The organism is Rhodococcus quanlei, from assembly GCF_055231015.1.
In genome coordinates, this window is record NZ_JBUYWD010000025.1 from 57,672 (window position 1) to 104,511 (window position 46,840).

The window sequence follows — 46,840 nt, forward strand, 5'->3', positions numbered from 1 at the left end:
CTGACCGAGCACGTTGTTGATCTTGTGCGATCCGGTGTGATTGAGATCTTCACGCTTGAGGATGAGCCGCGCACCGCCCGCGAACTCCGACATTCGGGTGGCCTCGAAAATCGGCGACGGCCGTCCGGTGTAATCGCGCTGCAGACGATCGAGTTCGCTGAGGAAGGTCTGATCGGCGCGTGCCTTCTCGTATTCGGCGGTGACCTCCTCGATCACAGCCATGAGAGCCTCGGGCACATGTCGACCACCGTAGACACCGAAGTGTCCGCCGACGTCAGGGTCGTGGGTGGTGCGCTCCACGATCCCTGCACTGGCGGTGGGCAATTCCCCACCCTTGAATGTCGTGCCGGATGTGGGGGCGTCGCTACGTGAAGTCACATGTCCAGTCTGCCCCAACACCGCTCCCCCTCGCCGCCCGGGTCGATCAGGCGATCGCGCGACTACCTCGATGGTTTCGGGCACGATGGGTGCGCGCCCGCGTTGACGAGATCGGCGACCGCCTTGCGCGGGTCACCACTGGTCACCAGCCCTTCACCGACCAGAACTGCGTCGGCACCCGCCCCGGCGTATGCCAGCAAGTCTGCGGTACCGCGAACCCCGGACTCCGCGACCTTGATGACTTCGGTGGGAAGTCCTGGAGCAATCGCACTGAACGTCTCTTTGTCGACCTCGAGGGTCTTCAGGTTTCGGGCGTTGACTCCGATGACCTTGGCTCCGGCCTCGAGCGCACGGTTGGCTTCTTCCTCGGTGTGCACCTCGACCAGAGCCGTCATACCGAGCGATTCGGTGCGGTCTATCAGCGACGCCAGCGCATCCTGTTCGAGCGCTGCGACGATCAACAGAATCACGTCGGCGCCGTGCGCCCGCGCCTCGTGGATCTGGTACGGCCCGACGATGAAGTCCTTGCGCAGAATCGGGATGTTGACGGCCCGCCGCACCGCATCGAGGTCCGCCAGCGACCCGTGGAACCGACGTTCCTCCGTGAGAACACTGATGACCCGTGCGCCACCGGCCTCGTACGCCGCAGCCAGTTCGGCGGGATCACCGATCTCGGCGAGAGGACCCTTCGACGGACTTGCCCGCTTGACCTCGGCGATGACTGCGATCCCTGGTTCGAGGAGCGCCGCCGCAGCGTCGATCGCGGGGGGTGCCGCGGCTGCAGCAGCCTTCACCGCAGCGAAGTCGAAGGCGGCTTCGCGGGCGGCGACATCTGCGCGCACCCCGTCGAGAATCGAGTCGAGAACGGTCATCGTGGCCCGAATCCTTTCTGGGCTGAAACCCGATGTGAGGAACATCATCGAGGACGAATTACAGACTAGAGTGCGACGCGTATCCGATTACGTCCGGGTACCCGGGCCCTCCCCTGTGGGACGGTCGCCCGGGTCGTCGGTCGGATCGTCGCCCGCGTCCAGCGCATCCCACATCAGGCGTTGCGTCGGTGCCCCGTCCTCGGACTCGCCCGATCGTCGAGCCGCCTCGCGCCGGGCGGCAGGAGCGTCGTATTTCGACGACAACCCGGCACTGCGCTTCGGCCTTTGCAGGAGCGCCACCGCAGCGATCAGAGCGAGGACGACACCGGCAGCCGTCAGGACGGCCGGGCCGTACGACACCTCGATATCGCGGACTTCTGCCCGCCCCGGCAGTTCGGCCAACTGGGCCGCCTTCGAGTCCGACACCCCCGACGTCACCAACTGCACCACGGGTACCGCCGCCGCAACCCCCACCAGGGCGACGAGCACGCCGAGACCCCGCACCAGCCATCCCTTCACCGCGAAGGACGCCGCGATGGCGGCGACGAGCACCAGGGCGAGCGGGGTCAGTGCCGCGGCCCACGTCCCGCCGTCGAGTTCCACAGCGCGCTCCTCGCCCAGCCCATCCGCGGATGTGAACGAAACCCACACCATTCGCGACGATGCCCACAGCGCGATCGCGGCGAGTGCGAGGCACCCGACGACCGCTACCGTGTTGCGTCTGGCCGAGTCCGTTGCGGGGCTCATGACGCGTCGCCGTTCCAGGTCCGCACGGTTCCCGCGGCCGCGATCGCCGCCAGAACCGCCATGGCCTTGTTCCGCGCCTCGTCGTCTTCCGCCGCGGGGACGGAGTCCGCGACCACGCCGGCGCCCGCTTGCACGTAACCGACGCCGTCCTTGATGACCGCAGTGCGAATCGCAATCGCCGTATCCGCATCCCCGGCGAAATCGAGATAGCCGACGATGCCGCCGTACACGCCGCGGCGTGTCGGCTCGAGTTCCTCGATCAGTTGCATCGCCCGGACCTTGGGTGCACCCGACAGCGTTCCCGCAGGGAAGCAGGCCGTGACCGCGTCCAGTGCGTGCTTGCCCTCCGCGAGGGTGCCGGTAACCGTGGACACCAGGTGCATGACGTGGCTGTACCGCTCGATGTGACGGTAGTCGTGCACCTTGACAGTGCCCGGTACACACACACGCCCCAGGTCGTTCCGGCCGAGATCCACGAGCATCAGGTGCTCGGCATTCTCCTTCTCGTCCGCGATCAGATTCTTTTCGAGGAGGATGTCTTCCTCCTCGTTCGCACCGCGCCACCGAGTACCTGCGATGGGGTGCGTCGTGGCCTTCCCCTCGTGAACCTTGACCAACGCCTCCGGGCTTGACCCGACGATCGAGAACGCGGTCTCGTCGTTTTCACCCGGAACATGGACGAGATACATGTACGGGCTGGGGTTGGACGCCCGCAGCATCCGATACACGTCCATGGGCTCGGCGTCGCAGTCGACCTCGAATCGCTGCGACAACACGACCTGAAATGCCTCACCTGCTTCGATGTCGCCGACGAGCTTGCGCACATCCGTGCGGTACCCCTCCGAGGTGCGCTGCCGTCTGTAGTCGGGGGTGGGCCTGGAGAACGTCGACACGGTCGAGGGCGCCGGGGCTGCGAGCGCGGCCGTCATCGCATCGAGTCGCGACACGGCGTCGTCGTAGGCCTCGTCGACCCCTTCATTCGAGCCGTCCCAGTTGACGGCGTTCGCAATGAGCGTGATCGCACCCTCGTGGTGGTCGACGGCCGCAAGATCGGTGGCGAGCAGCATGACCATCTCGGGGATCTGCAGATCGTCTTCGGCGTGATCACCTAGTCGTTCGAGACGCCGCACCGCGTCGTAGCCGAGGAACCCGACCATGCCACCGGTCAGCGGTGGCAGATCGGGCAGACGCTCCGACCGCAACAACTCCAAGGTCCGTCCCAACGCGACAACGGGGTCGCCGCCGGAAGGGGCTCCGGACGGCACGTTCCCGTACCACGCGGCCTCACCGTCACGCACGGTCAGTGCTGCAGGGCTGACCACACCGATGAACGACCAGCGCGACCACGATCGGCCGTTCTCCGCCGACTCGAGGAGGAAGGTACCCGGACGGTTCGCCGCCAGCTTGGAATACGCCGACAGCGGTGTTTCCGCGTCCGCCAACACTTTCCGGGTCACGGGAACGACGCGATGTTCGGCTGCGAGAAGACGGAACTGCTCGCGCGACGTCGTCGAATCCGATTCGGCCCCCGAAGCAGCCGTGCTCGAATTCGTTGCGGGAATGGTGGTGGGCTCGCCGTGCATGCACCCATCATCCCAGGCGTACCGACCCACCTGTCGCGCCCGGTACTGTCGGCGGGTATGAAACCAGGTCAGCAGGCGCCCGAATTCACACTCTCCGACCAGAACGACACTGCCCGAACGCTGTCCGAACTCGTCGCGTCGGGACCACTCGTATTGTTTTTCTACCCGGCCGCATCGTCACTGGTGTGCACCGCAGAGGCATGCCATTTCCGCGATCTCGCCGCCGAGTTCGAGGCTGCAGGCGCCGGCCGCGCAGGTATCAGCACCGACCCGGTCGAAGCGCAGGCATCGTTCGCATCCGGCGAGGCTTTCGACTACCCCTTATTGTCGGATCCCGAAGGATCGGTGGCCCGACAGTTCGGCGTGAAGCGTGGGCTTCTCGGGAAGATTGCACCGGTCAAACGAACCACATTCGTCATCGACACGGACCGCACGATCCTCCACGTCGTCTCGTCGGAACTCAACGCCAACGCGCACGCCGACCGGGCACTCGACTTCCTGCACAGCCGTCAGGTGAAGTGAGTCGACAGATGAACACACCGGCATGTCGGTGGCGCGGTAGCCGTGATCCGGTCAACCGTTGCGCTCTAGTGTCGAGCCCGTCCGGGCACCTTCTCGTGCCGCCCACCTTCGAAGGTGACTCGGCCCGCCTTCACGTCGGCTTGCAGCTGTTTCCACAGTCCGACACACATCGCTAGCAGAACCAACACGAACGGTGACGCGACAACAATCGCGCCCCACCGCAACGCGTCGAGCCCCCCGACGACCAGCAGGGTCAACGCCACGGCGCCGACGAGCAGTCCCCAGGCTACGACCAGCCACTTCTTCGGCTCGTCGATACCCTTCGACGAGAAGGTTCCGAGCACGATCGCACCCGCGTCCGCTCCGCTGATGAAGAACACGGCGGCCAGAACAATGACGGCGATACTGGTCACGACGGAAAGTGGGAATGTCGCCAGCACTTCGAAGAACGCCGCCTCGGCACTCTGCGACGCTACGGCCGCGATGTCGCGGGTGCCGTTGATCTGCAGGTCCAGAGCCGTGCCGCCGAGGATGGAGAACCAAACGACCGTGGCGATGCTCGGGGCAATCAGCACGCCCATCACATACTCGCGGATCGTCCGTCCACGCGAAATCTTGGCGAGAAAGCTCCCGACGTAGGGCGCCCAGGAGATTCCCCACGCCCAGAAGAAGATGGTCCAATTCTGCATCCAAACGCCGTCATCGAAGGCGCCGGTCTCGAACGACATCGGCAGGAAGTTGAACAGGTATCCGCCGAGGGCCTGCGACAGCAGTTTGAAGACGAAGGAGAACGGACCGAGCACCAGAATGAAGATCCCTAGTGCTATCGCGAGCATCGTGTTGAAGTCGGCGAGCCGTTTGATCCCCTTGTCCACTCCGGCCACCGCCGAGAAGATGAACGCCACCGTGAGGGACCCGACCACGATAAGCAGCAGCAGATCGGAACTTTCGAGATTCGAGACGAATCCGAGTCCTGCGATGATCTGCAGGGTACCGAGTCCCAACGTCACTGCGTTGCCCACCATCGTGGTCACGATGACCCAGGTGTCGATGCTTCTGCCGGCCAGCTTGTCTGCATGTTTGCCGATCAGCGGTCGCAACGTGGCACTGACCAGCGAGGGCCGCCTTTTGTTGATCGTCGAGTAGGCGAACGCGAGACCTGCGACGCCGAAGAATGCCCACGGATGCAGCGCCCAATGAAAGATCGAGTACTGCATGGCGACTACGGCCGCCTCGTCGGTGCGCGGTTCCGGCCCTCCCGGGGGCGGCTCCGCCCACAACGTCACCGGCTCGTAGGCGCCGTAGAAGATCAGTCCGATACCGACCCCCAGGGCGAACATCATCGCGATCCAGGAGAACGCCGAATAGGCGGGCTTCTCCCCGGGTTCGCCCAGTTTGATCCCGCCGTACCTGCCGAAGGCGAGGTAGAGGATGAAGAACACGAATCCGGCCGTGGACAGCACGAACACCCAGCCGAACTGGTCGGCGATGAACGCGTAGACATGTTCTCCGACGACGCGCAGCGTGTCGGCAAACGCGACACCGACTATCAGGAACAGCACCGTGAGCGCGGCGGCGACAACGGTGACCGGCATATCGATTCCGGCACGCCAACTCACGTCCGGGCGCCTCTTCGAAGCTGTCATAGCTTGTGAGGTTAATGAGGACGTCGAGATTGTGCGGCTGTTCCCGACACATCCAGGGTCGACCACCTCACCGTGGCAACGGCCTGAGCTCTGCGCCACCGCCACTTTCGATGGCGCACAGTTTCTCGGTGGTCATCGAAGGATCCGGCATTTCGGCCTCGGTGAAACCGTAGGGTGCAGTAAGTTCGAGCACCTGCCCGTGCTCCTGCAGCACGGCGAGCTCCCGATTGTAGGCCGCCCGCAGCTCTTGGTCGGTTTTGCGGAATCCTGCTGCGCCGCAACCGAGCCGTGGCCGTCCATCCACGACGGGGGTGAACGGCTCCAGCAGCTCAGTACGTTCCACCCACTCCAGTGGACCACCGTCCGGTCCGGGTGCCCCGGCCTGGCGTGCGCGATCCAATACGGTGCGCAACGAAATACTCGTCAACGCAAAGGCATCGACCCTCCCTCGGGCGACCTGTTCCACACCGTCGAGCTGGCTGCCGACAACGACGAATTGCGCGTCGTTGACTCCCTCGGCCCGTGCATATTGCCCTTCCACTGCACCGCCCAACACGGCGACCGTGGCGCCGGTGCGCGCTATCGATGCGAAGTCGGACAGCCCCTTCGGGTTCTCCTGCTGCACGAGCAGTGCCGATTGCGCGCAGAAGATTGGCTCCGAGAAGGAGATCTGCGCACATCGACCGTTCGTGACAAACATGCCGGCCGAGATGACATCGAACGTGCCCGAATTCACGCCGTCGATCAACGTCCGGAACGGAACCTTGACACCCTTGATCTTGTTCACGCCCAGCCGCTCGAAGATCATCCGGTCAACGGCAGGCATCGCGCCCACGAGACCGTTGTCGTCATACGCATAGGGCCGCTCGCCCGCGTAGCCGACCGTGACGACCCCTTCTTCCTGGATCCGCTCGAGCGTGTTCCCGAGTCCCACTGCGTCGCATCCGGAAACCATCTCGGATGCCACCAATAGCCCGCCCCCCAACGCGCTCACCTTCAAGAAGGTTCGCCTGGACCAGGCTTGCACGATTACCCCTTGTCGTCAGACCTCGACGTTGTCAGACATCGACGGACCAGTGGCCGAGCGGTTCGGTGCGAAGCGCGGCCTTCTCGTCACGTTCGCACCGGTCAGACGAACCACGTTCGTCATCGACACGGATCTTACCGTTCTCCACGTCGTCTCGTCGGAACTCGACGCCAATCCCATCCAGAATCCGTCGCTCACCGGCACATGCGCACTCCCGCCCACACATCGAACTCGGCCGACCATCCGGGTGGTCTGGCCTCGGGCCGCGGATGCGCCGGCAACGGCCGTCCGTGTGTGGCGAAAACCCACGCCTGCAGCTGAGCGACCCATCGTTCGTCATCGACCAGCGGCGGTGCGCCGTGGCTGAGGAAGAGCGTAGGCATCGACGCCATAACAACACTCTTCGTTGAAGATTCAACTTGAGGTATGGTCAACACCAGGAACGATGCAAGTGTTCCCCGCGATGGAAGGGCGACAATGGCGATCGACGAAAGCACAGACCCGAGCACGGAAACACGGTGGCTCGACTCGCGCCAGCAGGATGCCTGGCTGTCGCTCATCGCGCTCGTCACCCGGCTACCAGCCGCTCTCGACACCCAGCTACAACGCGACTCGCGACTCACCCATTTCGAGTACTTCGTCCTCGCTGCCTTGTCCGAGTCACCAGAACGTCGCCTCCAGCTCGCAACACTCGCGCAACGCGCAAATGCCTCACTGTCACGTCTGTCGCACGTCGTCACCAAGATGGAAAGGGCCGGGTGGGTCGAGCGAGAGAAAATAGTCGGATACAGAGGATCTCACGCAGTCCTCACCGACGAGGGCATGGCAACGATAGTCGAGGCAGCGCCTGCACACGTGGAGTCGGTGCGCACCATGATCTTCGACGGGCTCGACGCCGACCAGGTCCATCAACTCTCCGACGTCGCGAGCGCAATGCTCACCCAACTCGACACAGCCATCGCGGGCGGCACCGGCAGAGCCTGAACAACTGCCACACCCGCACATCAACCCAGCGGCGACCCGCACATCAACCCAGCGGCGACCCGCACATCAACCCAGCGGCGACCCGCACATCAACCCAGCGGCGACCCGCCGACACCCCAGTTCTCGCGCGGAACCTCGGTGATCGTGACCCACACCTTGGACGCATCCTTACCGGTGGCCTCCGCGTAGGCGGCCGTGACCGCTTCGATGGTGGCGCGGTTCTGCTCCGCCGAGAGACCTGGCGTCTGACTGATCTGAATCAATGGCATGCGCGATACTCTGCCACCGGTCGGCCAGCCGGTAACGACCGGCCGGGTGGACCTACTCTGCGGCGAGCAGGACGTCCTCGTCGAAGCAGGTGTGAGCGCCCGTGTGACATGCCGCGCCTTCCTGATCGACGACCAGGAGCACCGAATCACCGTCGCAGTCCAAACGGACCTCGTGCACGTATTGGGTATGGCCGGACGTCTCACCTTTCACCCAGTACTGCTGTCGTGACCGCGAATAGTATGTGCCCTTGCGGGTTTCGAGAGTTCGAGCGAGCGCCTCGTCGTCCATCCAGGCGACCATCAGGACCTGGCCCGTCGACCGCTCCTGCGCCACCGCGCTGAAAAGGCCTGCGTCGTTTCGTTTGAGGCGGGATGCGACTGCCGAGTCGAGACTCATCGGACCGTGATCCCTTCTTCGCGCATGGATGCTTTCACCTCGCCGATCGTCATGTCACCGAAGTGAAAAACGCTGGCAGCAAGTACGGCATCGGCGCCGGCTTCGACAGCGGGAGCGAAGTGCTCGACCTGGCCCGCTCCCCCACTGGCAATCACCGGCACCTTTACGGCCGCCCGAACCGCCCTGATCATCGACAGGTCGAAACCGGCTTTGGTGCCGTCGGCGTCCATGGAGTTGAGCAGGATCTCCCCCACGCCGAGTTCGGCGCCGCGGACCGCCCACTCGATGGCGTCGATACCGGTTCCACGCTTGCCGCCGTGGGTCGTCACTTCCCACCCGGACGGTGTGGGGTCGGAGCCTTCCGGCACTGTACGAGCGTCGACCGACAAGACGATGCACTGCGAACCGAAACGCTGGCTCAGTTCGGCCAACAGTTCCGGGCGTGCGATCGCCGCGGTGTTCACGCTCACCTTGTCCGCGCCGGCGCGCAGCAGCCTGTCGACGTCCTCGACCGTTCGCACACCGCCCCCCACAGTCAGCGGGATGAACACCTGTTCCGCGGTCCTGCTGACCACGTCGAGCATGGTGCCGCGGTCCGATGTCGACGCGGTGACGTCGAGGAACGTCAGTTCGTCGGCACCCTGTGCGTCGTAGGTTGCCGCCAATTCGACCGGGTCGCCTGCGTCACGCAGGTTCTCGAAGTTGACGCCCTTGACCACACGGCCTGCATCGACGTCGAGACACGGGATCACCCGAACTGCCAGAGTCATGTTGTACGCCCTCCTGAAGGCCGAGTTCGTGGATCGTCCAGCGATCCGAGAATATCGAGAATCTCGCCGTGTGCCCCCGGCGCCGCCGCCAGCACCGACGGCGATGTGATCGTCCACGGCTGACCGGCCAGATCGGTCACCACACCGCCGGCAGCGCGCACCAACGCGACCCCGGCAGCGTTGTCCCATGCATTGTGGCCGAACACGACCGCGCCACCGAGAATTCCCGCCGCCGTGAAGGCAAGATCCACACCGGTCGATCCGTGCATCCGGATACGCGACGACACCCGGCTGAGCTGTCCCAACATTTCCAGACGGTATGGTCCGGGGATACGTCCGCGGCTGTCGATGTTGAGCGCACCGAAACCCACGATCGACGAAGCCAGGGTGGTGCGTGACAGACGCGGCAGCGGTAGACCGCTTTCGAGCAACGGACCCGACTCGAGTGCTGCGTACCTGCGGCCGACGAGAGGCAGCCAAGTCAAGCCGAGGACGGGCACACCGTCGTCGAGCAGTGCCAGCAAGGTACCGGCGGTCGGTAGCCCTGCCGAATAGTTGAAGGTGCCGTCGATCGGATCGAGCACCCACACCGACCCGTCGGCGAGGTCGGGGCCACCGAACTCTTCGCCGTGGACGGGAATACCCGTACGGTCGAACAGCTCGCCGGCGAGTCGCTTCTCGAGTTCGAGATCTACCGCGGTCGCAAAATCGGCCGGCCCCTTGTGAACGGCACTCGGTGCACCCACCCCTGCCACGAATCGATCGTGGACACCGTCGAGAAGTCGGCTCGCCGTGGCAAGCAGCTCGCGCGGATCACGGGGCAGGCTCACTCGCTCAGCCTCGGCTCGACACCGCTGCGAGAGCGTCGGGCAGGGTGAACTTACCCGCGTACAACGCCTTACCGATGATCGATCCCTCGACACCCCGGTCGACCAGACCGGCGATGGCCGTCAGATCGTCGATGGCCGAAATTCCGCCGGATGCCACCACGGGAGCATCGGTCGCGTCACACATCTGCGCGAGCAGGTCCAGATTCGGTCCGGTCAGGGTGCCGTCCTTGGAGACGTCGGTGACGACGTAACGCGCACACCCGTCGCGATCGAGGCGAGCGACCGTCTCGAACAGGTCACCGCCCTCGGTGACCCAGCCGCGTCCACGCAGCTGGTAACGGCCGTCCACGAGGCGCACGTCCAGTCCGACCGCGATCTTGTCGCCATGCTCGGCGATGGCAGAAGCACACCAGTCAGGGTTCTCGATGGCAGCGGTTCCCAGGTTGACTCGCCGGCATCCGGTAGCCAGTGCGGCATCGAGCGATTCGTCGTCGCGGATTCCGCCGGACAGTTCGACGTTCACATCCAGCTCACCGATCACGTCGGCGAGAAGGTCACGGTTGGAGCCGCGGCCGAACGCGGCATCAAGATCGACTATATGAATCCACTCGGCACCATCGTTCTGCCACGCCAAGGCGGCATCTCGCGGAGAGCCGTAGCCGGTTTCGCTGCCGGCCTCCCCTTGAACGAGGCGAACAGCTTCACCGTTGACAACATCCACAGCAGGCAAAAGGACCAGGCTCACTGCGACAACCCTAGTCGTTCAGGAGCCGGAACCGGGTTTCGGGTCCGGCGCGTTGCCGTAGGCGCGGCGTGTCATTCGCTTGGAGACGACGCCCATTGCGACGACGGCGCCGACGATCCCGGCGACTGCGATGGCGAGAGAAACTCCCGCGCTCGGTTGCAGGACGGCGATGAGGACGACTGCAACTACGAGAACTACCACTGCGGCACCGAGAGCCGTCACGGCCAGCTTGCCGATCGACAGGTCCTTCGGCGACCCCTCCGTCACAAGATCTTCACCCAGTTCTCCAACAACTCGGCCCCGGCGTCTCCCGACTTCTCTGGGTGGAACTGGGTCGCCGACAGTGCGCCGTTCTCGACGGCAGCGAGGAAGGGACCTCCGTGGTCCGCCCACGTCAACGCTGGTGGTGCGATCCGCTCCGGTGTCGGCAGCTCCCACTTCTGCACGGCGTAGGAGTGGACGAAGTAGTAGCGAGTGTCCGCGTCCAGACCGGCGAACAGGGTGCTGTTCTCCGGTGCCTGTACGGTGTTCCAGCCCATGTGCGGCAGGACGTCGGCCTGCAGGTGATCGACGGTTCCGGGCCACTCTCCGCAGCCCTGTGCCTCCACACCGAACTCGACGCCACGCTCGAAGAGAATCTGCATTCCGACGCAGATGCCGAGAACCGGGCGACCACCCGCGAGGCGCCTGCCGATGATGCGCTCACCACGCACCGCTTTCAGCCCCTCCATGCATGCGGAAAAGGCCCCGACGCCGGGAACGACCAGCCCATCGGCATCGAGAGCAGTCTGAATATCGGAAGTCACCTCGACCAGTGCACCGGTGCGGGCCAGTGCACGTGTGGCCGAATGCAGGTTGCCCGACCCGTAGTCGAGCACAGCGATCGTGGAAGCGCTCATGCCATCAACCTTATCGGGCGGTCCGTAGACGCGTTCCGTGGGATTTGCCCGGCCTACTGCCATCGAATCCTCGGCGTCTCGAGCGAAACCGACGATGCCGTCCAGGAAACCCCGATTCGTGCGTGGCGCAACATCGACCGGTTCGAGCCGAACAGGAGCCGACTCTCCACCTGGGTGCGCCGCACCGCCCACAACGTGTGCGTGGATATGTTGCGGGGCGCCCAACGCAGAGCACTCGCCGTGGATACGGGCCCTGCTGCGGCGGTCGACGACCCCTGGGAACGCCCGTTTCCGTCGACCGTTTCGTCGAGCCGACGCCCGATTCCCGCGTCCTGACCGCAACCGATCCGGGTGACATCGTCATCGAACGGCAGACGGTGCGGCCGGCGTTCGTCGCGGCACTGCCGCATCTGACCACGTACCAGCCGGGTTCGCTGTCAGCACCGGAGACCGCAATGCCGAACATGCCGGACTCGGTGAAGTTCCAGGCGAAATGCAGGCCGATCGGCAGCTACAGCGACCGCGTGGCGATGTAGGCGATGGTCAGCCGCGCGCCGCCTTCGACCGCGATGGCCATGGCGCCCCAGAGTGTGGCGTTGCTCTTGACCGCGTGTGTCAAACCGAAGATCAGTGACGAGACCGCGATCGCGACGATCCTGCCGGTCCGCTGCTCCAGGATCCGGTGCACCACGCCACGGAACAGCAGTTCCTCGCCGACCGCCACCGACGCCATCGAGCCTGCCACGCCGAGGCAGGGCATGAACGAGCCACCGGTGATGTCGGCGTCGGTGAACAGGACCGCGAACAGCATCGTCGCGAGGAATGGTGGTCGAGCTGATCACTGCGCAACCGTGGCGGGCGCGGAGCTGGCCACGATCCTCGAGATCGACAACGTCAACAGTTTCCGAGTCCGGCTGTCGCAGTGGTCGCATCAGGGCCAGATCGGAAAGGTCGGGACCGGCTCTCTACGAGCCGGTCCCGACCAACGCTTACCCTTTGTCACCAGGCTCTCAGAGGACGACCACGATCTTTCCGTGGACATGCCGGCCCGCCTGCAGTCGCACGGCTTCCTGAATCCTCTCGATGGGGAAGGTAGCCGCGATCGGCACGGTGATCTGCCCGGCGATGATGGCGTCGCAGATCCTCTCGAGGTCGGCTGGACGCCCGTCGAAGCCTCCGGTGGTGCGCACGCCGTCGAGCGAGGCGGGTCCCGCGGCGATCATGGAGATCCGCTCCGGCGCGGTGCCGAGTGCGAGCGCCGCCTCGGCGGTCTCGGTGCCGTGCAGGTCGGTCGCCGCGCTGATGCCTTCGGGTGCCATCCCACGCACGCGCGCCGCCAGGCCTGCGCCGTAGGTGGTGGGCTCGGCACCGAGGTGCCGCAGGAATTCGAACGTGCCCTCGGACGCGGTTCCGATAACTCTGGCACCACCGAGGGCAGCGAGCTGGACTGCGAAGACGCCGACACCGCCTGCTGCGCCGCCGATCAGAACCGTTTCCCCGACCTGCGGATCTATAGCCGCGAGCGCCGCCGAAGCGGTCAGTCCGGCGACCGCGAGCGTACCGGCGACCTGGTCGCTGATCTGTGCAGGAGTGTGAAGCACAGTCTCGGTTTTGCCGGGGGCGACGATCAGGAAATCGGCGGCCGCCTGACCCGTCGCAGTCCCGTAGACGCGGTCGCCTACGGCGAAGCCGGAGACTTCGTCGCCGACCTCGTCCACTGTGCCCGCGAAGTCGGTCGCGAAGCCGGACGGCAGGGTGATACCGAACTGCTGCGCCATATCCGGCGTCGAGGACAGAATCCAGTCCATGGGGTTGAGACCGACGGCGGCTACCCGAACGCGCACCTCCGCCGCTCCCGCGTGCGGCTCCGAAACGTCGCGCAGCTCCAGTACTTCGGGTCCTCCGAACCTCGTGTAGATGACGGCTCGACTCATGATATGCCTCCGCGGCTTGTTGATGGGACTTGGTCCTATCACCGTACACCGGCCATGAGACCAAGTCCCGTAGACTTGTGCTCATGGCCCGCTGGGAACCCCACACACCGCAACGACTCGCCGACGCGGCCCTCGAACTGTTCGCCGAGCGCGGCTACGACGACACGACCGTGCTCGACATCGCCAAACGTGCCGGTCTCGCAAAGAGCACCTTCTTCCGGCACTTCCAGGACAAGCGCGAGGTCCTTTTCGTCGAGGATGCGCTGACCAGGCCGCTCGTCGCAGCGATCGCGGCAGCACCGGCCGATGCGACCCACTTCGAGACGCTGTCCTACGGCCTGGACGCACTCGGCCGCCAGGTCTTCGTAGCCTCGCGCCGCACATTCGCCGTCCGCAGGCGAGCCGTGATCGATGCCCACCCCGACCTCCAGGAGCGCGAATCCCTCAAGCAGGCGAGCCTCACCGCCTCTCTCGGCCGGGCTATCGCAGCGCGAGGCGCGTCCGACATCGTCGCCCGAGTGACAGCGGAACTGGGCGCATTAGCACTGAAGTCCGCCTACGAACGATGGACCGATCCGTCCGCCATCGACGAATTCGGCACTATCGCGCGCCACACTCTCCACGAAGTACAGTCCGTCGTCTCGACCCTGCACGAAGCCCAACCGTCACGACCTCAGCGTTGTCGGATGTCCAGCCGCTGATCGTCACCCGCAAAGGCAACAACGCACTCTCGGTCGCGATCACCCCGACCATCCGCGCCGTAGCACCGGCATCCAGAAGGAGCCGAATACGTTGCACTGTAGGTCGTCATCGACAAGATGAACGATCTCTTCGAGGCCGAGTCGTTCTCCGCCTGTTGTGACAGGTGACGATGACTCGCAACCCGCTATCCGGCAACAGGCTTTTTCTCGACCTGGAGGACCGTCACTGCTTCCGGTATCTGGCGGAGCGGCAGCATCGAGCGCCCAACGGGCTCTGAGTACGGCCGCCAACCCCGACGTCGACTTTGGGTGTCATGTATCCCTTTTCGAGGACACGTTCTTCTGCGGGCCTCGACGGTGCTGTTGCTGATGAGGGCGGCCAGGGCGATGACGTGTTGCCGGATCTGTGCCTCAGCTGTCGGTTGAGCGCTGTCCATTCGGGGTCTTCGGTCTGGTCGGTGTTGTCGCGGTGGCTGTTCGACCTTGGTCAGGGGGTCCTGCGGTACGTCGTGGACTGGCGTGGGCGAATCCGGGCCGCTGGTAGAGCTGGTTCGCTGCGGTTTTCGTCGGTATTGACATGAGGTCCACCCGTCCGGTGAGCAGCCTCGTCGAGAGCAGACAAAACATTCAGGGTTGGGACAGTTTTCGGGCGGACACGCCCGGCTTGTTCGCACAACTGTCTCTTGATTCGATCAGCGCTCCCGCAGGACGAAATCACAGTGCCAACCTTGGTCGTGACGTGGCCGACCGTCGTCGGCGCTCTATTACGCCACACCTCCTGACGAACACCCACAATCTATGCCGCTGTCCTCACGTCCCGTGTGCACCCACCGCCACGTTGATTGCTGCGACGGCACACACCGCCGTGGCGGCGAGCGCGAACACCCACACGTAACCGGAGACGGCAGCGGTGATCCCCAGCATCAACGCACCGAGTCCAGTGCCTGAATCGAACCCGATGTTCCATCCGGCACTCCCGGCGCCGAACCGTGCGGGTCCGGAGATGGTGAAGACCATGACGAGCGATTCGTTCTGGACCGCGCCGAACCCGAAACCGAAAGCCAGCGCACCCAGAATGAGCACGGGCATCGCCGCGCCGCTCGCGACCGCCACCCCGAACAACGCCAATCCGAGTGCGGCCGACCCCATGGCAGGAACAAGCATTCGACCCGAACCGAGCCGATCCGATGCTGCACCAGCCGTGTATCGACCAACCAGCATCGCAGCGCTCACGATTGCCAGTACCACCCCGGCCGTCGAAGCGGCGTCATCCATTGCGATCGGCAGCAAGCTTGAAACACCCCCGAATGCCGCCGAAACCACCGCGATGGCAGACAACGGCACGAGTAGCCGCGTCATCGCCGGTCGGCCCGACGAACTGTCCGAATGCTTCGGATGGAGTGTGGGGAGCCGGGCGACGGCAGCCACGGCAACGACCGGGATCAGGGCACCGAGGATGAAGACGGGCGCCTCGGACCATCGCTGGTACACGGCGAGGCCGGCAGGCAGTCCCATTACCTGAGCAGCAGAGATGGCGATTCCCTGTGCACCCGTTGCGCGCCCGAGCATGTGCCGCGGCACCAATTCGGCAACAAGAGCGCTTCCGGCGACGGTGAGCATCCCGAAGCCACAGCCGCGCACCGCCGAGACCGAAAGGACGGGAAGCGCCTCCGTGGACATCAGCAACAACAACGATGGTGGACCGAGAAGTAGACATCCCCACGCCAACACCCAACGGTGGCCGCGAGCGCGCAGCATCCACGGCACACACAACTGTGTCCCCACCGTCGCTGCCATGAAGATCCCGGTGACACCGCCGGCCAGTGCGTCGGACCCGCCTGCGTCGGACACCACCAATGGCACCACCGGAAGCAAGACTGCCCAACCACCGAATGCGGCAGCGCCCATCACCATCGCGACGACAAGTCCCGACGTGCGCAGCAGACCAGGCTCGGCCACTTACACCAGCCGGAGAATTCCAGCCACGGCAGCCAACACCGCGATGGCCAACAGAACGCCGGAGAAGAGTTTGTTGATCTTCCACATCGAGTAGCAGCCACCCGCAGCGATACCCGCGACGATGAACAGCGCGTAGATCCATACGACGTCCATCGGGTTACAGACTCCCCTTCGTGGACGGCACACCCTTGACGCGAGGATCCGGTTCGACGGCCTCCCGCAGGGCCCGTGCGACGGCCTTGAACTCGGCCTCGGTGATGTGGTGCTGATCGCGGCCGTACAACACGCGAACGTGCAGGGCGATGCGCGCGTTCAGGGCGATCGACTCGAACACGTGCCGGTTGATGACCGTCGCGTACGGCACACCCGGGTATCCGCCGATCACGGAGTGCACAAGGTAGTCCGGTTCCCCGGTGTGCACGCAGTACGGCCGGCCCGACACGTCGACGGACGCGTGCGCGAGCGTCTCGTCCATCGGAATGAACGCGTCGCCGAAGCGGCGAATGCCCTTCTTGTCCCCCAGCGCCTGACCGAGCGCCTGCCCGAGCACGATCGAGGTGTCCTCCACCGTGTGGTGCGCCTCGATCTCGATGTCGCCCTTCGCCTGCACGGAGAGGTCGAAACTCGCGTGTGAACCGAGTGCGTTCAGCATGTGGTCGAAGAACGGCACACCGGTCGACACATCCACTTGGCCCGTGCCGTCCAGATTCAGTTCGACGACGATGCTGGACTCCTTGGTGGTGCGCTGCACCCGTGCGATCCGGTCGGTCATCCCTGGTCTCCTGCCGTGGTGAGTTCGGTGGTGGCGATCTCGTCGCTCGCCGCGATGAAGGCGTCGTTCTCGGACGGTAGGCCGACCGTGGTGCGAAGGTACCCCGGAATGCCGACGTCGCGAATGAGTACGCCGCGGTGAAGGTAGGCCTGCCACGCGCGTGCACTGTCGGCGAACTCGCCGAACAGAATGAAGTTCGCATCGCTTGGTATCACCCGGAATCCGCTGTCCGCGAGCGCCTTCGAGACCCGCACGCGTTCCGCTGCCAGATCGTGCACACTGCCGAGTGTCTCGTCCGCGTGCCGTAGCGCGGCCCGCGCGGCCGCTTGGGTCACCACCGACAGGTGATACGGCAGGCGCACCAGCAGCAGTGCTTCGATGAACGCCGGTGCCGCCGCCAGGTAACCGAGCCGGCCACCCGCGAAGGCGAACGCCTTGCTCATGGTTCGGGTGACCACCAGCTTGGCCGGGTACTCGTCGATCAGGGTCATTGCGCTCGGGGCATCGGAGAACTCCGCGTACGCCTCGTCGACGATCACGATGCCCGGAGCCGCGTCGAGCACCCGCCGCAGTTCGGCGATGCGAACGCTGTGTCCGGTCGGATTGTTCGGGCTCGTGACGAACACGACGTCGGGACGCTTGTCCGCGATGGCCGCCACCGCGGCGTCGACGTCGAGAGCGAAGTCGGTGCGCCGGAACACCGGAATCCACTCGGTGTCCGTGCCGTCCGAGATGATCGGGTGCATCGAGTACGAGGGCACGAAGCCCATCGCGCTCCGTCCGGGCCCGGCGAACGCCTGCAGCAACTGCTGCAGGATCTCGTTGGAACCGTTTGCCGCCCACACATTGTCGACCGTGACGGCCACCCCGGTCTGGCGAGACAGATAGGCGGCGAGGTCGGTGCGCAGCGCCACGGCATCGCGGTCGGGATAACGGTGCAGTTCGCGTGCCGCCTCCCGCACCGATTCGGCGACGTCGTCGACGAGCGCCTCGGTCGGCGGATGCGGATTCTCGTTGGTGTTCAACTGCACCGGCACCGTCAACTGAGGTGCGCCGTAGGCGGACTTGCCGCGCAGATTGTCTCGGAGGGGCAGCGCCTCCACCTCGATCGACGAACCTGGAATGCTCACTTCTGCTCCCCCGCGCGGAGGGCCTCGAAGCGCAGCCGGACGGCTTCCCCGTGAGCAGGCAGGTCTTCCGCGTTCGCCAGGGCGATGACGTGGCCGGACACTTCCTTCAGCGCCGACTCCGAGTAGTCGACCACGTGGATACCACGCAAGAACGTCTGCACGCTCAGACCCGAGGAGTGACGGGCGCAGCCCGCTGTCGGCAGCACGTGATTGGACCCGGCGCAGTAGTCGCCGAGACTGACCGGCGCCCACGCACCGACGAAGACAGCACCGGCGCTGGTGACCCGTGCCGCCACGTCGGAAGCATTCTCGGTCTGGATCTCGAGGTGCTCCGCCGCGTACGCGTTGACGACGCGGAGTCCGGCTTCGATGCCGGACACCAGCACGATCCCCGACTGTGAACCCGACAGAGCGGTGGTGACTCGCTCGCGGTGACGGGTGGTCTCCAACTGCGCCGCAACCGCCGCATCGACCGCATCGGAGAGTTCTTCACTCGTGGTGACGAGAACACTCGCCGCCATGACGTCGTGCTCGGCCTGACTGATCATGTCGGCGGCCACGTGCACTGGGTCGGCGGTGTGGTCGGCGAGGATCGCGATCTCGGTGGGTCCGGCCTCGGCGTCGATGCCGACGAGTCCCCGGCACAGACGCTTGGCGGCCGTCACGTAGATGTTGCCGGGACCGGTGATGAGATCAACGGGCGCCAGTTCTTCGCCGGTCGTGTCCGTGCCGCCGTATGTCAGGAGCGCCACGCCCTGACCACCTCCGACGGCCCACACCTCGTCGACGCCGAGAAGCGCGGCAGCGGCCAAGATGGTCGGGTGCGGCAAGCCGCCGAACGCGGCCTGTGGGGGTGAGGCGACGACGAGTGAACCCACGCCGGCAGCCTGGGCCGGGACGACGTTCATCACGACGCTCGACGGATACACCGCGTTCCCGCCTGGCACGTACAGTCCGACACGGTCGACCGGTACCCAGCGTTCGGTGACGACCCCACCCGGAACCACCTCGGTGACGGTATCGGTGCGCCGCTGATCGGCATGCACCTTGCGGGTGCGCTCGATGGCGACTTCGAGAGCCGCCCGCACGGCGGGATCGAGTTCGTTCAGGGCACGATCGAGTTCGGCCTGCCGAACACGCACCCGATTCGGGCGCACGCCGTCGAACTTCTCACTGAGCTCGAGCGCGGCGTCGACACCGCGATCACGGATGTCCTCGACCACTGGGCGTACCTGATGCAGCACCGCGTCCACATCCACTCCACCTCGTGGAAGCGCGGCCCGAAGTTCGGCCGTGGATGGGGTTCGACCACGAAGGTCGGTGCGGGCGAGCATGAGGGGTCCTCTCTGGCGAACGGTATGCCTGCCCGGGGTACGTCCCCGGGCAGAGTTCACCCTCGATTATCCGCGATGGATGCAACTGCGTTTCCAGGCAGCCCCCTACCGGCGAAGGAGGGACGTCTCACCGACGGCAGATATCCGCGTCGTTCGACCAGAGAACATGCGCTTACCTGCTCTTTTGCTGACCCTCCGCGTCACGTGACCTTGTGTGTCGACGACAGGAAACGCCGCGCCAGATTCTCGTCGGTTGATTCACCCGGGGTCCACTCGGGAATCCACGGCCCCGTCCCTTCACTCTGATCGAGTACCCCTCGCTCGAGCCAGGTGTACCGACCGTCGAGCACCTCGCCTGCAAGCTTCCGGTCGGCGTCGTCGGTATTACGCCACAGCGCCGCGAACAACCCGTCCACCCGGATGGCGGACTGCTGGCAGAACATGTCGGCGAGCTCGATGGCCGCTGCCCCTTCTGCCTCGTTTTCCCCCCGCTCCATCTCGGCTCGGACGCAGCTCGCCGACATGGCGAACAGTTCGGCACCGATGTCGACGATGCGGCCGAGAAATCCCTGCTGCTTCTCGAGGCCCGCCTGCCACCGGGCCATGCCGTAGAACGTGGACCGGGCAAGTTTGCGCGAACTGCGCTCGACGAACCGCAGATGCTTCGCCAGCACCCCGAACTCCCCGAACGACGTGGGCACCTGACCCTTGCCCGCCACCAGCTGCGGCAACCACTTCGCGTAGAAGCCACTCGCCTTGGCTGCGGCCCGGGCCTTGGTGGATGTATCGGCGTTGGGGTCGACCAGGTCACCGGCAGCGGTCAGATGCGCATCCACAGCCTCACGAGCGACGAGCAACCTCATGATCTCGCTGGAGCCCTCGAAGATCCGGTTGATCCGCAGGTCACGGAGTAGCTGCTCCGTGGGAACCGCACGCTCACCACGGGCCGCCAGCGAAGCGGCGGTCTCGTAGCCGCGTCCGCCGCGCACCTGAAGCAACTCGTCCGCGATCTGGCACGACATCTCGCTCGACCACAGCTTCGCGAGCGCCGCTTCGATCCGAATGTCGTTGCGGCCTTCGTCGTTCATCTGGGCCGACAGATCGACGACGGCTTCGAGCGCGAACGTGGTGGCTGCCATGAAGGAAATCTTGCTGGCAACAGCTCCGTGCCGGCCGACAGGCTTGCCCCACTGCACCCGGGCAGCGGACCACTCCCGCGCGATCTTCAGCGACCATTTTCCGGCACCAGCACACATTGCCGGTATCGCCAGACGTCCGGCATTGAGTGTGGTGAGGGCGATCTTGAGACCGTCTCCCTCCCGTCCGATCAGGTTCTCTTTCGGAACACGAACCTGATGCAGTCGGGTCAGCCCGTTCTCGATCCCGCGCAGCCCCATGAACGAGTTGCGCCGCTCGACGGTGATTCCCGGCGTGTCCGCCTCGACGACGAACGCCGAAATACCGCCGCGGTGACCGTCACTACGGGGAACCCGAGCCATGACGACCAGGAGCTCAGCAACGACCCCGTTCGTGGTCCACAGTTTCAGGCCGTCGAGCAGGTATGCCTCGCCGTCCTCGGTGGGTGTTGCGCTGGACGCCAACCGGGCGGGGTCCGAACCCACGTCCGGTTCGGTGAGCAGGAACGCGGAGATCGCCCCTTTCGCGCACCGCGGGAGGAATTGCTTCTTCTGCTCGGGTGTACCGGCCAGTTTCAGTGGCTCGGGAACCCCGATCGACTGATGCGCGGAGAGCAATGCTCCGAGACTCGGGTGAACCGAGGCGACCAGCATCAGTGCTCGGTTGTAGGCGACCTGGGACATGCCCAGCCCGCCGTACTCCACCGGAATCTTGAGACCGAAGCATCCGAGATCGGCGAAACCTCGGACGTAGTCGTCGGGAATCTGCGATTGAGATTCGATCAATTGCCCATCGAGCCCTTCGCAGTACCGTCGAAGCTCGACGAGGAATCGGTTCGTGTACTCCACGTCGCCAGGGGCCGGGCGGGGGAACGGATGAACCAGATCGAGACTGAGCCGGCCCATGAAGAGTTCCTTCGCGAACGAGGGCTTGTCCCACCCCGATTCGCGCGCCTCCTCGGCTACTGCCCGGGCTTCTTCTTCGGTGACCTTTGGTGCGGATGAATCGACCATGTCGCGCCTCCTACCGACGAGTATTCCCCTTCGGCTGCAGTTCGACACGAGATCGGACGAATGCGTCGTTTTTTCCCGAGCAGAGGCGACGAACGAATAGCCTGCGTGGGTGCGCACACACTTGCGGTTGTTCGCGGTGACCGTCTTCGCGCTTGTCTGTTCGCTGGCACCGGCGCCGAGTGTTGCCGGCGCGAGCACACAGGGTGACGACTTCCTCTGGGGCGTCGCCACCTCCGGCTTCCAGTCGGAGGGGTCGTCACCGGACAGCAACTGGCGGCGCTACTCCGACGCCGGTCGGACCCACGACGAGGTCGGCAAGGCCGTCGACTTCCGGCACCGATATGCCGAGGACATCGCCAGAGCTGCCGATCTCGGCGTCGACGTGTTCAGGTTCGGCGTCGAATGGGCTCGTATCCAGCCGTCACCGACCGACTGGGACGAGGAAGAGTTTCGGTATTACGACGACGTCGTCCGGGAGATCACAAGCCACGGCATGATCCCGATGATCACCCTCGACCACTGGGTGTATCCAGGATGGGTTGCCGATCGGGGCGGCTGGGCGAATCCGAGAATCGTCGATCTCTGGATGGCCAACGCCCGGAAAGTCGTGGAACGATACGCCGCCTCGGGAGCTATATGGATCACGATCAACGAACCCACCACGTACGTGATCAAGGAACTGACGTTCGGCGGCATCCCGGCCGCCCAAGCACCGGCGATGTTCGATCGACTCATCACCGCCCATCGGCAGGCATACGACATGATTCACGAACTCGATCCAGGAGCACGGGTCAGCAGCAATCTGGCCTTCATCCCTGCGGTCGCAGATCTTTTCGACGCCACCTTCGTGGATCGGGTGCGCGACAAACTGGACTTCTTGGGCGTCGACTTCTATTACGGCCTCTCACTCGACAATCTCACCGCCGCCTACGCCGGGATCGATCAGTTCTACAACGTCAGGCCCCAACCTGAGGGCATCTACGACACCCTGATGCGGTACGCGCGAAAATTCCCCGAACTGCCACTTTATGTGGTCGAGAACGGGATGCCGACCGACAACGGGAAGGCCCGCCCAGACGGTTACACACGATCGGACCACCTCCGCGATCACATCTACTGGATAACCCGGGCCCGCGAGGACGGGGCCGACGTGATCGGCTACAACTACTGGTCGATAACGGACAATTACGAGTGGGGCTCGTTCCGCCCGCGGTTCGGGCTTTACAGAGTCGACGCAGCGACGGACCCTACGCTCACTCGCCACGCGACCGACGCAGTGTCCACCTATCGGGAGATAGTTGCTGCCGACGGTGTGAGCCCCGACTACGTTCCGGTCATGCCGCCTGCGTTCTGTTCCCTTGTCGACCCGCCGCGCAGCTGCGTGAGTACCCGTTGATGCTGTGGCGAGACGTCTGACATCGCTTGGGTGTCAGTGGATGACACCCGCCACATACCAGACCGAACTTCCGGTTTAATCGGCATGAAAACGCCACTGGAGCTGCACATATCCGTCGTACACCCCCTTGCCAGGGCAGGGGCGACGGAGGAATGTGGAAGGTATTCGGAGCACGAGACACCGCGAATCGGACCAGCAGAGGTCCGTCTCGTTCTCGCGCACTTCAGACCCCTGATCTCGGGAGGAATCATGCTTGGCCTTGCACTGGGACTCGGCGGCGCTGCCGTCGGCGTCGGCATCGGATTGTTGGGCGCCGGGGTAGGAATACTGCTCAGCGACGCCACGATCAAACACGACATACGAGAACTCACCGAGTAGGAACACGGTGACCCGCACGGACGAGGCGGCGGCGCGGCGACGTGCACGAATGAATGCACGCGTTCGGCACCCGGTCGCGTGGGCTCGCTCGCACGTCGGTCGGCGCCGGGGTGTCGAGTCGTCCGAACCGATCCCGACGGGCGCCCACGAGATAGTGGAACGCCTCTCCACTCTGCCCATCAGCAGGTGGACGTACGGATTCGATCACCAGTCGGTACGCCACCTCGGCCCGACCGCCCAGGATTTCGCGGACGCCTTCGGGCTCGGCGACGACCCGCGTCACATCGCCGCCGTCGACGCGAACGGAGTATGCATGGCAAGTATCCAGGACCTGCATCGTCGGCTCGCAAAGCTGGAAGCCGAACTCCAGCGTCTACGCGAATGCACATCCGAAGGCAGCCGGCGTTCATAACACAGCAAGTCCTGTTTCTCCACGGACTCTTCGCGACTGTTCCCGCTGCGCGTGAACGGCTGTTCGTGCAGCCGACCCTTATCGGGAACAGTTTCGGCGACCTGCTCGCACAGAAGCTTGCGGCCCGAACCTGCTCTATGTCTCCGGCGGATCGCCCGTCGCTACGGCGCGAACATCGAGTTGCCACGCACGCGCCGTACTGGATCGTCGCGGAGTCGTGGGCGGACGATATCGTCCCACCGGGGATCGACTGGCTGCGGTCGACAGTGCCTGACCCGAGTACTCGACCGACCACCGAACAGTCGAATTGATCGCGACCTTTTGTCGGTGCCCGGACCTATCGTGATCCCATGACGAACACACACCACACTCTTGATTACATCGAGATTCCTGTCGACGACCTAGCTCGCGCACGGGATTTCTATGCCGACGCGTTCGGGTGGTCGTTCAACGACTACGGCCCCACCTACGCCGGAATCCGATCGGCGAACGGCACCGACGTGGGCGGGCTGGCCCTGTCGGAAAACCACAAACCGGGCACCGGCGGCGTATTCGTGTTGCTCTACTCGGAGAATCTCGATGCCAGTGTGACGGCAGTCGAATCATCCGGTGGATCAGTTCTGCAGGGGCCGTACGAGTTCCCTGGTGGACGTCGATTCCACTTCGCCGACCCCAGCGGCAACGAACTCGGAGTGTGGGCTGCCAAGTAGCCAGCCGATATCCGTACTCACATATCGAGACCCAGGTCGAGTACACCGACCGAGTGGGTGAGCGCACCCACCGCAAGGTAATCGACACCGGTGGCGGCGTAGTCGGCTGCCATGTCCAGGGTCAGGCCACCCGAGGACTCGAGCTTGGTGGACGGTGAGGCCGCATCCCGCCGCTGCACCGCCATCTGGGTCTGCCACAGCGGAAAGTTGTCCAGCAGTACCAGTTCGGCATTCTCGGCGAGAACCTCGTCCAATTGCGTCAGGTTGTCCACCTCGACCTCACACTCGAGGTCTGGGTAGGCCGCACGCACTGCGCGCAGCGCCGCCACCACAGAACCTGCTGCGGCAACGTGATTGTCCTTGATGAGCGCGGCGTCACCGAGCCCCATCCGGTGATTGACTCCCCCGCCCACACGCACCGCGTACTTCTGCAATGCCCTCAGACCAGGCAGGGTCTTGCGACTGTCGCGGATCTTCGCGTCCGTGCCCTCGACAGCATCGACCCACTGTGCCGTGGCCGACGCGATACCGGACAGGTGGCACATCAGGTTCAGCATCGTGCGTTCCGCGGTGAGCAATCCCCTAGTCGGTGCGGTCACCGACAGCACCACTTGGCCGGGTACCACGCGGGTACCGTCCGTCACCCGATCCACGACCTCGTAGTTGCCCGAACCGATCACCTCGTCGAGAACCAACAGCCCCACATCGATCCCGGCGACGGTTCCGGCGGCACGCGACGCCACGGACGCCTTCGCCACCGCATCGGCGGGCACGGTGGCCGTCGACGTCACGTCGGGGCCATACCGGAGGTCCTCGTCCAACGCCGTCCGGAGTAACTGCAGCACTTCGTCACGTGGGAGTTCGTCCGACAACGCCATGCCCCCGTTCACAGGCGAACTCGTCATGGGCAGGCTCCTGTCAATTGCGGTTGGTGTGGTCGGTCGCGTCCGAGTACTTCGAGCCCGCCGTCGCGCATGCGTAGACGGATGCTGCACTTCCAGTCCTCGGATGTGGCCGGAAAATCGGTACGTATGTGGCAACCGCGACTCTCGGTGCGGGCGTCCGCGGCCAATGCCACGGCACTCGCCGTAAGCGTGAGTGCCGAGTCCTCGAGCGTCGAATGCCCTGTCGGCAACGCAGGCTCCGACCGAGTTGCGAGTGCCGCTCGGAGTCCGCGCAGTTCGTCGCCGTCGCGAATCACGGAGGCGTACTTCGTCATCAGTTCCTGCACGACGGGCCGCGGCGCCGCCCACGAGGAACCAGTAGATGCGTCGGTCACCTCGACGCGAACTTCGGTCCGTTCGGTCGCTGCGATCCCGACGCGTTCACCGACGACAAGCCCCTCGAGCAAACTGTTCGACGCCAACCGGTTCGCGCCGTGCAGTCCGGTGCGGGCAACCTCACCGGCCGCGTACAAGCCCGGGACAGTGGTGCGCCCGTGCACATCGGTGACGACTCCGCCGCACGAATAGTGCGCGGCCGGCGCCACCGGGATCAATTGGGACTGCGGGTCGATTCCGGCGTCGCGGCAGGATGCGGTGATCGTCGGGAACCGGTCCGCGAACCCGCTGACCCGGCGAGCGTCGAGGAAGACGTGGTCCGCGCCCGATTCGGTAAGTCGAAGTGCAATCGCACGCGACACCACATCACGCGGAGCCAGATCGCCGAGGGGGTGCGCGTCCGCGGTCACCGACTTTCCGTCGGCATCGACGAGCACCGCACCTTCGCCTCGTACTGCCTCACTGATCAGCGGGCGACGGCCCACACCGTTCACCGCGAACAGGACGGTGGGATGGAACTGGATGAACTCGAGATCCGCGACGTCCGCGCCGGCGGCCAGAGCCAACTCGATTCCGTCTGCCGTTGCACCAGCAGGATTGGTGCTGCAGGAGTAGAGCTGGCCGAGCCCGCCGGTCGCCAGTAGGACGGCCGGTGCATGAATCACACCGAGTCCGCGCGGCGAACTTACGAGCAGACCCGATACTCCGGCACTGCCGGTCAGTACCCGAACCGCCATCGTTCCGAAGAGCACGTCCTGATCTGCGGCACTGACACGTTGCACCTCGGCACCGGTGGCGTCACCGCCCGCGTGCACGATCCGGCGGGCGCTGTGCCCGCCTTCACGTGTGTGGGCGATGTTGCCGTCCCGGCCTCGATCGAACACCGCACCCGATGCTGTCAGCTTTGCCACCGCGTCGCGGCCGGCGGTGACGATCGACCGGACCGCGTCCTCATCGCACATACCCGCGCCCGCTGCGCACGTGTCCGCGACATGACGTTCGACCGTGTCGAACGCGTCGTGACCGTCGACCACCGCTATGCCGCCCTGGGCGAACTGGGTTGCCGTGTCGAGCGGACCGTTCTTGCTGACGGTGAGCACCTGCAGTCCCTGCCGAGATGCCGTCCGCGCGGCTGTCAAGCCCGCAACACCGCCACCGACCACCACCAGATCAGCGTGGTCTTCCCAGGAAACCCCCGGGACGGGCATCGTCACTCGCCTCCGCCGGGGTTGCCGATCTCGATCATCCGCTGAACGGACGCACGCGCCTGCTCCGCGGTGGCCGGGTCGACGTGAACCTCGTCCTTGTTTTCGAGAAGGCACCGCAACAGCGCTGCCGGGGTGATCATCTTCATGTACGGGCAGGAAGCGCGATCGTTGACAGCCTGGAAATCGACCTCGGGCGCCGCCTTGCGCAACTGGTGCAGCATGCCGACCTCGGTGGCGACGAGAACCTGCTTGGCGCCGGTATCACGGGCCGCGTCGAGCATGCCACCGGTCGAGAGGATTTTCACCTTGTCCTCGGGTACGAAGCCTTCACCGGCGAGGTACAGGGCAGACGTCGCGCAACCGCATTCCGGGTGCACGAAAAGCTCGGCGTCAGGGTGTGACTTCGACTGCGCCGTGAGTTCGTCCCCGTTGATTCCGGCGTGTACGTGGCACTCGCCGGCCCAGATGTGCATGTTCTCGCGGCCGGTCACGCGCTTCACGTGGGCGCCGAGGAACTGGTCGGGCAGGAACAGCACCTCGCGGTCCGGGTCTATCGACGCCACGACGTCGACCGCGTTGGACGACGTGCAGCAGATGTCGGTGAGACCCTTCACCTCGGCGGTGGTGTTCACGTACGACACCACTACGGCATCCGGGTGGTCGGCCTTCCATGCCCGCAGGTCGGCCGCGGTGATCGAGTCGGCGAGCGAACATCCGGCCCGCTCGTCGGGGATCAGCACCGTCTTCTGCGGGCTGAGGATCTTGGCGGTCTCGGCCATGAAGTGCACACCGCAGAACACGATGGTGTCCTCCGGCGCCTCCGCCGCGATCCGCGAGAGCGCGAGCGAGTCTCCGACGTGGTCGGCGACGTCCTGGATGGCCGGGAGCTGGTAGTTGTGCGCCAGCAGTGTGGCCCCGCGCGCACGTGCCAGACGTTTGATCTCGGCGGCCCATTCTTCGCTCGCCTCGACGCCGGTGTATCCGCCCGGACCGTCCTGGATCTGCGAGTCGCTACCCGCCCACAACGTGCTCGTCATGGCTTGCTCCTTCACCGTGAACCCGGGCGAGCTGGCCCGGATTTCTCAAACCGAGGTTTTCGACTTATGATCGAAAACATGCTCAATGGTAACACCACCACTCACGAGGTCCTCACCGCGGTGTTCCAAGTTCGCGGTATCGAGCATCCCGAACTCGCCGTTCTTCTGTGGCAGCGGGCGCTCGATCCCGCCAAGGGAACGTGGTCCCTCCCCGGCGGCACCCTCCGTGGCGACGAAGACCTGTCCACGTCCGCGCACCGTCAGCTGGCCGAGAAGGTCGACGTGCGCAAGGTGGCCCATCTCGAGCAGCTCTCCGTGTTCAGCGCACCCGATCGCGTACCCGGCCCCCGCCGGATCGCCTCGACGTTCCTCGGCCTCGTTCCACTGACGTCCGACCCGCAGCTGCCGGAGGACACTGCGTGGCATCCTGTGTCGAACCTGCCACCCATGTCGTTCGACCATGGCACCGTTGTCGAACACGCCCGCAATCGACTGGCCGCGAAGCTGTCCTACACGAACATCGCCTTCGGACTCGCCCCAGACGAGTTCGCCATGTCTACTCTGCGAGAAATCTATTGCGCAGCACTCGGATACCAGGTCGATGCCACCAACTTGCAGCGCGTCCTGAACCGACGAGGCGTGCTCACCGCGACAGGCAATACAGCGAAGTCCGGCAAGACGGGCGGCCGTCCGCCGGCGCTGTACCGCTTCACCGACGGAAGTCTTCGCGTCACAGACGAGTTCGCGGCGCTTCGGCCGCCCACCTGATCTCCCCCGGCGCGAGGTCGCCCTCAGGCGAGACACCGTCCTGCACCTCGCCCTCCGGCTCGTCGTCCTCGTGGTCGTCGCCCTCGTGGTCGGTGACACCGAGATCGTCGTAGGGATTGAACGCTGCCAAGATCAGCGTCACCACACACGCCGCCAACGGCTGGAAGACGAGCACGAGGAACGTGCCGACCCCCGGTGGGACGGCGAACACATCGCCCGGCCCGAAGGACGACAGTTGCGGATAGCGCAGTCCCGCGACAACCATCCCGGAACCGGCCATCACCGCAGCACCTGCAGCCGAACCGAGCAACACGCCTGCGAAGGTGAACGGACCACGGCTCCGACGAAAAGCCCACACGGCTGCCGCGGAGACGACGCCGACCACGAGCCCTGCACACGCCAGCATCGCCGTGGCATCGAAGCGGTGCAGGCTCTCCCCGGTCAACGGTACGGCCCGCCCGGAGGACAACATCAGTTCGTGCTGGGCCGGGGCCAGGAAACCCCACGCGACGCCCACCACGGCACTGGCGACGACGATTGCGCACGCCGCGAGCAGTGCCGCACCGAGCTGGGTTCCGCGAAGACGGTTCACGCCGTCCGACGCTACCTCCGGCCGAGGTCTATCGAGTCGAACACGCCGTGGCGGGAGCATTTCGCCCACCATCCGTCTGGGCTGATCTGCACGATCATGCGCCGGCCGCAGGCCATGCAGAACCGGGGTGGCTCGAGTCCGAGTTGCGCGGCAGTCGGAACGGCGTCGTCTACGCCCTCGACGACCCGGCGACCGGTGTACACGTTGAACGCAGCCTCGACCTCACCGCCGGCCCCGTCCTGCACGGGGACCATCACAGCGTGTCGTTCAGAGCCTTGATGGGCATCTGCAGATCGACCAGAAGGTCGAGGTCCTGCTCAGCCGGGCGCCCGAGGGTGGTCAGGTAGTTGCCCACGATGACGGCGTTGATGCCGCCGAGAATGCCCTGCTGGGCACCCAGGTCGCCGAGGGTGATCTCGCGCCCGCCGGCGAATCGGAGAATGGTGCGCGGCAGCGCGAGACGGAACGCGGCAACCGACTTGAGCGCCTCGCTCGCCGGAAGCACCTCGAGGTCCCCGAACGGGGTGCCCGGGCGCGGGTTCAGGAAGTTGAGCGGAACCTCATCGGGCTCGAGCTCTGCCAGATTGGCGGCGAACTCGGCGCGCTGTTCGAGGCTTTCCCCCATACCGAGGATGCCGCCGCAGCACACCTCCATACCCGCCTCGCGGACCATGCGCAAAGTGCCCCAGCGCTCTTCCCAGGTGTGGGTGGTCACGACGTTCGGGAAGTGCGACCGCGAGGTTTCGAGATTGTGGTTGTACCGGTGCACACCCATCGCCGCGAGCTGGTCTACCTGCTCCTGCGTGAGCATTCCCAGGGAGCAAGCGATCTGAATGTCGACCTCGTTGCGGATCGCCTCGATACCTGCGGCGACCTGGGCGAGCAGACGATCGTCGGGACCACGAACGGCGGCAACGATGCAGAACTCACTGGCACCCGATTTCGCGGTCTGCTTTGCAGCCTCCACCAGCGACGGAATGTCGAGCCACGCAGCCCGCACAGGCGACTGGAACAGACCCGACTGCGAGCAGAAGTGGCAGTCCTCGGGGCAACCGCCGGTCTTGAGGCTGATGATGCCCTCGACCTCCACCTCGGGCCCGCACCACTTCATGCGGACATCGTGCGCGAGGGTCAGCAAATCCTCGAGACGCTCGTCGTCCAATTGCAGGACCTCGAGAACCTGAGCCTCGGTCAACGGCTCACCGCGTTCGAGAACCTGTTCACGCGCGGTCGCGAGAATGTCTGTCTGGACGGGCACCGACGTCACGTGAATCTCCTGAAGAATGGAATTGAACACCGTACAAGTTGAACGGTGTTCACCGTAGATCCGTGGTGCAATGGTGTCAAAGCAATCCAACGAACGGGAGCGAATCACAGTGCAATTGCGACGAGGCGACGTACTGGGCGGCGCGATGGCCATCCTGGACGAGTACGGTCTGGCCGATCTCACGATGCGTCGACTTGCGACCTCGCTCAGTGTGCAGCCCGGCGCTCTGTACTGGCACTTCCCGAACAAACAGACGCTCCTCGGCGCCATGGCAGACAAGATTCTCGAGGACGTCGACGCCCTGTCCGAATCTCCCTCGGACGGCTCACCCACCGACTGGTCCGAGCGCGTCGTCGAGCTGGCGCACCGCCTGCGCTCGGCACTGCTGGCACATCGCGACGCCGCAGAACTGGTATCCGCAACGTATGCGTCACGGATGACCAACAGCCGTGTCCGCGAGAGCTTCGCCAGCGCAGCCGCGATGTCCGGGATCTCCCGAGAACACGCCGAGTTGGCGTCGTACTCACTGCTCTATTACGTGCTCGGCCACACGGTCGACGAACAGTCGCACACCCAGATGATCTCCGCCGGAGCCCTGACCCGCGGCACGATTGCACCGGACGCGCCCGAGTCGTCGTTGGCCGAGTACGACGAGGATCTTCGCGACGGCGATCCGGCCATCCGATTCGATTTCGGTCTGAACCTGTTCGTCGACGGCATTCGCGCACGGCTGAAAGAGCGCACGCCCCACTCCTGAAGAGCGCACACTGAACGTCATGGCACCATCCCGCCACGGTCGTCACCGATCGGAGCTGCGCCATGTTCAGATCCCCACCACTCAGGTCCACACTCATCGCCCTCGTGACGATGGTCGTCGTCTCGTTCCTGGCCACGCCGGTGGTGCATGCCGACGACCGGACGCAGGACGACAGAGCAGCAGGAACTGTCGTCGACGTCGCACCGCTCCCCCGTGACAGCTGGCTCGACGGCACCGAACGCGCCCACCTACTGACGTACCGAACAACCGGACCCACCGGCGAGCCGGCACTGAGCACCGGAGCCGTATTCGTTCCGCCCGGCACACCCCCGCCCGGAGGTTGGCCGGTGATCTCGTGGGCGCACGGAACGGTCGGAATCGCCGACCACTGCGCGCCGACCCGCACCGGAAGGATCGGCGGACCGTATGTGACGCACTGGTTCTCGCAGGGTTACGCACTGGTGGCAACCGACTACGTCGGCCTGGGCACACCCGGTATCCACCCCTATCTGGACGGGGCGTCGGAAGCTCACGCGGTGATCGACATGGTCCGGGCCGCACACGCCGTCGAACCCGATCTGTCGTCTCGCTGGGCGGTAATCGGGCAGTCCCAAGGAGGCCACGCAGCCCTCAGAACTGCCGCGATCGCCACCGATTACGCGCCCGAACTCGATTATCGCGGAGCGGTGGCGACGGGCGCACCGTCGAACATCGAAAACCTGGCATTTCTGGGAGGTCCGGACTTTCCGGAGTTGCCGCTCGAGGGCAGCACCGTGTTCATCGCGTACATGCTCGCCGGCCTACGGGCGTCTCGGCCACACGTGGATATCGATTCCTACCTGAGTGCGCAGGGTCGTGAGGCACTGCAGATCGCGGAGCAGTACTGCTACGCGGACGCCGCTCAGCGGTTGGCCGGTGTGACGATCGGTGACCTGCTCTCGAAGTCTCTGAACGATCCGGTCTTTCTGGAAGCGGCACGCAGCGCACTGCACGTTCCCGCGTCCGGTTACGATCGCCCGCTGTTCATCGGACACGGCCTCGTGGACGTGATGGTCCCGGTGGCGTTCACCTTCGCGCTGGTGTCCCAACTCCGGGCGAACGGTGAGCACTTCGACTTTCGCACCTATCCCACCGGGCATCTGCAGACCATGCCCGCATCGCTCGAAGACACAACACCCTTCGTCGCGCGCATTCTCACGAAGTAGGTGGGCCAGCCTCAACGCCCGCGGCCCGGCAAGGAGCTAGACCGCAAATCGCAGGCGGCGCAGCGCAAATCCCTGACTCCCAGCGAACAGTGCAACATCCACTGCGACCGCGAGGACGGCCAACAGCACGAGCACCGTTGCGCCGATGGCCGAGACTGCGGCGACTGCGGCCGCCGCCAGGAGGTTGACGGTCATCACCAACCTCAGGACCGTGCGCAGCGGTAGCCAAGTCAGCATGGCCACGATCAGTCCCGCCCACAGGACAACCACGATGCCAGCAACCACCAGCAGCCACACAGGCATCGGGAGGGTCTTGGCGATGAACGGGGCCGCGACTGCGACCCCACCTCCGAAGATCGTGCAATAGGCGGCATCGAACCAGAGGCTCAGCCGTCCGATCCGCTCACCGCCCCATTTGCCCACCGTAAGGATGGTACACGGATCCGCTTTGCGATCAGCACGTCTGATCCACACGGACTACAAACCGAAATCGCATGCTTACCGGGCAGTGTGGCGCAACCATCGGCACCACCGAGGACTACCTGATCCAGATGTGGCCGACCACCGAGCCGGAACCCCCGCACCAAACGAAGAATCTGTCCGGTAGATAGGTAAGGTGTCGACAACGACAAGGAAGTCCACCTGGCTCCTTGACTGCCTCGTCGAGGCGCCCTTCGAGGACGACGTGGTCCGAATGTGGCCTACTAGACGGTATGGAACGACCACGCTAGATGAATAACCTGTCGGCCATCTGAGATCTCGCCTGGTATGCCTCCACCCGCGTGGAGGCATACCAGGCGGTCATCACTATGTGTATCGGATCGGCCCATGACCGCCCGACCGCCCGACCGCCCCATCGAAGCACTGAGGACCCCACATGCTTGTCGAGCGCTATCAGTCCGTGGTGACGACCGAGTATCACTTGCTCGAAATCTCAACCGACCAATTCCGTGAGGTCATCAATGGCCAATACCCGGAGTTCAATCTCGCACTGTTCGCAGAAGACCAACTCTACGTAAGAGTGGGAGTCCGGTACGGACCCGTGAACGTCGATCTCGAAATACACGACACACCACCGCAGTACGACGACACCGAGTGGGAAGACGCTGCTGAAGGTGATTTGGTCTACGACTGGGACAGGGGCGTCGCAGTCCGAGGACTGGAGCTGTTTCAGGCCATACCTGAGAATGAGGACGAGAAGCTCACGCCGCCTGGCCGACACCGGTACCGAGTCCGTATCTACGCTCGCGGAAAGAACATCGAATACGACGGGGCCATCTTCGAGAACCCCGTCGAGGACTACCTGATCCAGATGTGGCCGACCACCGTCCCGGAACCGCCACGCCAGACGAAGAACCTATCCGGCGTGTGAGGTCAGCCCGGCGGCTGCTCCCCACCGGTTACGCCTTCGAGCCACTCCGGATCGAACCAGCCCGCAGCGGCACGCGTGAAGTCCTCACGACCGAGCCTGCCACTACCGGCCGGCACTCGCCCGGTGACGGGAACAGCCGTCACCGCAGGTAAGTCATCGAGGTTGCACTGCTCCGCGAGACCGGGATGCTCCGGCCACGAACCGATCACCACACCCGCACAGGTGACCCCATCGGCCTTCAACGCCCGAACGGTCAGCTCCGAATGATTCAGTGTCCCCAGCGAAGCCGCAGCGACGACCACCACGGGCACACCGAGGTCACGAGCCACATCTGACAACGTGAAGCCGTCAACACCGAGCCGCACCAGCAGCCCGCCCGCACCTTCGACGAGAACGAGGTCGTGCGAAGCCGCCAAGTTGTTCACCGCGTCGATCACCTGCTCACGCTCGAGCAACGGCATCCCGGCACGACGTGCTGCAGTATTCGGCGCCAACGGGTCCGGGTAACGGACCAATTCGACGAGATCGGTGACACCCGTGAGCCGCTCGATCTCCGCAAGATCCCCCGCCTCGCCGGGAGCGACACCAGTCTGGGCCGGTTTGCACACCGCCACCGTCCGCCCTGCTGCGACCGCAACGGCAGCCAATGCGGCGGTGACGATGGTCTTTCCGACATCGGTGGACGTGCCGGTGACCACGAGGACGCTCACGCGCTCGCCCCTGCCAGCACGTCGGACAAGACCTTTTCGATGAGCGTCATGTCTTCTTCGTCGAGGGTGGCACGGGCGGTCAGACGCAGCCGTGACGTGCCTTCCGGCACCGATGGCGGGCGAAAGCATCCGACGTGCAGGCCCCGCTCCCGGCACGCCGTGGCCGCGTCGAACGCGCGTTGCGGATCGCCGAGAATCACCGAGACCACCGCCGAATGCGGTGTGCGTGCCCCGGTCATCTCGGCAAGTTGGTGGGCGCGAGCAAGTACGCGCTCTGCTCGCTCGGGTTCTGCGATCAGCACGCGCAGCGCCGCATGGGCCGCGCCGACAGCAGCGGGCGCTAGACCTGTATCGAAGATGAACGTACGCGCGGCATCGATCAGGTGCGCTCGCACCTTCCCGGCGGCGAGGACCGCACCGCCCTGACTGGCCAGCGATTTGGACAACGTCGCCGTCACGACGACGTCGGGCTCCCCCGCCAAGCCCACCTCGTGAACAAGCCCCCGCCCGCCCTGGCCACGCACCCCGATGCCATGCGCTTCGTCGACGAGCAGCAATGCACCCCTCTCACGGCACACCCGGTGCAGTTCCACCAACGGCGCCAGGTCTCCGTCCGCGCTGAACACGGAATCGGTGAGGACGAGCGCACGGTCCTCGGTCCTCGTGGCCAGCGCGTCGGCGACAAAACCGGGGTCGTTGTGCGGGGCGACCACAACGCGGGACCGAGACAACCGGCACGCGTCGACGAGGGAGGCATGGCTGCCGGCATCGGAAATCACCAGCGCATCGCGTCCCGCGAGAGCCGTCACCGCACCCAGGTTGGCGGCGTACCCGGACGAGAACACCAGACCGGATTCTGCGCCAACGAACTCGGCTAGCTCGTGTTCGAGCGCTTCGTGTGCGGTGGTCGACCCCGTGACCAGTCGCGATCCGGTGGCGCCGGTCCCCCAGCGACGGACGGCGGCGATCCCGCCCTCGACGACGTCGGGATGACGAACGAGGCCCAGATAGTCGTTGGACGCCAGGTCGACAGGCTCCCCCACTGCTTGCCGGGGCCGTACCTCCCGGCGCAGACCCGCCTCGCGACGAGCGGCTTCGATCTCGTCCAGCCAGGCCAATGAGGTGTATTCGGTGCCCACGAGTCTCGACCATACTCGACTTGAACACCGTTCAACCCCGGTGGTGGCCCACAAAATGTGCCCGCTATCGTCGTGGGCGTGGCTGCTTTCCCGTCTACGCGACTTTCGCCCGCTCGAATCTCCGAGCTCGATGCCCGACACCTGTGGCATCCGTACGGCGCCGTACCGGCATCCACGGTCCCCCTCGTGATCGAGAGCGCGCAAGGAACCAGATTACGGCTGGCCGACGGCCGCGAAATCGTGGACGGAATGAGCAGCTGGTGGGCCGCCGTTCACGGCTACGGGCACCCGGTGCTCGACGAAGCCGCAACCGCACAGCTCGGGCGGATGAGTCACGTCATGTTCGGAGGGCTCACCCACGAACCTGCGGCGGGGCTCGCCGAACTGCTCGTCGACATCACACCGGCCGGGCTCGACCGGGTGTTCCTCGCCGATTCCGGCTCCGTATCCGTCGAGGTTGCCGTGAAGATGGCGCTGCAGTATTGGCGCAGCCGGGGCCGGCCGGAGAAGCACCGTCTGCTGACGTGGCGCGGCGGTTATCACGGCGACACCTTCGCACCGATGAGTGTGTGCGATCCGGACGGCGGCATGCATTCACTGTGGACCGACGTCCTGGCTCGCCAGGTGTTCGCACCGAAGCCGCCTGCCGAGTTCGATCCGTCCTACATCGCCGAGTTCGAGCAACTCGTGCTCACCCACCGCGACGAACTCGCGGCCATCATCGTGGAACCGCTGGTCCAAGGCGCAGGCGGCATGAGCTTCCACGACCGGCGGTACCTCACCGAGCTGCGCAGACTGTGCGACGAGCACGACCTGCTGCTGATCTTCGACGAGATCGCCACCGGATTCGGACGCACCGGCGAACTGTTCGCCGCCGATCACGCCGGAATCAGCCCTGACGTCATGTGCGTCGGAAAAGCTCTCACCGGCGGTTACATGACTCTCGCCGCCACACTGTGCTCCGCAGAGATCGCCGCGACGATCAGTGCCGGCGAGGCCGGTGGCCTCATGCACGGGCCCACCTTCATGGCCAATCCTCTGGCCTGCGCGGTAGCCGTTGCCTCGACGCAGCTCCTTCTCTCACGTGATTGGCGCGGTGAAGTCGCCGCGCTCACCGACGGACTCGAACGGGGACTCGCACCGGCTCGCACCATGCCCGGCGTCGTGGACGTTCGGGTTCTGGGCGGAATCGGCGTGATCGAACTGGACCGTCCTGTCGACATGGAAGCGGCCACCGATGCGGCAGTGAACGCAGGCGTGTGGTTGCGCCCCTTCCGCACTCTGATCTACGCGATGCCGCCGTACATCTGCTCCGAGGACGACGTGGCCTCGATCTGTGCGGCCATGCTGGCGGCCGCCGCCACGGGAGCGCCCTCTCCGCGGAGCTGAGGGCAGGCGCCTAGGGTTCTAGTCATGGCCGAGAACGCTTCGACGCCCGTGTGGCCCGGAAGCGCCTACCCGCTCGGCGCCACCTACGACGGAGCGGGCACCAACTTCTCCGTGTTCTCGGAAGTCGCAGAAGCCGTCGACCTGTGCCTGGCCGCCGAGGACGGCACCGAAACACGCATTCGCCTCGAGGAAGTCGACGGTTACGTCTGGCATGCCTACCTCCCTTTCGTCGTCCCGGGCCAGCGGTACGGATACCGAATCCACGGACCCTGGGATCCGGCGAGCGGGCTTCGATGCGATCCCAGCAAACTTCTCCTCGATCCTTACGGCAAGGCGTTCGACGGCACCTTCGACAACGATCCGTCGCTGTTCTCGTACGACACGGCGTCGGGCGAGGACGGTGCGCCGACAGCGTTGGACTCGTTGGGCCACACCATGACCACGGTGGTCATCAACCCGTTCTTCGACTGGGCATCCGACCGCGCCCCGAATCGGCCGTACCACGAGACCGTCATTTATGAGGCCCACGTGAAAGGCATGACCGCGACGCATCCCGATGTGCCCGAGGAACTGCGCGGGACGTACGCCGGTCTCGCGCACCCGGCGGTGATCGACCACCTCACCCGGCTCGGAGTCACCGCGATCGAACTGATGCCCGTACACCAATTCATGCACGACCAGATACTGCTCGATCGTGGCCTGCGGAACTATTGGGGTTACAACACGTTCGGCTTCCTCGCACCCCACACCGGATACTCCTCCGTCGACAAACCAGGCGCGGCGGTCTCCGAGTTCAAGGCGATGGTGCGCTCGTTCCACGCGGCCGGAATCGAGATGATCCTCGACGTCGTCTACAACCACACCGCCGAGGGAAATCACCTCGGCCCCACCATCTGTTTCCGTGGGATCGACAACGCCGCCTACTACCGTCTCGTCGACGGGGACGCCGGGCACTACATGGACTACACCGGCACCGGGAACAGCCTGAACGCCCGCCACCCACACACGCTTCAACTCATCATGGATTCGTTGCGGTACTGGGTGACGGAGATGCACGTCGACGGTTTCCGATTCGACCTGGCCGCCACACTCGCACGCGAACTGCATGACGTGGACCGGCTTTCGGCGTTCTTCGATCTGGTGCAGCAAGATCCGATCGTCAGCCAGGTGAAGCTGATCGCCGAGCCCTGGGATGTGGGCGAGGGCGGATACCAGGTCGGCAACTTCCCCGGTCTGTGGACGGAATGGAACGGTAAGTACCGGGACACCGTGCGCGACTACTGGCGCGGCGAACCGTCCACGTTGGGCGAGTTCGCATCCCGGCTGACCGGTTCGTCGGACCTGTACGAGGCCACGGGTAGGCGCCCCGGGGCGAGCATCAACTTCGTCGTCGCCCACGACGGTTTCACACTCCGCGATCTGGTCTCGTACAACGAGAAACACAACCTCGCGAACGGGGAAGACAACCGCGACGGCGAAAGCTACAACCGATCGTGGAACTGCGGCGTCGAGGGACCGACGGACGACCCGGAGGTACTCGCGCTCCGTGATCGACAGAGTCGCAACATCCTCGCCACCCTGCTGCTGAGTCAGGGCACCCCGATGCTGGCTCACGGCGACGAATTGGGCCGAACTCAGCATGGCAACAACAACGTCTACTGCCAGGATTCCGCATTGTCGTGGATGAACTGGTCACTCGCGGACGCCAACTCCGATCTGGTCGAGTTCACCAGGCGGGCGATTGCGTTGCGCAAGGACAATCCAGTCTTCCGTCGACGCAGATTCTTCGAGGGCAAACCGATTCGCAGTGGTGAGCAGACCCGGGACATCGCCTGGATGACGCCGACCGGAGACGAAATGACACCCGGTGACTGGGACAGCGGTTTCGGGAAATCGCTCGTCGTGTTCCTCAGCGGTGAGGGCATCCCCGAACCCGACCAACGCGGTCAACGGATAGTCGGAGATTCGTTCCTGCTGTGCTTCAACGCCCACGACGGGGACATCGAGTTCGTCACCCCGGGCGCCGATCACGCTGGTGAATGGACGGTCGTACTCGACACCGTGTCCGTGACGGGGGTGAGCGACACAGTGGTCGAGGCGGGCTCTCCGCTGACGATTCGTGCTCGTTCCCTCGCAGTACTCCGAAGGACACGGTGAACGTCATGACAGAAAGACCCATCACTTCCACGTATCGCCTGCAGTTGCGCGGCGACGGGTTCGGTTTCGCAGAGGTACTCGATCTCCTCGGCTACTTCGACGATCTGGGCGTCTCGCATCTGTACCTGTCCCCCGTCCTCACGGCCACCATTGGCTCCACGCACGGGTACGACGTCACCGATCCGACGTCGGTGTCGGAGGCGCTCGGAGGCCGCGACGGGTTCGTGACCCTTGCACATGCAGTACGTGATCGCGGGATGGGCTTGTTGGTCGATATCGTGCCCAACCATCTCGGCATCGGCGTCCCTAGTGAAAATCACTGGTGGTGGGACGTTCTCACCCATGGCCGCGATTCCGAATACGCCCGCTTCTTCGACATCGACTGGCGCAGCGACAACGAGGTCGACGGCAAGTTGGGCCTGCCGATGCTCGGCTGCGAATCCGATGTGGATGCACTGACGATCGACCGGGATGGGGCTCGGCCACAGCTCGGATATTACGAACACCGCTTCCCCATCGCCCCCGGAACCGACGGCGACAACCCAGCCGCCGTCCACGACGCGCAGTGCTACCGACTGATCCCGTGGAATGCGGGGATCGTCGGCTATCGCCGGTTCTTCGGCATCAACGAGCTCGCTGCCGTCCGCCAGGAGGACCCGGTCGTGTTCGACGCCACCCACCGCGAACTCGCAACCTGGGTGGAGGAGGGTTTGATCGACGGCGTCCGTGTGGACCACCCGGACGGCCTGGCCGACCCCCACGAGTATCTGAATCGTCTTCGGGGCGTTCTAGGGCGGGCCCGACTCCTCGTGATCGAGAAGGTCCTCGGCTCGCACGAAACCCTCGATCCGACACTGCCGGTGGATGGAACAACCGGTTACGACGCGCTCTCCGATCTCGGTGCCGTGTTTCTCGACCCCCGAGGTGCTGCCGGTCTCACCGCACTCTCGGTGAGCAGCACCGGCGACCGGGGCGATGCCCGCGATCTTGCCGACCAGGAGCGGGCACTCAAACGACAGGTGGCGTCCGAGGCATTACCGTATGAGGTGCGCCGACTGGCCAGAGCCGTCGAACGCGAATCATCGACGCCGACCGACCGGGTCGAACTCACGTCAGCACTCGTCGACCTTCTCGCCGAACTCCCGGTGTATCGCACGGATTATGCACCGTTGCGCGGAGGTCTCGGCCGCACCATCGGCAGACTCTCGGTGGACCAGCCCGAACGATACGGCGAATGGGCCGCGATCATCGAAGCCCTCGCCGCGCGCGGCGAAGCAGCCGTTCGTTTCCAACAGGTGTGCGGCGCGGTCACGGCAAAAGCTGTCGAAGACTGCCTCTTCTACCGGACCGCACGATTGGTGTCCCTACAGGAAGTCGGTGGCGATCCCGGCCGGTTCGGCATTCCGGTCACCGAATTTCACCACGCCTCCGCTGAGCGGGCCCTGAACTGGCCCCGAACCATGACCACCCTCTGCACGCACGACACGAAACGCGGCGAGGACGTGCGCGCCCGCATCGGCGTCCTGTCCCAGGTTCCCGGTCTGTGGGCGCGGTGCGTCGAGCAGTGGGAACGACGAGCCCCGAGTCCCGATCCTGCGACCGGATTGTTTCTGTGGCAGAACGTGTTCGGTGTGTGGCCTGCCGACGGCCGGACCACACCGGAATTGCGGCAGCGCCTTCACGCCTACGCAGAGAAAGCCGTACGCGAAGCCGGCACTCACACAACGTGGACGCAGGTGAACCGTGACTTCGAAACTCGCCTCCACGATTGGGTGGACGAGGTTGTCGACGGACCGGTCGGTGAATCCGTTGGCGCGCTCGCTGCCCAGCTCGCACCGCACGGTTGGTCCGATTCACTCGGCCAGAAGCTTCTCCAACTGTGCGGACCCGGTATCCCCGACACCTACCAGGGCACCGAGCGGTGGGAAGACTCACTCGTGGATCCGGACAACCGCCGATTCGTCGACTACGCCCGAGTCCGCGCGGGACTCGATGACATCGAGACCACGCCGCCACCGGTCGAGGGCACCGGTCTGGCGAAGCAGCATCTCGTCCAGCAGGCTCTGCGACTGCGTCGCGACCACCCGACGTGCTTCGTCGGCGGACGGTACACACCGATCTTCGCCCGCGGCACCTGTGCCGATCACCTGATCGGGTACGGACGCGGACCGGCCCAAGAACCAATGCGAGTGATCGCCCTGGCAACCCGACTGTCCGTCATACTCGAGGAGACCGGCTGGGACGATACCGCCGTGGACCTTCCGGCAGGCCAGTGGACCGACTTGCTCACCGGCCGACAGCATTCGGGAACGGTATTGCTAGCCGATCTCCTCGACCGATACCCCGTAGCCCTGCTACACCGGAATGAGCACGACAACTGATCGGAGTGTCATGACCACACGCACAGTCGTTGCCCGCGAATACGGCGGACCGGAAGCTCTGGCCGTCATAGAACGAGACGTACCCGATCCTGCTGCAGGTGAGGTGCGAGTTTCGGTGCGCGCCATCGGCGTGAACCCCTACGATTACAAAAGTTACGGCGGATTGTTCGACGCCGACGAGAGCAAACTTCCGATCTCTCTGGGTGCGGAAGCGGCCGGAGTCGTCGACATGGTGGGTGACGGTGTGAACGTCGAGGTCGGCAGCGAAGTGATCGTGTACCCGGCAAAGGGCGGCAGCTACGCGGACACCATCGTCGTACCTGAAACCTCTGTCGTTCCGAAGCCTTCGAACCTGTCATGGGAGCAAGCCAGCGGTTTACTCCTGACGGGTGTCACCGCGGCGGACCTTGTCGAAACGGTCGGGGTGAAGTCGGGCGATACCGTCCTCGTCCACGCGGCAGCGGGCGCAGTAGGGGCTTTGGCAGTTCAGTTGGCCCGCGCCCGAGGTGCTTCGGTGATCGGTACCGCACGAGCGGACAACCACAATTACGTTCGAGAGCTCGGCGCGGTTCCGGTCGAGTACGGGTCCGGGCTCGCCGATCGTGTGCGCGCAGCGGCACCCGATGGCGTCGACGCAGCCATCGACACCGTCGGTACCGAGGAAGCAGCGGACGTGTCGGTGGAGTTGGTCACCGACCGCACGCGCATCGCGACGACCGTGCCCGGTCCTATCGCCGAAGAACGCGGAATCACGTTGGTGGGAATGAGCGCAACCAGCACCGAGAATCGCAGGAACGCTCGACCCGCGTTGATGGAGGCGGCGGCACGCGGCGATCTGCAGGTGCGGATCGCCAAAGTGTTCCCACTGACCGACGCGGCGGAGGCACACCGGCAACTCGCGCAGCCACACGAGCCAGGAAAGTTCATCCTCCTCCCCTGACCCCACCCTGACGAATGTCACAGCGGTTCGGCTCACGCAAACCGGTGCGACATTCGTCCACGAAGACTCCCGTCAGTCCAGGACAGCGGTGGCCTCCACCTCGACGAGCAGATCCGGCTCTCCCAGCGCCGCCACCCCAAGCAAGGTGATCGGTGTGACCGGATCGACGCCGAGCTTGGCTGCAGCACGCGATACGCCCTCACCCAGCAAGCGCACCTAATCATCGCCCTGTATACGAGCGCGGGTGACGACCCCGAACGTTGTCGGCACTCTGTGGAGCAGGGATGGACCCTCTCGTGACCCCGGCGAATGTCACAGCGGTTCGCGTGAGCTGAACCGGTGTGACATCGGTCGGGAGCGGGGTGGGTTCAGGTGCCGTCCTGCTCGCGCTGCTTACGCCGTTCACGCTCGACGCGCCGCTGTTGCTCGGCGCGCTCACGACAGCGGCGAAGGAACTCCTCGTCGTCTTCAGGGGTCTGGGCGACGTGCCGTCCGGGCCGCTCGTACTCCCCGTAACCGGTGCGGGGCGACGACACCGAAGCTCCGAAACTGGTGCCACGGCCCACGAAGAGCCACAACAGTGAGCCCAACGTGGGGAGGATGACCACCACCACGAGCCAACCCATTTTCGGGAGATGAAGAATCTCACGTTCGTCGCGGGTGACAACGTCGACGATGCAGAACACCCACAGCAACATCGTGACGAGACCGAACACGAAATACGGCACGACTGACTTCCCCTCTGGTGCTGGCGACTGCAGACGACCCCCGTGCCGCAGATTTCTGGACAGATCGAACCACACTCGCGGGGATTCAGGCCAACAGACCGGAGCGAATGGTCGCCTTGATCCAGTTTCGATACGCAACCGTGTCCCAGTTGCACTGTCGGCGCAGAAGATCATGCACTTGCGGCGACACCACCGTGTACAGAACATCGGCCGCATACTGAACCGTCACGTCATGACGCAACATGCCGCTGGAGGCCAAGCCCTCCGCAATGGTCAACGCGTTCGCCGCGGTGTCGAGTCCGTGTTCTGCCGAGAATCGAGCCATGTCCTCGTCAGCCCCCGACGACTCCACAGCGGCCAGCACGAGCCTTCCGGTGTTCTCGTGGATCTCCGTCGCCTGCCACACCATGTGGTCCAGAACGAAGTCGGCGTCGTCGCGGTTCGGATCACGAGGGGCGTCGAACAAGATCTGCGGCAACGCGGACGCCGATTCGAGAGCCGAGTGAAAAAGCTCGGCCTTCCCCCCAGGGAACGCCGCCGACACAGTGCGCACAGCAACACCCGCACGCTCCGCAACAAGCCGGACAGTGGTACCCACGTACCCGCGTTCACGGAACAACTCCGCCGCCGCACCACGAATCGACTCACGGGTTCGCCGTGCCGCATCCTTCCGCAACGGCGAGCGATACACCCGCTTCACCTGCTTGTTCGCATCACCATCGCTCACCCATCGCACTATAACACTATTCAATGCAGAATTACGGTAATCAATACAGGCTGCCTGTTCCAGCCTCCCTAACCGGGGTGTTCCAGCCTCCCTAACCGGGGTGTTCCAGCCTCCCTAACCGGGGTGTTCCACCCATGCATCCGAGCCCGGAAACACCAAAACCTCGTGCCCGTCGTCGTATCGAACAAGATACGGCGGCGCGCCGTCCTCACCGTGTACCTCGATCACCTCCGCGGTCTGCTGTTGCTGGCCGACAACGCGTCCCTGCACGTGCAACCGGTCGCCCACTGCTACCCGCATCGCAAACTCCTTGTCTCCGCTTCGCTTGCGCTTGTATTCCAGCTTGCGCCTGGCGCCCGGGGTTTCGAAAGGGGCCGGTACCGCCAGTACCTCTGCACTGCGTCGGCGGACGAGGCATTCTGAACTCGTGCACACCTTCGAGGTCTGGGCCCCACTCGCCGAAAATGTTCACGTCCACGTCGACGGAACTCTCCACGACATGGAACCGCTGGGCAACGGGTGGTGGTGTGCAACCGCCCCGGCCCCTTCGGACGCCCGGTACGGGTTCGTCGTCGACAACGAACGCAACACCGATGGCGATCACGTCGTACTCCCCGACCCCCGCTCGCCGCGGCAACCCGACGGCGTGCACCAACCATCACAAGCACACCGACTCGATCCGGCCGTGTGGACGGACGCCGAGTGGACGGGGCTGCAACTCGCAGGATGCGTCGTCTACGAGTTGCACATCGGCACCTTCACCCGCGAAGGCACCTTCGACGCCGCCATCGAACGCTTGGGTCATCTCGTGCAGCTCGGCGTCGACTTCGTCGAGATCATGCCGGTCAACGGGTTCAACGGCCCACACAACTGGGGGTACGACGGCGTCCTCTGGTACACGGTGCACGAGGGCTATGGCGGACCCGACGGACTGCAACGCCTTGTCGACGCCTGTCACCGACGAGGACTCGGTGTGGCGCTCGACGTCGTGTACAACCACCTGGGACCGTCGGGAAACTATCTGGATCGGTTCGGGCCCTACCTGTCCGAGCAGACGAACCCCTGGGGGCGCGGACTGAACCTGGACGGCCGGTTCAGTGACGAGGTGCGTCGATACATCGTCGACAACGCATTGCGCTGGTTCGACGAATTCCACATCGACGCACTCCGTCTCGACGCGGTTCATGCTCTCGTGGACAACACTGCCACCCATCTTCTCGAAGAGTTGACCGTCGAAACACGGCGCCTCTCCGCCCATCTGCGTCGGCCCCTGACACTCATCGCGGAAAGCGATCTGAACGACCCCAAGCTCATCACGCCGCGATCATCAGGGGGATACGGCCTCGACGCCCAATGGGATGACGACATCCATCACGCCGTCCATGCCGCCGTCTCGGGTGAGAGGCAGGGCTACTACGGCGATTTCGGATCGCTCCAGTGCCTCGCCGACACCTTCCGCCAAGGCTTCTTCCACGCCGGAACCTTCTCGACCTTCCGTGGCAGGCTGCACGGCCGCCCGCTCGATACCCGGCGTACGCCCGCGAGTTCACTCGTCGTGTACACGTGCACCCACGATCAGATCGGAAATCGTGCGATCGGCGATCGCCCCGGCACCTATCTCACGGACGGGCAGTTGGCTGTGAAGGCTGCGCTGGTGCTGTGCTCACCGTTCACACCGATGCTGTTCATGGGTGAGGAATGGGGCGCGCAGACACCGTTTCAGTACTTCACGTCGCATCCCGAACCCGATTTGGCATCGGCAACAGCCGCGGGCCGGCGAGAAGAATTCGCCGAGCACGGGTGGAGCCACAACGACGTACCCGACCCGCAGGATCCGGGCACGTTCGAACGCTCGAAACTCGCCTGGGACGAAATCGGCGAGGTCAGGCACGCTCGCCTGCTCGATTGTTATCGCTCCCTGATCGCCCTGCGTCGCGCCCGGCCCGAAATCACCGATCCGTGGCTCGAACACCTCGGCGTCGATTACGACGAAGATGCCCACTGGATCGTGCTGGCCCGTGGAACCATGCGCATCGCCTGCAATCTCGGAGCGAGACCTGCAACCGTACCGGTCGGCGGATCACCTCTGCTGTGGTGGGATACACCCACCCAGGACGAGACCGCTTCGGCGACCACGATCCCGCCGCACTCGTTCGTCGTCCTCGAAACCCCTCTGTGAGTGGTTGACGAGTCCAGAAACTCGTGTCATGTCTCAGGACATCGAGGACAGATCTGTCTCAGGACTTACGGGACAGTTTCTGATACCTGGTCGTGCGGTCGAGTGTAAGGGTGCGGGCGATCGTGTCGCCGATCATGACGGTGACACGGTCGCCTTGCCAGTGCAGGAAGGCGTCGGTGTTCTTGTGGCGGCGTCCGATGATGATCGACAGCCCGTCGAATTGGATGACGCCGGTGCTCGAGACGGGGCGTTCGGCGCTGCCGGCCCGCCCGGGTAGTGCTGGTGTGGGCGTGGCGGGATCTGTCGCGTCCCAGCGTTGTTGCGGGGTTGTTCCGCCGATGCCCTGGTGGCGACGATTGTTGTAGACCTGCCGGTAGGTGTCGAGTTGGGTCTGCAACTCGGCCAGGGTGGTGGCGGTGGGTTGTTTGGTGAGCCATTTGCGCAGGGTTTGGTGGGCGC

General features: G+C 64.8%; 52 protein-coding genes and 2 pseudogenes (1 of these 54 running past the window's edge). 18 read left to right on the forward strand and 36 right to left on the reverse strand.

Annotated elements, in window-relative coordinates:
- The 4 genes from trpB to ACZI8Q_RS18135 all read right to left on the reverse strand — a co-directional run.
- Positions 1-378, reverse strand: partial view of a tryptophan synthase subunit beta gene (trpB, locus tag ACZI8Q_RS18120; protein WP_463374958.1) — the beginning only. Its footprint begins 966 nt before the window's first position; only the first 378 of its 1,344 coding nucleotides appear in the window; the start codon lies at positions 376-378; the stop codon falls past the left edge of the window.
- A gap of 62 nt (positions 379-440) precedes the next feature.
- Positions 441-1,250, reverse strand: coding sequence for an indole-3-glycerol phosphate synthase TrpC (gene trpC, locus ACZI8Q_RS18125; protein ID WP_463374959.1), 810 nt, complete (start codon positions 1,248-1,250; stop codon positions 441-443).
- 87 nt (positions 1,251-1,337) lie between these two features.
- Complete coding sequence (locus tag ACZI8Q_RS18130; RefSeq protein ID WP_463374960.1) at positions 1,338-1,997, reverse strand: TIGR02234 family membrane protein; 660 nt, start codon at positions 1,995-1,997, stop codon at positions 1,338-1,340.
- Positions 1,994-3,580, reverse strand: coding sequence for an anthranilate synthase component I (locus ACZI8Q_RS18135; protein WP_463374961.1), 1,587 nt, complete (start codon positions 3,578-3,580; stop codon positions 1,994-1,996). The genes ACZI8Q_RS18130 and ACZI8Q_RS18135 overlap by 4 nt, the downstream gene beginning before the upstream one ends.
- A 57-nt stretch (positions 3,581-3,637) precedes the next feature.
- On the opposite strand from ACZI8Q_RS18135, the gene ACZI8Q_RS18140 reads away from it, so the two are divergent.
- Positions 3,638-4,102 (forward strand): peroxiredoxin, encoded by a 465-nt coding sequence (locus tag ACZI8Q_RS18140; protein ID WP_463374962.1) that lies wholly within the window; start codon positions 3,638-3,640, stop codon positions 4,100-4,102.
- Positions 4,103-4,167: 65 nt separating this feature from the next.
- Here the strand turns inward: ACZI8Q_RS18140 and ACZI8Q_RS18145 are convergent, their stop codons facing one another.
- Both ACZI8Q_RS18145 and ACZI8Q_RS18150 read right to left on the reverse strand, forming a co-directional pair.
- Positions 4,168-5,748: a BCCT family transporter gene (locus ACZI8Q_RS18145; protein ID WP_463374963.1), complete on the reverse strand. Its 1,581-nt coding sequence runs from the start codon at positions 5,746-5,748 to the stop codon at positions 4,168-4,170.
- Positions 5,749-5,815: 67 nt separating this feature from the next.
- Complete coding sequence (locus ACZI8Q_RS18150; protein ID WP_463374964.1) at positions 5,816-6,742, reverse strand: transporter substrate-binding domain-containing protein; 927 nt, start codon at positions 6,740-6,742, stop codon at positions 5,816-5,818.
- 61 nt (positions 6,743-6,803) lie between these two features.
- Here ACZI8Q_RS18150 and ACZI8Q_RS18155 point away from each other — a divergent pair.
- Positions 6,804-6,950: pseudogene (locus ACZI8Q_RS18155) on the forward strand (peroxiredoxin); the annotation flags it as partial.
- Positions 6,951-7,080: 130 nt separating this feature from the next.
- Here ACZI8Q_RS18155 and ACZI8Q_RS18160 read toward each other — a convergent pair.
- Positions 7,081-7,158, reverse strand: a pseudogene (locus tag ACZI8Q_RS18160) (dioxygenase); the annotation flags it as partial.
- A gap of 94 nt (positions 7,159-7,252) precedes the next feature.
- Here ACZI8Q_RS18160 and ACZI8Q_RS18165 point away from each other — a divergent pair.
- Complete coding sequence (locus ACZI8Q_RS18165) at positions 7,253-7,759, forward strand: MarR family winged helix-turn-helix transcriptional regulator (RefSeq protein ID WP_463374965.1); 507 nt, start codon at positions 7,253-7,255, stop codon at positions 7,757-7,759.
- Between the two features lie 89 nt (positions 7,760-7,848).
- Here the strand turns inward: ACZI8Q_RS18165 and ACZI8Q_RS18170 are convergent, their stop codons facing one another.
- The 7 genes from ACZI8Q_RS18170 to hisH are packed head-to-tail and all read right to left on the reverse strand — an operon-like array spanning position 7,849 to position 11,669.
- The gene (locus tag ACZI8Q_RS18170; RefSeq protein ID WP_463374966.1) at positions 7,849-8,178 is read right to left on the reverse strand and encodes a tautomerase family protein; all 330 of its coding nucleotides are present in this window, start codon (positions 8,176-8,178) and stop codon (positions 7,849-7,851) included.
- Positions 8,081-8,425, reverse strand: coding sequence for a phosphoribosyl-AMP cyclohydrolase (gene hisI, locus ACZI8Q_RS18175; protein ID WP_463374967.1), 345 nt, complete (start codon positions 8,423-8,425; stop codon positions 8,081-8,083). The genes ACZI8Q_RS18170 and hisI overlap by 98 nt, the downstream gene beginning before the upstream one ends.
- Entirely contained in the window at positions 8,422-9,195 is a 774-nt protein-coding gene (gene hisF / locus ACZI8Q_RS18180) for an imidazole glycerol phosphate synthase subunit HisF (protein ID WP_463374968.1), read from the reverse strand. The genes hisI and hisF overlap by 4 nt, the downstream gene beginning before the upstream one ends.
- Complete coding sequence (locus ACZI8Q_RS18185; protein ID WP_463374969.1) at positions 9,192-10,025, reverse strand: inositol monophosphatase family protein; 834 nt, start codon at positions 10,023-10,025, stop codon at positions 9,192-9,194. The genes hisF and ACZI8Q_RS18185 overlap by 4 nt, the downstream gene beginning before the upstream one ends.
- Before the next feature lie 4 nt (positions 10,026-10,029).
- Positions 10,030-10,770, reverse strand: a complete 741-nt coding sequence (gene priA / locus ACZI8Q_RS18190; protein ID WP_463374970.1) for a bifunctional 1-(5-phosphoribosyl)-5-((5-phosphoribosylamino)methylideneamino)imidazole-4-carboxamide isomerase/phosphoribosylanthranilate isomerase PriA — start codon at positions 10,768-10,770, stop codon at positions 10,030-10,032.
- Between the two features lie 18 nt (positions 10,771-10,788).
- Positions 10,789-11,037, reverse strand: coding sequence for a hypothetical protein (locus ACZI8Q_RS18195; RefSeq protein ID WP_463374971.1), 249 nt, complete (start codon positions 11,035-11,037; stop codon positions 10,789-10,791).
- Positions 11,034-11,669 (reverse strand): imidazole glycerol phosphate synthase subunit HisH, encoded by a 636-nt coding sequence (hisH, locus tag ACZI8Q_RS18200; protein WP_463374972.1) that lies wholly within the window; start codon positions 11,667-11,669, stop codon positions 11,034-11,036. Before hisH ends, ACZI8Q_RS18195 begins: the two co-directional genes overlap by 4 nt.
- On the opposite strand from hisH, the gene ACZI8Q_RS18205 reads away from it, so the two are divergent.
- Positions 11,619-12,005: a sigma factor gene (locus ACZI8Q_RS18205; RefSeq protein WP_463374973.1), complete on the forward strand. Its 387-nt coding sequence runs from the start codon at positions 11,619-11,621 to the stop codon at positions 12,003-12,005. The genes hisH and ACZI8Q_RS18205 overlap by 51 nt on opposite strands.
- A gap of 175 nt (positions 12,006-12,180) precedes the next feature.
- Here the strand turns inward: ACZI8Q_RS18205 and ACZI8Q_RS18210 are convergent, their stop codons facing one another.
- Together ACZI8Q_RS18210 and ACZI8Q_RS18215 are read right to left on the reverse strand one after the other, a co-directional pair.
- Positions 12,181-12,480 carry a lysostaphin resistance A-like protein gene (locus ACZI8Q_RS18210; RefSeq protein WP_463374974.1) on the reverse strand — a complete coding sequence of 100 codons (300 nt, stop codon included), beginning with the start codon at positions 12,478-12,480 and terminating at the stop codon, positions 12,181-12,183.
- Between the two features lie 199 nt (positions 12,481-12,679).
- A complete protein-coding gene (locus tag ACZI8Q_RS18215; RefSeq protein ID WP_463374975.1) occupies positions 12,680-13,603 on the reverse strand; it encodes an NADP-dependent oxidoreductase in 924 nt (307 codons plus the stop codon).
- Positions 13,604-13,686: 83 nt separating this feature from the next.
- On the opposite strand from ACZI8Q_RS18215, the gene ACZI8Q_RS18220 reads away from it, so the two are divergent.
- Positions 13,687-14,304 carry a TetR/AcrR family transcriptional regulator gene (locus ACZI8Q_RS18220; RefSeq protein ID WP_463374976.1) on the forward strand — a complete coding sequence of 206 codons (618 nt, stop codon included), beginning with the start codon at positions 13,687-13,689 and terminating at the stop codon, positions 14,302-14,304.
- Between the two features lie 810 nt (positions 14,305-15,114).
- Here ACZI8Q_RS18220 and ACZI8Q_RS18225 read toward each other — a convergent pair.
- The 6 genes from ACZI8Q_RS18225 to ACZI8Q_RS18250 all read right to left on the reverse strand — a co-directional run bounded on the left by ACZI8Q_RS18225 (position 15,115) and on the right by ACZI8Q_RS18250 (position 21,649).
- Positions 15,115-16,218 (reverse strand): MFS transporter, encoded by a 1,104-nt coding sequence (locus tag ACZI8Q_RS18225; protein ID WP_463375010.1) that lies wholly within the window; start codon positions 16,216-16,218, stop codon positions 15,115-15,117.
- Positions 16,219-16,263: 45 nt separating this feature from the next.
- Positions 16,264-16,416 (reverse strand): hypothetical protein, encoded by a 153-nt coding sequence (locus ACZI8Q_RS18230; RefSeq protein ID WP_463374977.1) that lies wholly within the window; start codon positions 16,414-16,416, stop codon positions 16,264-16,266.
- Positions 16,417-16,420: 4 nt separating this feature from the next.
- Positions 16,421-17,035 (reverse strand): imidazoleglycerol-phosphate dehydratase HisB, encoded by a 615-nt coding sequence (hisB, locus tag ACZI8Q_RS18235; protein WP_463374978.1) that lies wholly within the window; start codon positions 17,033-17,035, stop codon positions 16,421-16,423.
- Positions 17,032-18,165, reverse strand: a complete 1,134-nt coding sequence (locus ACZI8Q_RS18240) for a histidinol-phosphate transaminase (protein WP_463374979.1) — start codon at positions 18,163-18,165, stop codon at positions 17,032-17,034. The genes hisB and ACZI8Q_RS18240 overlap by 4 nt, the downstream gene beginning before the upstream one ends.
- On the reverse strand, positions 18,162-19,499 hold the full coding sequence (gene hisD, locus ACZI8Q_RS18245; RefSeq protein ID WP_463374980.1) for a histidinol dehydrogenase: 1,338 nt from the start codon (positions 19,497-19,499) through the stop codon (positions 18,162-18,164). Before hisD ends, ACZI8Q_RS18240 begins: the two co-directional genes overlap by 4 nt.
- Positions 19,500-19,699: 200 nt before the next feature.
- Positions 19,700-21,649 (reverse strand): acyl-CoA dehydrogenase family protein, encoded by a 1,950-nt coding sequence (locus tag ACZI8Q_RS18250; RefSeq protein WP_463374981.1) that lies wholly within the window; start codon positions 21,647-21,649, stop codon positions 19,700-19,702.
- Positions 21,650-21,758: 109 nt separating this feature from the next.
- Between ACZI8Q_RS18250 and ACZI8Q_RS18255 the strand changes: the two genes are divergently transcribed.
- From ACZI8Q_RS18255 to ACZI8Q_RS18270, 4 genes are all read left to right on the forward strand, one after another.
- The gene (locus ACZI8Q_RS18255) at positions 21,759-23,045 is read left to right on the forward strand and encodes a glycoside hydrolase family 1 protein (protein WP_463374982.1); all 1,287 of its coding nucleotides are present in this window, start codon (positions 21,759-21,761) and stop codon (positions 23,043-23,045) included.
- A gap of 249 nt (positions 23,046-23,294) precedes the next feature.
- Positions 23,295-23,423, forward strand: coding sequence for a hypothetical protein (locus ACZI8Q_RS18260; RefSeq protein WP_463374983.1), 129 nt, complete (start codon positions 23,295-23,297; stop codon positions 23,421-23,423).
- A 7-nt stretch (positions 23,424-23,430) separates the two neighbouring features.
- Positions 23,431-23,835 (forward strand): tail fiber domain-containing protein, encoded by a 405-nt coding sequence (locus ACZI8Q_RS18265; RefSeq protein WP_463374984.1) that lies wholly within the window; start codon positions 23,431-23,433, stop codon positions 23,833-23,835.
- Between the two features lie 350 nt (positions 23,836-24,185).
- Positions 24,186-24,545 carry a VOC family protein gene (locus tag ACZI8Q_RS18270; protein WP_463374985.1) on the forward strand — a complete coding sequence of 120 codons (360 nt, stop codon included), beginning with the start codon at positions 24,186-24,188 and terminating at the stop codon, positions 24,543-24,545.
- A gap of 17 nt (positions 24,546-24,562) precedes the next feature.
- Here the strand turns inward: ACZI8Q_RS18270 and nadC are convergent, their stop codons facing one another.
- The 3 genes from nadC to nadA are packed head-to-tail and all read right to left on the reverse strand — an operon-like array spanning position 24,563 to position 28,070.
- Positions 24,563-25,423 (reverse strand): carboxylating nicotinate-nucleotide diphosphorylase, encoded by an 861-nt coding sequence (gene nadC, locus ACZI8Q_RS18275; RefSeq protein ID WP_463375011.1) that lies wholly within the window; start codon positions 25,421-25,423, stop codon positions 24,563-24,565.
- A 23-nt stretch (positions 25,424-25,446) separates the two neighbouring features.
- Positions 25,447-27,039: an L-aspartate oxidase gene (locus ACZI8Q_RS18280; RefSeq protein ID WP_463374986.1), complete on the reverse strand. Its 1,593-nt coding sequence runs from the start codon at positions 27,037-27,039 to the stop codon at positions 25,447-25,449.
- Complete coding sequence (gene nadA, locus ACZI8Q_RS18285; RefSeq protein ID WP_463374987.1) at positions 27,036-28,070, reverse strand: quinolinate synthase NadA; 1,035 nt, start codon at positions 28,068-28,070, stop codon at positions 27,036-27,038. The genes ACZI8Q_RS18280 and nadA overlap by 4 nt, the downstream gene beginning before the upstream one ends.
- A 78-nt stretch (positions 28,071-28,148) precedes the next feature.
- On the opposite strand from nadA, the gene ACZI8Q_RS18290 reads away from it, so the two are divergent.
- The gene (locus ACZI8Q_RS18290; protein ID WP_463374988.1) at positions 28,149-28,838 is read left to right on the forward strand and encodes an NUDIX hydrolase; all 690 of its coding nucleotides are present in this window, start codon (positions 28,149-28,151) and stop codon (positions 28,836-28,838) included.
- On the opposite strand, the gene ACZI8Q_RS18295 is transcribed toward ACZI8Q_RS18290, so the two are convergent.
- The 3 genes from ACZI8Q_RS18295 to bioB are packed head-to-tail and all read right to left on the reverse strand — an operon-like array spanning position 28,801 to position 30,697.
- Positions 28,801-29,430, reverse strand: a complete 630-nt coding sequence (locus ACZI8Q_RS18295) for a DUF2567 domain-containing protein (protein ID WP_463374989.1) — start codon at positions 29,428-29,430, stop codon at positions 28,801-28,803. The two genes, ACZI8Q_RS18290 and ACZI8Q_RS18295, sit on opposite strands and share 38 nt — an antisense overlap.
- A gap of 11 nt (positions 29,431-29,441) precedes the next feature.
- Complete coding sequence (gene bsaP / locus ACZI8Q_RS18300; protein WP_463375012.1) at positions 29,442-29,684, reverse strand: biotin synthase auxiliary protein BsaP; 243 nt, start codon at positions 29,682-29,684, stop codon at positions 29,442-29,444.
- Positions 29,684-30,697 carry a biotin synthase BioB gene (bioB, locus tag ACZI8Q_RS18305; RefSeq protein WP_463374990.1) on the reverse strand — a complete coding sequence of 338 codons (1,014 nt, stop codon included), beginning with the start codon at positions 30,695-30,697 and terminating at the stop codon, positions 29,684-29,686. Before bioB ends, bsaP begins: the two co-directional genes overlap by 1 nt.
- A 109-nt stretch (positions 30,698-30,806) precedes the next feature.
- Here bioB and ACZI8Q_RS18310 point away from each other — a divergent pair, with 109 nt between their 5' ends.
- Together ACZI8Q_RS18310 and ACZI8Q_RS18315 are read left to right on the forward strand one after the other, a co-directional pair.
- Positions 30,807-31,454, forward strand: a complete 648-nt coding sequence (locus ACZI8Q_RS18310) for a TetR/AcrR family transcriptional regulator C-terminal domain-containing protein (protein ID WP_463375013.1) — start codon at positions 30,807-30,809, stop codon at positions 31,452-31,454.
- A 62-nt stretch (positions 31,455-31,516) separates the two neighbouring features.
- Positions 31,517-32,659: a lipase family protein gene (locus tag ACZI8Q_RS18315; protein WP_463374991.1), complete on the forward strand. Its 1,143-nt coding sequence runs from the start codon at positions 31,517-31,519 to the stop codon at positions 32,657-32,659.
- Between the two features lie 36 nt (positions 32,660-32,695).
- Here ACZI8Q_RS18315 and ACZI8Q_RS18320 read toward each other — a convergent pair whose 3' ends face one another.
- The gene (locus ACZI8Q_RS18320) at positions 32,696-33,082 is read right to left on the reverse strand and encodes a hypothetical protein (RefSeq protein ID WP_463374992.1); all 387 of its coding nucleotides are present in this window, start codon (positions 33,080-33,082) and stop codon (positions 32,696-32,698) included.
- A 454-nt stretch (positions 33,083-33,536) separates the two neighbouring features.
- Between ACZI8Q_RS18320 and ACZI8Q_RS18325 the strand changes: the two genes are divergently transcribed.
- A complete protein-coding gene (locus ACZI8Q_RS18325) occupies positions 33,537-34,031 on the forward strand; it encodes a hypothetical protein (RefSeq protein ID WP_463374993.1) in 495 nt (164 codons plus the stop codon).
- Positions 34,032-34,033: 2 nt separating this feature from the next.
- Here the strand turns inward: ACZI8Q_RS18325 and bioD are convergent, their stop codons facing one another.
- Together bioD and ACZI8Q_RS18335 are read right to left on the reverse strand one after the other, a co-directional pair.
- Positions 34,034-34,741: a dethiobiotin synthase gene (gene bioD / locus ACZI8Q_RS18330; protein ID WP_463374994.1), complete on the reverse strand. Its 708-nt coding sequence runs from the start codon at positions 34,739-34,741 to the stop codon at positions 34,034-34,036.
- Complete coding sequence (locus ACZI8Q_RS18335) at positions 34,738-35,880, reverse strand: 8-amino-7-oxononanoate synthase (protein WP_463374995.1); 1,143 nt, start codon at positions 35,878-35,880, stop codon at positions 34,738-34,740. Before ACZI8Q_RS18335 ends, bioD begins: the two co-directional genes overlap by 4 nt.
- A 78-nt stretch (positions 35,881-35,958) precedes the next feature.
- Between ACZI8Q_RS18335 and ACZI8Q_RS18340 the strand changes: the two genes are divergently transcribed.
- From ACZI8Q_RS18340 to ACZI8Q_RS18355, 4 genes are read left to right on the forward strand one after another with little or no spacing between them, the layout of a single operon-like run.
- A complete protein-coding gene (locus ACZI8Q_RS18340) occupies positions 35,959-37,269 on the forward strand; it encodes an adenosylmethionine--8-amino-7-oxononanoate transaminase (protein WP_463374996.1) in 1,311 nt (436 codons plus the stop codon).
- Positions 37,270-37,293: 24 nt separating this feature from the next.
- Positions 37,294-39,426 (forward strand): glycogen debranching protein GlgX, encoded by a 2,133-nt coding sequence (glgX, locus tag ACZI8Q_RS18345; RefSeq protein WP_463374997.1) that lies wholly within the window; start codon positions 37,294-37,296, stop codon positions 39,424-39,426.
- A gap of 5 nt (positions 39,427-39,431) precedes the next feature.
- A complete protein-coding gene (treY, locus tag ACZI8Q_RS18350) occupies positions 39,432-41,807 on the forward strand; it encodes a malto-oligosyltrehalose synthase (RefSeq protein WP_463374998.1) in 2,376 nt (791 codons plus the stop codon).
- Positions 41,808-41,817: 10 nt separating this feature from the next.
- Positions 41,818-42,747, forward strand: coding sequence for an NADP-dependent oxidoreductase (locus ACZI8Q_RS18355; protein ID WP_463374999.1), 930 nt, complete (start codon positions 41,818-41,820; stop codon positions 42,745-42,747).
- Between the two features lie 72 nt (positions 42,748-42,819).
- Here the strand turns inward: ACZI8Q_RS18355 and ACZI8Q_RS18360 are convergent, their stop codons facing one another.
- The 4 genes from ACZI8Q_RS18360 to ACZI8Q_RS18375 all read right to left on the reverse strand — a co-directional run bounded on the left by ACZI8Q_RS18360 (position 42,820) and on the right by ACZI8Q_RS18375 (position 44,502).
- Positions 42,820-42,963 carry a hypothetical protein gene (locus ACZI8Q_RS18360; RefSeq protein ID WP_463375000.1) on the reverse strand — a complete coding sequence of 48 codons (144 nt, stop codon included), beginning with the start codon at positions 42,961-42,963 and terminating at the stop codon, positions 42,820-42,822.
- A gap of 152 nt (positions 42,964-43,115) precedes the next feature.
- Positions 43,116-43,475 (reverse strand): PLD nuclease N-terminal domain-containing protein, encoded by a 360-nt coding sequence (locus ACZI8Q_RS18365; protein ID WP_463375001.1) that lies wholly within the window; start codon positions 43,473-43,475, stop codon positions 43,116-43,118.
- An 85-nt stretch (positions 43,476-43,560) separates the two neighbouring features.
- Positions 43,561-44,202 carry a TetR/AcrR family transcriptional regulator gene (locus tag ACZI8Q_RS18370; protein WP_463375002.1) on the reverse strand — a complete coding sequence of 214 codons (642 nt, stop codon included), beginning with the start codon at positions 44,200-44,202 and terminating at the stop codon, positions 43,561-43,563.
- A 114-nt stretch (positions 44,203-44,316) separates the two neighbouring features.
- On the reverse strand, positions 44,317-44,502 hold the full coding sequence (locus ACZI8Q_RS18375; RefSeq protein ID WP_463375003.1) for a DUF1918 domain-containing protein: 186 nt from the start codon (positions 44,500-44,502) through the stop codon (positions 44,317-44,319).
- A 127-nt stretch (positions 44,503-44,629) separates the two neighbouring features.
- Here ACZI8Q_RS18375 and treZ point away from each other — a divergent pair, with 127 nt between their 5' ends.
- Complete coding sequence (gene treZ / locus ACZI8Q_RS18380) at positions 44,630-46,381, forward strand: malto-oligosyltrehalose trehalohydrolase (protein WP_463375004.1); 1,752 nt, start codon at positions 44,630-44,632, stop codon at positions 46,379-46,381.
- Positions 46,382-46,439: 58 nt separating this feature from the next.
- On the opposite strand, the gene ACZI8Q_RS18385 is transcribed toward treZ, so the two are convergent.
- Positions 46,440-46,840 (reverse strand): integrase core domain-containing protein (locus tag ACZI8Q_RS18385; RefSeq protein ID WP_463375005.1); only part of this gene is annotated, 401 nt, incomplete at its 5' end.

Excerpts from the sequence above, each read along its gene's own strand:
- ACZI8Q_RS18355 (WP_463374999.1), top strand. The coding sequence starts at position 41,818 with ATGACCACACGCACAGTCGTTGCCCGCGAATACGGCGGACCGGAAGCT.
- ACZI8Q_RS18165 (WP_463374965.1), top strand. The coding sequence starts at position 7,253 with ATGGCGATCGACGAAAGCACAGACCCGAGCACGGAAACACGGTGGCTC.
- hisH (WP_463374972.1), bottom strand. The coding sequence starts at position 11,669 with ATGAGCGCTTCCACGATCGCTGTGCTCGACTACGGGTCGGGCAACCTG.
- nadC (WP_463375011.1), bottom strand. The coding sequence starts at position 25,423 with ATGGCGTTGTCGGACGAACTCCCACGTGACGAAGTGCTGCAGTTACTC.
- glgX (WP_463374997.1), top strand. The coding sequence starts at position 37,294 with ATGGCCGAGAACGCTTCGACGCCCGTGTGGCCCGGAAGCGCCTACCCG.
- trpC (WP_463374959.1), bottom strand. The coding sequence starts at position 1,250 with ATGACCGTTCTCGACTCGATTCTCGACGGGGTGCGCGCAGATGTCGCC.
- hisB (WP_463374978.1), bottom strand. The coding sequence starts at position 17,035 with ATGACCGACCGGATCGCACGGGTGCAGCGCACCACCAAGGAGTCCAGC.
- ACZI8Q_RS18375 (WP_463375003.1), bottom strand. The coding sequence starts at position 44,502 with ATGCGGGTAGCAGTGGGCGACCGGTTGCACGTGCAGGGACGCGTTGTC.
- hisI (WP_463374967.1), bottom strand. The coding sequence starts at position 8,425 with ATGAGTCTCGACTCGGCAGTCGCATCCCGCCTCAAACGAAACGACGCA.
- hisF (WP_463374968.1), bottom strand. The coding sequence starts at position 9,195 with ATGACTCTGGCAGTTCGGGTGATCCCGTGTCTCGACGTCGATGCAGGC.
- ACZI8Q_RS18270 (WP_463374985.1), top strand. The coding sequence starts at position 24,186 with ATGACGAACACACACCACACTCTTGATTACATCGAGATTCCTGTCGAC.
- ACZI8Q_RS18145 (WP_463374963.1), bottom strand. The coding sequence starts at position 5,748 with ATGACAGCTTCGAAGAGGCGCCCGGACGTGAGTTGGCGTGCCGGAATC.
- ACZI8Q_RS18315 (WP_463374991.1), top strand. The coding sequence starts at position 31,517 with ATGTTCAGATCCCCACCACTCAGGTCCACACTCATCGCCCTCGTGACG.
- ACZI8Q_RS18225 (WP_463375010.1), bottom strand. The coding sequence starts at position 16,218 with ATGGTGATGGGCGCTGCCGCATTCGGTGGTTGGGCAGTCTTGCTTCCG.
- nadA (WP_463374987.1), bottom strand. The coding sequence starts at position 28,070 with ATGACGAGCACGTTGTGGGCGGGTAGCGACTCGCAGATCCAGGACGGT.
- ACZI8Q_RS18130 (WP_463374960.1), bottom strand. The coding sequence starts at position 1,997 with ATGAGCCCCGCAACGGACTCGGCCAGACGCAACACGGTAGCGGTCGTC.
- ACZI8Q_RS18220 (WP_463374976.1), top strand. The coding sequence starts at position 13,687 with ATGGCCCGCTGGGAACCCCACACACCGCAACGACTCGCCGACGCGGCC.
- ACZI8Q_RS18260 (WP_463374983.1), top strand. The coding sequence starts at position 23,295 with ATGCTTGGCCTTGCACTGGGACTCGGCGGCGCTGCCGTCGGCGTCGGC.
- treY (WP_463374998.1), top strand. The coding sequence starts at position 39,432 with ATGACAGAAAGACCCATCACTTCCACGTATCGCCTGCAGTTGCGCGGC.
- ACZI8Q_RS18290 (WP_463374988.1), top strand. The coding sequence starts at position 28,149 with ATGCTCAATGGTAACACCACCACTCACGAGGTCCTCACCGCGGTGTTC.
- ACZI8Q_RS18140 (WP_463374962.1), top strand. The coding sequence starts at position 3,638 with ATGAAACCAGGTCAGCAGGCGCCCGAATTCACACTCTCCGACCAGAAC.
- bsaP (WP_463375012.1), bottom strand. The coding sequence starts at position 29,684 with ATGGTCCCCGTGCAGGACGGGGCCGGCGGTGAGGTCGAGGCTGCGTTC.
- ACZI8Q_RS18230 (WP_463374977.1), bottom strand. The coding sequence starts at position 16,416 with ATGGACGTCGTATGGATCTACGCGCTGTTCATCGTCGCGGGTATCGCT.
- ACZI8Q_RS18205 (WP_463374973.1), top strand. The coding sequence starts at position 11,619 with ATGCAGGTTGCCCGACCCGTAGTCGAGCACAGCGATCGTGGAAGCGCT.
- ACZI8Q_RS18325 (WP_463374993.1), top strand. The coding sequence starts at position 33,537 with ATGCTTGTCGAGCGCTATCAGTCCGTGGTGACGACCGAGTATCACTTG.
- ACZI8Q_RS18250 (WP_463374981.1), bottom strand. The coding sequence starts at position 21,649 with ATGGTCGATTCATCCGCACCAAAGGTCACCGAAGAAGAAGCCCGGGCA.
- ACZI8Q_RS18135 (WP_463374961.1), bottom strand. The coding sequence starts at position 3,580 with ATGCACGGCGAGCCCACCACCATTCCCGCAACGAATTCGAGCACGGCT.
- ACZI8Q_RS18210 (WP_463374974.1), bottom strand. The coding sequence starts at position 12,480 with ATGCTGTTCGCGGTCCTGTTCACCGACGCCGACATCACCGGTGGCTCG.
- ACZI8Q_RS18215 (WP_463374975.1), bottom strand. The coding sequence starts at position 13,603 with ATGAGTCGAGCCGTCATCTACACGAGGTTCGGAGGACCCGAAGTACTG.
- hisD (WP_463374980.1), bottom strand. The coding sequence starts at position 19,499 with ATGCTCGCCCGCACCGACCTTCGTGGTCGAACCCCATCCACGGCCGAA.